Origin of the sequence: Streptococcus varani (genome assembly GCF_001375655.1) — a bacterium.
Taxonomy (GTDB): Bacteria; Bacillota; Bacilli; order Lactobacillales; family Streptococcaceae; genus Streptococcus; species Streptococcus varani.
The window spans coordinates 1-56940 of sequence record NZ_CTEN01000007.1 but is presented as its reverse complement, the minus strand read 5'-3'; the positions used below and the strand labels follow the sequence as shown (position 1 = coordinate 56940).

Annotated in this window: 47 protein-coding genes, 4 pseudogenes and 1 riboswitch; of the genes and pseudogenes, 17 read left to right on the top strand and 34 right to left on the bottom strand. The window is 39.9% G+C overall.

Annotation, left to right across the window (positions count from 1 at the left end; genetic code table 11):
• Positions 1-301, top strand: a pseudogene (locus BN1356_RS11810) (transposase); the annotation flags it as partial.
• Positions 302-409: 108 nt separating this feature from the next.
• On the opposite strand, the gene BN1356_RS11805 reads toward BN1356_RS11810, so the two are convergent.
• The 13 genes from BN1356_RS11805 to BN1356_RS11750 form a co-directional block, all read right to left on the bottom strand.
• Positions 410-961 (bottom strand): Panacea domain-containing protein, encoded by a 552-nt coding sequence (locus BN1356_RS11805; protein WP_245620348.1) that lies wholly within the window; start codon positions 959-961, stop codon positions 410-412.
• A gap of 224 nt (positions 962-1185) precedes the next feature.
• Positions 1186-1347 carry a hypothetical protein gene (locus BN1356_RS12685; protein WP_176694285.1) on the bottom strand — a complete coding sequence of 54 codons (162 nt, stop codon included), beginning with the start codon at positions 1345-1347 and terminating at the stop codon, positions 1186-1188.
• Positions 1340-2011, bottom strand: a complete 672-nt coding sequence (locus tag BN1356_RS11800) for a zeta toxin family protein (protein WP_093651580.1) — start codon at positions 2009-2011, stop codon at positions 1340-1342. Before BN1356_RS11800 ends, BN1356_RS12685 begins: the two co-directional genes overlap by 8 nt.
• A gap of 50 nt (positions 2012-2061) precedes the next feature.
• Positions 2062-5058 (bottom strand): type I restriction endonuclease subunit R, encoded by a 2997-nt coding sequence (locus BN1356_RS11795; protein WP_093651579.1) that lies wholly within the window; start codon positions 5056-5058, stop codon positions 2062-2064.
• A 103-nt stretch (positions 5059-5161) separates the two neighbouring features.
• A complete protein-coding gene (gene nth / locus BN1356_RS11790) occupies positions 5162-5785 on the bottom strand; it encodes an endonuclease III (protein WP_093651578.1) in 624 nt (207 codons plus the stop codon).
• Positions 5786-5861: 76 nt separating this feature from the next.
• Entirely contained in the window at positions 5862-7394 is a 1533-nt protein-coding gene (locus tag BN1356_RS11785) for a ClC family H(+)/Cl(-) exchange transporter (protein ID WP_093651577.1), read from the bottom strand.
• 81 nt (positions 7395-7475) lie between these two features.
• On the bottom strand, positions 7476-8546 hold the full coding sequence (locus BN1356_RS11780) for an ABC transporter substrate-binding protein (protein WP_093651576.1): 1071 nt from the start codon (positions 8544-8546) through the stop codon (positions 7476-7478).
• The gene (locus tag BN1356_RS11775) at positions 8543-9316 is read right to left on the bottom strand and encodes an ABC transporter permease (protein ID WP_093651575.1); all 774 of its coding nucleotides are present in this window, start codon (positions 9314-9316) and stop codon (positions 8543-8545) included. Before BN1356_RS11775 ends, BN1356_RS11780 begins: the two co-directional genes overlap by 4 nt.
• Positions 9313-10116 carry an ABC transporter permease gene (locus tag BN1356_RS11770; protein WP_093651574.1) on the bottom strand — a complete coding sequence of 268 codons (804 nt, stop codon included), beginning with the start codon at positions 10114-10116 and terminating at the stop codon, positions 9313-9315. The genes BN1356_RS11775 and BN1356_RS11770 overlap by 4 nt, the downstream gene beginning before the upstream one ends.
• Positions 10100-11254, bottom strand: a complete 1155-nt coding sequence (locus BN1356_RS11765) for an ABC transporter ATP-binding protein (RefSeq protein WP_093651573.1) — start codon at positions 11252-11254, stop codon at positions 10100-10102. Before BN1356_RS11765 ends, BN1356_RS11770 begins: the two co-directional genes overlap by 17 nt.
• A gap of 107 nt (positions 11255-11361) precedes the next feature.
• Positions 11362-12261, bottom strand: coding sequence for a UDP-N-acetylmuramate dehydrogenase (murB, locus tag BN1356_RS11760; protein WP_093651572.1), 900 nt, complete (start codon positions 12259-12261; stop codon positions 11362-11364).
• A gap of 131 nt (positions 12262-12392) precedes the next feature.
• Positions 12393-13256, bottom strand: coding sequence for a homoserine kinase (gene thrB / locus BN1356_RS11755; RefSeq protein ID WP_093651571.1), 864 nt, complete (start codon positions 13254-13256; stop codon positions 12393-12395).
• Between the two features lies 1 nt (position 13257).
• Positions 13258-14544 carry a homoserine dehydrogenase gene (locus tag BN1356_RS11750; protein ID WP_093651570.1) on the bottom strand — a complete coding sequence of 429 codons (1287 nt, stop codon included), beginning with the start codon at positions 14542-14544 and terminating at the stop codon, positions 13258-13260.
• A gap of 143 nt (positions 14545-14687) precedes the next feature.
• Between BN1356_RS11750 and BN1356_RS11745 the strand changes: the two genes are divergently transcribed.
• On the top strand, positions 14688-15632 hold the full coding sequence (locus tag BN1356_RS11745; RefSeq protein WP_093651569.1) for a polysaccharide deacetylase family protein: 945 nt from the start codon (positions 14688-14690) through the stop codon (positions 15630-15632).
• 66 nt (positions 15633-15698) lie between these two features.
• Here the strand turns inward: BN1356_RS11745 and BN1356_RS11740 are convergent, their stop codons facing one another.
• The 4 genes and pseudogenes from BN1356_RS11740 to BN1356_RS11720 form a co-directional block, all read right to left on the bottom strand.
• A complete protein-coding gene (locus BN1356_RS11740) occupies positions 15699-16724 on the bottom strand; it encodes a YeiH family protein (protein ID WP_093651568.1) in 1026 nt (341 codons plus the stop codon).
• 115 nt (positions 16725-16839) lie between these two features.
• Positions 16840-18969, bottom strand: a complete 2130-nt coding sequence (locus tag BN1356_RS11735; RefSeq protein WP_093651567.1) for a 5'-nucleotidase C-terminal domain-containing protein — start codon at positions 18967-18969, stop codon at positions 16840-16842.
• A 352-nt stretch (positions 18970-19321) separates the two neighbouring features.
• Positions 19322-20592: pseudogene (ltrA, locus tag BN1356_RS11730) on the bottom strand (group II intron reverse transcriptase/maturase).
• Positions 20593-21117: 525 nt separating this feature from the next.
• On the bottom strand, positions 21118-21456 hold the full coding sequence (locus BN1356_RS11720) for an ATP cone domain-containing protein (protein ID WP_093651565.1): 339 nt from the start codon (positions 21454-21456) through the stop codon (positions 21118-21120).
• A gap of 174 nt (positions 21457-21630) precedes the next feature.
• On the opposite strand from BN1356_RS11720, the gene pepF reads away from it, so the two are divergent.
• The gene (gene pepF / locus BN1356_RS11715) at positions 21631-23421 is read left to right on the top strand and encodes an oligoendopeptidase F (protein ID WP_093651564.1); all 1791 of its coding nucleotides are present in this window, start codon (positions 21631-21633) and stop codon (positions 23419-23421) included.
• Positions 23422-23597: 176 nt separating this feature from the next.
• Here the strand turns inward: pepF and BN1356_RS11710 are convergent, their stop codons facing one another.
• The 7 genes from BN1356_RS11710 to BN1356_RS11680 all read right to left on the bottom strand — a co-directional run bounded on the left by BN1356_RS11710 (position 23598) and on the right by BN1356_RS11680 (position 31024).
• The gene (locus tag BN1356_RS11710; RefSeq protein WP_093651563.1) at positions 23598-24101 is read right to left on the bottom strand and encodes a GNAT family N-acetyltransferase; all 504 of its coding nucleotides are present in this window, start codon (positions 24099-24101) and stop codon (positions 23598-23600) included.
• Positions 24102-24150: 49 nt separating this feature from the next.
• On the bottom strand, positions 24151-25086 hold the full coding sequence (dapA, locus tag BN1356_RS11705) for a 4-hydroxy-tetrahydrodipicolinate synthase (protein ID WP_093651562.1): 936 nt from the start codon (positions 25084-25086) through the stop codon (positions 24151-24153).
• A 231-nt stretch (positions 25087-25317) separates the two neighbouring features.
• On the bottom strand, positions 25318-26394 hold the full coding sequence (locus tag BN1356_RS11700; RefSeq protein WP_093651561.1) for an aspartate-semialdehyde dehydrogenase: 1077 nt from the start codon (positions 26392-26394) through the stop codon (positions 25318-25320).
• A gap of 189 nt (positions 26395-26583) precedes the next feature.
• Complete coding sequence (locus BN1356_RS11695; protein WP_093651560.1) at positions 26584-27777, bottom strand: cation:proton antiporter; 1194 nt, start codon at positions 27775-27777, stop codon at positions 26584-26586.
• A 67-nt stretch (positions 27778-27844) separates the two neighbouring features.
• A riboswitch (Fluoride riboswitch) is annotated at positions 27845-27926 on the bottom strand.
• Between the two features lie 213 nt (positions 27927-28139).
• Positions 28140-28661, bottom strand: coding sequence for a GNAT family N-acetyltransferase (locus BN1356_RS11690; RefSeq protein WP_093651559.1), 522 nt, complete (start codon positions 28659-28661; stop codon positions 28140-28142).
• The gene (locus tag BN1356_RS11685) at positions 28662-29276 is read right to left on the bottom strand and encodes a DUF5052 family protein (RefSeq protein ID WP_093651558.1); all 615 of its coding nucleotides are present in this window, start codon (positions 29274-29276) and stop codon (positions 28662-28664) included.
• A gap of 77 nt (positions 29277-29353) precedes the next feature.
• Complete coding sequence (locus BN1356_RS11680) at positions 29354-31024, bottom strand: formate--tetrahydrofolate ligase (RefSeq protein ID WP_093651557.1); 1671 nt, start codon at positions 31022-31024, stop codon at positions 29354-29356.
• 184 nt (positions 31025-31208) lie between these two features.
• On the opposite strand from BN1356_RS11680, the gene BN1356_RS11675 reads away from it, so the two are divergent.
• The 6 genes from BN1356_RS11675 to BN1356_RS11650 all read left to right on the top strand — a co-directional run bounded on the left by BN1356_RS11675 (position 31209) and on the right by BN1356_RS11650 (position 38048).
• Positions 31209-31901 carry a phosphopantothenate--cysteine ligase gene (locus BN1356_RS11675; protein WP_093651556.1) on the top strand — a complete coding sequence of 231 codons (693 nt, stop codon included), beginning with the start codon at positions 31209-31211 and terminating at the stop codon, positions 31899-31901.
• Between the two features lies 1 nt (position 31902).
• Positions 31903-32439 carry a phosphopantothenoylcysteine decarboxylase gene (gene coaC, locus BN1356_RS11670; RefSeq protein WP_093651555.1) on the top strand — a complete coding sequence of 179 codons (537 nt, stop codon included), beginning with the start codon at positions 31903-31905 and terminating at the stop codon, positions 32437-32439.
• Positions 32436-33005, top strand: coding sequence for an ECF transporter S component (locus tag BN1356_RS11665; protein ID WP_093651554.1), 570 nt, complete (start codon positions 32436-32438; stop codon positions 33003-33005). The genes coaC and BN1356_RS11665 overlap by 4 nt, the downstream gene beginning before the upstream one ends.
• A gap of 86 nt (positions 33006-33091) precedes the next feature.
• Positions 33092-34810 (top strand): phospho-sugar mutase, encoded by a 1719-nt coding sequence (locus tag BN1356_RS11660; RefSeq protein WP_093651553.1) that lies wholly within the window; start codon positions 33092-33094, stop codon positions 34808-34810.
• A gap of 1149 nt (positions 34811-35959) precedes the next feature.
• Complete coding sequence (locus BN1356_RS11655; protein WP_176694283.1) at positions 35960-36955, top strand: IS30 family transposase; 996 nt, start codon at positions 35960-35962, stop codon at positions 36953-36955.
• 70 nt (positions 36956-37025) lie between these two features.
• Complete coding sequence (locus tag BN1356_RS11650) at positions 37026-38048, top strand: IS30 family transposase (RefSeq protein WP_141651847.1); 1023 nt, start codon at positions 37026-37028, stop codon at positions 38046-38048.
• Between the two features lie 346 nt (positions 38049-38394).
• Here the strand turns inward: BN1356_RS11650 and mutY are convergent, their stop codons facing one another.
• The 7 genes from mutY to yjbM form a co-directional block, all read right to left on the bottom strand.
• Positions 38395-39549, bottom strand: coding sequence for an A/G-specific adenine glycosylase (gene mutY, locus BN1356_RS11645; RefSeq protein ID WP_176694282.1), 1155 nt, complete (start codon positions 39547-39549; stop codon positions 38395-38397).
• 73 nt (positions 39550-39622) lie between these two features.
• The gene (locus tag BN1356_RS11640) at positions 39623-41365 is read right to left on the bottom strand and encodes an ABC transporter ATP-binding protein (protein ID WP_093651550.1); all 1743 of its coding nucleotides are present in this window, start codon (positions 41363-41365) and stop codon (positions 39623-39625) included.
• Positions 41362-43089: an ABC transporter ATP-binding protein gene (locus BN1356_RS11635; RefSeq protein WP_093651549.1), complete on the bottom strand. Its 1728-nt coding sequence runs from the start codon at positions 43087-43089 to the stop codon at positions 41362-41364. Before BN1356_RS11635 ends, BN1356_RS11640 begins: the two co-directional genes overlap by 4 nt.
• A gap of 2 nt (positions 43090-43091) precedes the next feature.
• Positions 43092-44078 (bottom strand): phosphate acetyltransferase, encoded by a 987-nt coding sequence (pta, locus tag BN1356_RS11630; protein WP_093651548.1) that lies wholly within the window; start codon positions 44076-44078, stop codon positions 43092-43094.
• Complete coding sequence (locus BN1356_RS11625; protein WP_093651547.1) at positions 44078-44980, bottom strand: RluA family pseudouridine synthase; 903 nt, start codon at positions 44978-44980, stop codon at positions 44078-44080. The genes pta and BN1356_RS11625 overlap by 1 nt, the downstream gene beginning before the upstream one ends.
• Positions 44980-45798, bottom strand: coding sequence for an NAD kinase (locus BN1356_RS11620; protein ID WP_093651581.1), 819 nt, complete (start codon positions 45796-45798; stop codon positions 44980-44982). Before BN1356_RS11620 ends, BN1356_RS11625 begins: the two co-directional genes overlap by 1 nt.
• Entirely contained in the window at positions 45782-46453 is a 672-nt protein-coding gene (gene yjbM, locus BN1356_RS11615; RefSeq protein ID WP_093651546.1) for a GTP diphosphokinase, read from the bottom strand. Before yjbM ends, BN1356_RS11620 begins: the two co-directional genes overlap by 17 nt.
• Positions 46454-46587: 134 nt before the next feature.
• On the opposite strand from yjbM, the gene BN1356_RS11610 reads away from it, so the two are divergent.
• The 5 genes from BN1356_RS11610 to BN1356_RS11590 all read left to right on the top strand — a co-directional run bounded on the left by BN1356_RS11610 (position 46588) and on the right by BN1356_RS11590 (position 50556).
• Positions 46588-47160, top strand: a complete 573-nt coding sequence (locus BN1356_RS11610) for a CYTH domain-containing protein (RefSeq protein WP_093651545.1) — start codon at positions 46588-46590, stop codon at positions 47158-47160.
• 140 nt (positions 47161-47300) lie between these two features.
• On the top strand, positions 47301-48278 hold the full coding sequence (locus tag BN1356_RS11605) for a ribose-phosphate diphosphokinase (RefSeq protein ID WP_093651544.1): 978 nt from the start codon (positions 47301-47303) through the stop codon (positions 48276-48278).
• Positions 48279-48289: 11 nt separating this feature from the next.
• Positions 48290-49432: a cysteine desulfurase family protein gene (locus tag BN1356_RS11600; protein WP_093651543.1), complete on the top strand. Its 1143-nt coding sequence runs from the start codon at positions 48290-48292 to the stop codon at positions 49430-49432.
• Entirely contained in the window at positions 49411-49758 is a 348-nt protein-coding gene (locus BN1356_RS11595; RefSeq protein ID WP_093651542.1) for a DUF1831 domain-containing protein, read from the top strand. Before BN1356_RS11600 ends, BN1356_RS11595 begins: the two co-directional genes overlap by 22 nt.
• Positions 49759-49917: 159 nt before the next feature.
• Positions 49918-50556: a redox-sensing transcriptional repressor Rex gene (locus tag BN1356_RS11590; RefSeq protein ID WP_093651541.1), complete on the top strand. Its 639-nt coding sequence runs from the start codon at positions 49918-49920 to the stop codon at positions 50554-50556.
• On the opposite strand, the gene radC is transcribed toward BN1356_RS11590, so the two are convergent.
• Positions 50553-51233, bottom strand: a complete 681-nt coding sequence (radC, locus tag BN1356_RS11585) for a RadC family protein (protein ID WP_093651540.1) — start codon at positions 51231-51233, stop codon at positions 50553-50555. The genes BN1356_RS11590 and radC overlap by 4 nt on opposite strands.
• A 389-nt stretch (positions 51234-51622) precedes the next feature.
• Between radC and BN1356_RS13140 the strand changes: the two are divergent.
• Positions 51623-51877 (top strand): annotated as a pseudogene (locus tag BN1356_RS13140) (transposase); the annotation flags it as partial.
• A 59-nt stretch (positions 51878-51936) separates the two neighbouring features.
• A pseudogene (locus tag BN1356_RS11575) lies at positions 51937-52313 on the top strand (transposase); the annotation flags it as partial.
• Between the two features lie 107 nt (positions 52314-52420).
• Here BN1356_RS11575 and BN1356_RS11570 read toward each other — a convergent pair.
• Positions 52421-53164, bottom strand: a complete 744-nt coding sequence (locus tag BN1356_RS11570) for a class A sortase (protein WP_093651539.1) — start codon at positions 53162-53164, stop codon at positions 52421-52423.
• Positions 53165-53169: 5 nt separating this feature from the next.
• Positions 53170-55629 (bottom strand): DNA gyrase subunit A, encoded by a 2460-nt coding sequence (gyrA, locus tag BN1356_RS11565; RefSeq protein ID WP_093651538.1) that lies wholly within the window; start codon positions 55627-55629, stop codon positions 53170-53172.
• A 198-nt stretch (positions 55630-55827) separates the two neighbouring features.
• Between gyrA and BN1356_RS11560 the strand changes: the two genes are divergently transcribed.
• Positions 55828-56811 carry an L-lactate dehydrogenase gene (locus tag BN1356_RS11560; protein WP_093651537.1) on the top strand — a complete coding sequence of 328 codons (984 nt, stop codon included), beginning with the start codon at positions 55828-55830 and terminating at the stop codon, positions 56809-56811.
• The last annotated feature ends 129 nt before the right edge of the window (positions 56812-56940 follow it).

Genomic DNA, 56940 nt, shown 5'->3' with positions numbered 1-56940 from the left:
TACGGAAAATCGATGTCGAACCCGTTTTTGGCCGATTGAAGAGTGTTTTTGGCGTGCGCAGGGTTCATGTCAGAGGCAATCAAGCCGTCCAAACGGAGATCGGCTTCCTATTCATGAGCATGAATCTCACAAAATTGGCTAAGAATCTCGACCCTAAAAATTCAAATACTCAAAAACCACACAGTGATTTTTTCATCTTGATTGTTTTCAAGACTGAAATCTCTGTGTGGTTTTATTTGAAGCTACTTTTTGCCCAGCCTCTTTCTATGTACTATATATATTATTAGCAATACACCGTTAATGATTCAATCTTGTCAATCTAGACTACTTCAATATAGTGCTGAGACAGTATCAAATCATCAGTGATTTCCTGACCTTGAAAAGGTGCCTCACTCCATGGTCTTCCTTTTCAATACGTAATATCCACTAGCTGGCTTGCAGTCTTAGATCCGTAGTTCTCGATAGTTTGTTTGATGGATTCCAAAATAGCTTTGCTATCATCTGCTTGTAGTATCTTGGCAAGTGCCATCGGCAGAGTGATTTCGTCTAAGATAACTTTTTTGCTGTTGGTCTCGATTTCATCTCGTCCATGAACTTTGTATGCATCATAAACTTCAGGAATCAGTGGTCCATACTGCATAGCAATTATTTGTTCATCAAAGAGAGCTTTCTTAGTCTTGACCAAGTAATCTGCATAAACCAAATATATCATTTTTTGAAGTTTCAGATTTGACATAGGCTGTACAGCAAGGAGGTATTTTGAAATATCTAATACTGTAATTTTCTTATCTAGAGCAATTTCTTCCAAAAAGTCTTCAAAACTGTCATAGAGTTCAAAAGAAGCAAAGAAACTACCTTTTTCAACTACGCTTGCCCAGTCTTTTGATTCTGTTGAAAGCTTATGAATAGCAAAATTTGGCTTGCCTAACCTTTCTTTTGTTAAGGCTCTTAGTTCCTGCAAATAATTCTGGCTAATTTCTTCAGCTGCATAATGCCAAGCTATTTGTTTACCAAGTCAGTATGAACTGGCTATAAAAATAATGTGACGAATCATTTCTTACTCCTCTCTATAATGATATCGTAAAATGTAAAAAAAGAGTGACACCCTAAGGCACCACTCCTTTCAAGCAATCAAGTTGCTTTGTTAACTATATAGTAGCAAACAATTGCACCAAATTCAAGTTGTTACTTATCCAAACCAACTAATTTCCTTTGTTTGCGGTTAGCTTCTTCTGCAACCCATTTGAGGACAAGCTTATTTTCCCGGATGGTGCCTTCGTTGAACATTTTGGAAAGACTTCCATCATATTTATCTATGGTAGCTTTAGCATCTTCAAATTTAATCATGTATCTTTTCCTCCAATTCTTCACGGCTATACATCTGAGGAAGAATCAAATCAAGACTGTCTACATCAAATTGAATATCTGAAATATTATTTTGATAGTCTTTTTGGACAATGTGGAGACTGATTTGATTTCCTAGCTGATTTTTTAATTCGCTAATATTCTTGCGAGACTGAAAATAGGCATTGATAAAGGTTTCTTTTGGTACATGCCTTCCTTGCTTTCGCTCACGTTCCTTGGTAAAGTCCCAAGCAATCAATGGATCTTGATAGACATAATAGATTGATACCTGATAATCCCGATTTATAGATCGCTCAACATTCTTTTTGGCTTTGCCAATAGCAAAGGGTCCGTCTAGGATAAAAGAATAAGATTTTTTCAGAACTTCAGTAAAACAAAAATCTACTAGATAGGCTGCACCTCTCTGAAAGAGGCTGGAATTTTTCCCATTATAGTCAGGAAATTGACTCCGAAAATAATCCGCATCAATCACAACCAAGTTAGACATAACTGCCGTTAAAGCTTCAGCAACCTCAGTCTTTCCCGCTCCAAGACTTCCAGCCATGAAAACAGCATCCTTATTTTGATTCAATTCCTTATTTTTTAAAATTGAGTTTAAAAACTCTCTTTTATGAACTTTTGCATATTCTAATGACTTATCTTCCATATTGATTCCTCACCACATTATAGCATAAGCAAGGAATTATTTCATCCTAGCTACTTCCTCCCTCTCAATGGCTCAATGACTTCTTCAATTAGTTTGGTGTAGTCTTCTTTGATGGCTTTTTTGTACTTGAGGACGTTGAGGGCATCTCGGACGTCGGCTTTGTAGTCCTTGTATCGCTGACTCTTGCTGAGCTGGCTTTCACCAAGTTGCTTGTCATGTCCTTGGCGGTAGTTTTTGACCAGGTACATGAGCTCATCATAACCCATATACCATTTCTTGGCCATAGTTTGGACTTGATGCTCGATAACAGCTTCAATCATCTGATCCAGGATGTGGGTGATGGATTGGCCACGATAGCTTTCTGGGTCCATCTGGATTTGCAACCAGAGGTCCGCAATGATTTGTGCCAAACCTTGATTGGTCTTGCCTAAATTGGCTATGTAAGCATCAATGGCTTCGATATCTTTTTGACTGAGTTCCTTGGTCTGGTCGTCTGCCTGTGGTATAAAGGCCTGGATGAGGGAAATGATGTACTCGTAGTTGATTTCATCAAGATGGACTGATTCCAGCTCGTACATGATATCCAGTGGCTCATCGTCCGTATCATCATCTTCTCTACGTCGTTTGATTTCTGCAATGATATTTTGATAAGTCCCCATGTAGTTTTCAAGGATTTCTTCTGTCAAACCTGCTTGTGCAAACACTTCTTCTTGATTGTACTCAGAATAGACTTGGATGGAGGCAAAATACTTGTCAAACTCTTGGTAAACTTTGGCAAACTTTTTAAGGAGTTCTATATTAGCACTTTCAATATCTATGCCAACATCCACCTGGTCAGAGATTTGATCCTGAAGCTGAGCCAAACTCATGTCGAAGTTGGCTTTTTCTTCCGGCCATTCAGGTGCCAAAACAAAGTTCTCTCCTCCATTAGAATAAAGTCGTAGAGCATTATCTACTGCTTCTTTGAAGGTATGAGGCACTTGGAAGGTGATAACCTGTCCGTACTTTTTGCCTTTGTCAAAAACCCTGTTGGTTCGACTAAAGGCTTGAATCAAGTCCTGCGGTTGCATGGGTTTGCGGTCGATAAAGAGGGTTGAGAGGCAAGGTGCGTCAAAGCCAGTTAGAAGTCGGTTGACAACGATGACTAAATCCAGTTGTTCAGCTCTAAAGAGGTACTTGTCTTTCTTACGAGCCAGACGATTATTCACGTCAGTATTAAAGCTCCGCAAGTCACCTATGGTGTAATGAGTACCAAACTCCTGGTTGTAGTCATCTATGGAGGTTTTCATCTTGTCTTGGTTTAAGGTTGAATCTTCTTCGTTTTCCGTTACCGAATAGGTAATAGTGAACTTAGGAAAGTCCGGCAAGACCTGTTTGACACGTTCAGAAATCGTAACCCTTGTTTCGCCATTCTTGACACGTTTTAATAGCTCGTAGTATTTCTGAGCCATGGCGATGGATTTCACGGTTAAAATCGCATTGTAAGTCTTGCCGACCCCATTTTGAAAACCTAGTTGTCCACGAGATTGATTCAGGATGGCATCAAGGACTTCTAGCATATGTTCTTCAGATTCATACACTTCATCTGGAATGTCTTTTTCGTTGAGTTCAGACTTGCTGATGATAGTACTCTTGTACTCAACCCGAAAACCACGGACGGCATTATCATGGATAGCTTCTTTGACGGTGTACTCATGAAGTTTTTCACCGTACTGTTGAGCTGTTGTCTGTGCCAAATTCCCCACTTGTTTGCGTTTGTTTTCCGCAAAGATTGGCGTTCCTGTGAAGCCATACCAGAGCGAATGAACAAAGAAGCGCGAAATCGTTTGTTGAGCGAGAGGTGTGACAGCACGGTGACACTCATCTACAACAAAGGCAACATTAAGCTGACTGATTTTAGGGAACTCTCTTTGGTACTTCCCTTCTTCAATCTTACGCATCATGGTAGAGATTTTCTGGATAGTAGTCACCACAACTCGTTTATCATCGCCATAGAGACTCTTAACTAGTTGATGCGTATCATCTGTCTCATCGATGTCAATGACGTCATTGGCTGCGTAGGATAAAAAGCTTGAGGTAGTTTGTTGGTCCAAATCTCGTCTATCGACAACGAAGATAGTTTTGGCAATAGCAGGTATCTGGAGAAGATTTCTAGCTACTTTGTAGGATGTAAGGGTCTTCCCTGAACCAGTTGTATGCCAGACATAACCGGATTGGCGACGGTGACTGGCAGCCTGTACTGCCTCGATAGCATGAACTTGATAAGGACGAAGCAAAATCAAGGCTTTCTTATCATCATCAATGACCGAATATTGCATGACCATCTGGTGGGCCCGAGGAATGGACAAGACTTGTTCTGCAAAAGCAAAGAGATCAACTACTGGTCTATTGTTCTCGTCTACCCACTTGGTCAGAAACTGGTCATTGATCTTGTTCTCTTTCGCTGCTGCGATGTATCTGGTTTCAGTGGCGTTTGAGACAACAAACATCTGTAAGCTCGAATAGATACCGTGAAAAAGGCCTTCTCTATCGTACTTTTTGATTTGATGAAAAGCATCCATAAATGGGTGTTGGCGACTTTTTAGCTCAATATGAATCATTGGCAGGCCATTAATCAGCAACGTCACATCTAGCCTGCGGTCTTGATTGGCAGATTTGGTCTTGTCACGTTCGACTTGATTGACAATTTCATAAGATGATTTTCCGCCCGCAACATTGTCCCGCCAAATAACAGACAACCGAATGGTACCAAGACTAGCATCTTCTCGCTGTACCTGGACCTTAGCAACGCCATTTTCACCTGCCAACCATTTAGAAGCTTCAAAGTAATTAACAAAGTTGAGTTGGTTTTTAATCTGAGCTTTTTCTTGATTGGTTAGCAACTGCCCATCAAGGACATGGACATTGTTTTGCTCCAGTTTAGAAAAGAAATTATCCCAAAGGGCATCTTCCCTTTTGAGGTCTTTTCGATAAGTCCACTGGCTTTCTCCTGATGTCAGCTGATCAATCAACTGCTCTTCAATGGCCAATTCTCCTGTATATTTCATAGGCTCTTCCTGTTCTATCAATACTGCTTCTATTATAGCATAGAAAGACTGGAGAAAATTATCCGAAAGTAAAAAATCCTCCCTTAATTAGGAGGAAGTTTTTCTAATCAAACTCATAGAGCTGCGGGTACTTGTGGCACTCTGGATTTTTTGGATGGCAGACTTGGCGGCCAAAGTAAATCATGGCTTGGTGGGCGGAAAGCCAGAGTTCGGGTGGTAGGACTTCCATCACGCGCTTTTCCGTCTCCAGTGGAGTAGCTGATTTTTTGACAATATCATGATGCTTACAGATACGCCCGACATGGGTATCTACTGCAAAGGCTGGGATGCCAAAGCCCACGCTGAGGACCACATTAGCTGTCTTGCGCCCCACACCAGATAGGGCTTCGAGTTCTTCTCTGGTTTGTGGGACTACTCCATTATGGCGATCTAGCAATTGTTGGGCGCACTCTTTGAGGAACTTGGCCTTGTTGCGGTAGAGGCCTAGGCGAGAGATATGCTTTGAAATCTCGCTCACATCTGCTTCCGCCATGGCTTGAGGCGTTGGGAAGGCAGCAAATAGGCCTGGTGTCGCTTTATTAACCGCCGCATCGGTCGTTTGAGCCGAAAGTAGGACCGCACAAACTAGTTCAAAATGATTGCGGAAATCCAGACTAGGCTGAGCATCTGGATAGAGGGCGATAATTTCTTCTAAAACTTTACGTGCACGTTTTTTTGATAATACCATTTTTCAATTCTTTCTTTGTTATGTCTCTATTGTATCATGTAGCAGATTGATTCATCATCAGAATGTCTAAAGAATTTTAAGCTTCCAAAATCTGACGAATTTGGTGAATATCTGAAACTGGAACAGCAACATAAATCGAATCTCCAAGATGTAGTTGGCTATTCCCTTTGACAACTTTATTTTTACCGTGGTGGATCTGACTGGTAATTAAACAATTCTCTGGAAGCTGCAAATCACTGACAAAACGATTAGCCAAGTGTTCCGAAACAACTACTTCGATTAGAGTCATATCAGAAGTAGCTTTAAGTTCATCAGGCAAGATCTTTTCCAGCATAACTTCGTAGATTGGAGCCCCACCAAGCAAATCCATAACAACATAGGAGCTGATTGCAACCAGTCCAATGACCATCAACTGCCGCATATCACCAACCATTTCCGTTACCAGAATCATGGATGTTAAAGGGGCTTTTGAAATAGCCGCAAAGAATCCTGTCATTCCCAGTACAAGAAACATAGTTATTTGCTCTTGTTCAATCAAACCAACCGATAATGCCATAGTACCAACTAACATGCCCAAGATGCTACCTAAGCTTAAGATTGGGAGAAAAATACCTCCCGGCAAACCAGAACCATAAGAAATCATACTCCAAATAAATCGAATTATCAGAAAGAGAAATAAGTGATTTAAACTTGGTTGGGTATGTGGCAACTCTAAAATCAGATGATGTCCACCACCCAGTAGTCCAGGCATATAATAACCAATCGGAAGTATAAAGAAAAAAGCAAGGCTACTAAAATAAGGGGCTGGAATTGGTATAAAACGAATAATAAAATGATAGAACTCCTGAATATTGAGAATTACAACTTCATAAAAGTATCCAGCCAAACCTAGAAGAATTCCTAAAATAATGTAAATCCAGTATTGGGTAAGTTTCAATAAAGTCATTTCTCCAGGCATTTGAAGAACTGGAGTTAGGCCAAAAACGTTGAGAGAGATAAAATTTGCTGTAATACTGGCCACCAAGGCTGAAACCCATACCAAGCGCGAAAAATGGTGATACACTTCTTCAACTACGAACAAAAGACCTGCAATAGGGGCATTAAAGGCAGCTGCCAAACCTGCTGCTCCACTAGCGATAAGACTTCTTTCTTCCATCTTACTAGCTTTGAGACTTTTGGCTATCCCTTTTGCTGTAACTGCACCTAACTGTATACTTGGTCCCTCACGACCAAGCATAAGACCGGATGCAATTGAAAGGCTACCACCAATGAACTTCCGCCAGAGAACTGACCACCAGTTTAGTTGCAAAATACCCTTCAATTCAGCTTCAACATGAGGAATCCCCGACCCTTTCGTATGTGGTTCGGCTATTATCATTTTTCCAACCACAAAGATAATGAGTATGTAAAATAGAATGAGCAGGAGGAGATAATACGGCTGGTCATGTGATATCACATATGCAAGACCTACAAGTTTAAAAATTTTCTCAATTACCAGACGGAAGGCCACAACAACCAAACCAACTAATACGCCAACTAAATTGCCACGAAAAACAGCATAGAGAATTGACTGAGAAATAAATTTTACTTCCTTGTGATGATTTTCCATTTACAAATACCCTCTCAAAAGTGAATAAATTTCTGCGAAAAATGGGCAAGAATAGTCCGGCCCATTTTATCTTTTTGCATGTTATTTCCGATACATTTTAAACTGTAAGTAAAGATCATTGTAGAGACCCAGGGTTTCAGCACCTAGGTTTTCATAAACTTCCAATGAATCGACCGTTTTTTCTGATGGGTAAAAAGCTTCATCATTTTTAATTTCATCAGGTAAGATAGCTTTAGCCTTGCTATTTGGTGTTGAATAACCAACATACTCAGCATTTCGCAAAGCACTTTCTGGTCGCAACATAAAGTTGATAAAAGCATAGGCACCATCAATATTTTTGGCCGTTTTTGGAATCACCATATTGTCAAACCAAAGATTAGATCCCTTAGATGGGACAACATAGTGTAGATTTTCATTACCATCTAGCATTTCTGCGGCCTCACCTGAATAACTAACCGCAATAGCGGCTGCATCCTGGATCATATAGCCTTTGATTTCATCTGAAACGATAGCCTTGATATTAGGAGTTAATTGATAAATATAATCAGCTGCTTCTTCTAAGTGATTCTTGTCTTTTGAGTTCAAACTGTAACCCAAAGCTTGCAGACCAATTCCTAGTCCTTCACGAGCGCCATCTACCAGCATAATACTGTCTTTATACTCAGACGACCAAAGGTCTTCCCACTCACTTGGAGCGTGCTCAATCATTGTTTCATTGTAGACAATCCCCAAAGTACCCCAGAAATAAGGAATGGAGTATTGGTTTCCTTTATCAAAACTTAGATTTAAGAAATGCGGGTCAATGTTTTCAAGTCCCACAATCTTGTTATGATCCAACTTGTTCAACATATCTTCTTCCATCATCTTGGAAATCATGTATTCTGATGGAACGGCCAAATCATAAGTGGTCCCACCTTGCTTTATCTTGGTATACATGGCCTCATTGGAATCAAATGTCTGATAATCGACTTGAATGCCTGTCTCAGCTGTAAATTCTTTGAGTAAATCAGGATCAATATAGTCACCCCAGTTATAAATAACTAGTTTATCAGTCGTCCCCTGTGTGTTTTTCTTATCCAATCGACTAGTAATTCCCCACAAGATCAGAATGATGAGCAAAATTCCTATAAAAAATGAATAGAGTCTTTTCATGCTTTCTCCTCCTTCTCACGTGAAATGAAATAGTAACCGACAACTAAGAGGATACTGAAAAGGAAGACCAGAGCAGATAAAGCATTGATTTCCAGAGAGATTCCGCGACGAGCACGTGAATAGATTTCGACAGAGAGGTTAGAATAGCCATTACCTGTTACGAAGAAAGTAACAGCAAAGTCATCCAATGAATAAGTAAAGGCCATGAAATAACCTGCGATGATAGCTGGAGTCAGGTAAGGCAGCATGATTTCCTTCAGCATTTGTGACTGACTGGCTCCTAAGTCGTAGGCAGCTGAAATCATGTCGGCATTCATTTCTTTGAGGCGGGGTAAAACCATCAAAACGACAATTGGAATGGAAAAGGCAACATGACTGAGTAAAACAGAGGCAAATCCCAACTCAAAACCAATTTTTGTAAAGAGAATAAGAAAACTAGCTCCAATCATGACATCTGGTGCTACCATAAGGATATTATTGATAGATAAGAGGGCGTTTTGATATTTTGCTCTCGATTGGTAGATATAAATGGCACCAAAGGTTCCAATAACCGTCGCAATCAGGGAGCTAAGAAATGCTAGGAGAAACGTTTGGGCCAGGATCTGCATGAGGCGGCCATCTCCTAACATGGTCGAGAAATGCTCCAGAGTAAACCCTGTGAACTTATTCATATCTCCGCCTTCATTGAAAGCATAGAATATGAGGTAAAAAATAGGTAGATAGAGTACTAGAAAGGCAATAGCTAGATAAATTTTTGCAAATTTTTTCACGACTTCTTCCTCTCTTTCGTCAGCCACATAACTGCCAACATGGCAATAATGAGGACTACTCCGATAGTGGACCCCATTCCCCAATTTTGTGTTGTAAGGAAATGTTGCTCAATAGCTGTTCCCAAAGTAATGACTCGGTTACCACCGATTAAGCGGGTCAACATGAAGAGACTGAGACTGGGAATGAAGACTGCCTGAACACCACTTCGAACCCCATTCATAGAAAGCGGGAAAATAACTTTTGTAAATGTCTGCCAAGGACTAGCCCCCAAATCACGGCTAGCATGCATCAAATTAGGATCCAAGTCATCCAGCACATTGAAAATCGGTAAAATCATAAAAGGAATTTCAATATAGCTTGCCACCGCAATAAATGAGAAGTCTGTAAAGAGAATTTGCTGAGCTCCGATACCAAAGAAAGACAAAAATTGATTAATGGAACCGTGTTGACCAAAAATCCCTATAAATGCATAGGCCTTAAGTAAGAGATTGACCCAAGTCGGCAAGATAATGAGCATGAGCCAGAGTTGCTTATGTTTGAGCTGAGTAAGAAATAGAGCTGCTGGATAGGAAAAAAGTAGAGTGACTAGTGTAATAATACCTGCATAAAGAATGGAATTTAGGCTCATTCTCAAGTAGGTCATATTTGGTGAGTTGAAATAAGTCTGGTAGTTACCAAGGGTAAAGTCATTCTGGATGTTAAAGAAGGATTGGTAGACAATCAAGACAACCGGTGCCAAGACAAAGAGCATAACCCAGAGCATGTAAGGAGCCATAAAAAGTCTAGAGGTTTTCTTCATTTCTTTCCTCCTCAATGGCATTGATCAACCCATCTTCGACTTCTTCTACCTCCACATACTCTTCAATCCGGGCATCAAATTCCTCCTCTGTCTCATTGAGACGCATGATATGGATATCTTCTGGTTGGAAGTCTAAACCAATGATCTCTCCCTCGATAGCCTTACGAGTGGAATGAATCATCCACTCATTGCCTAATTCATCATAGGCGATAATTTCATAATGAACACCGCGGAAGAGTTGCGTATCGACTTTAACTTGCAGTTTTCCTTCTTCTGGGAGAGTAATCTGCAAGTCTTCGGGACGAATGACCACTTCAATTTGTTCATTGGGGCGCATCCCGCCATCAACCGCTTCAAAACGTTTGCCGTTGAATTCGACTAGGTAGTCTTCAATCATGGTACCAGGTAGGATATTGGATTCTCCAATAAAGGTGGCAACAAAGTGATTAATTGGCTCATCATAGATATCTACTGGTGTACCAGATTGGACAATTTCCCCTTCGTTCATGACAAAAATCCAGTCGGACATGGCCAAAGCTTCTTCTTGATCATGGGTCACAAAGACAAAAGTGATGCCTAAACCTTGTTGCAATTCACGCAATTCATATTGCATTTCGGTCCGTAATTTCAAATCTAAGGCTGAGAGTGGTTCATCTAGCAAAACTACACGCGGCTGATTGATAATGGCGCGAGCAATGGCTACACGCTGACGCTGACCACCAGATAGTTTTTGAATGGAACGATTTTCAAATCCTTCTAGACGAACCATTTTTAGAGCATCCGTCACACGTTGCTTGATTTCCTTCTTATCAATCTTTTTTAATTTAAGTGGAAAAGCAACATTTTCAGCTACGGTCATATGCGGAAAAAGTGCATAGGACTGAAAGACTGTGTGAACATCGCGTTTGTTGGTTGGTATATCATTGATTCGTTGCCCATCCAAGAAAATATCTCCTGAAGACGCATCCAAAAGACCGGCAATAATGTTCAAAATGGTTGACTTACCAGATCCAGATGCACCTAAAAGTGTATAAAATTTTCCTTCTTCTAGTTCGAAGTTGATATTCTTTAAAACTGTTGTACCGTTGTCTTCAAAAACCTTAGATACATCCTTAAATTCGATAATTGGTTTTTTCAATTCTCATAAATTCCTTCTTTGACAAAAATTACAGATTAGGGTTCTGTTAGACCCTGAATTTCTTAAAACAAGATACAAGCTGAACTGGCTTGTATCCCTTTCTTATATTATAAGGTATCCCCTAAGATGCGAACTTCACGTTCTAGCAGAATACCAGATGATTTTTTAACTTCCTCAACGACATAATCAATCAGATTTTCATAATCACTTGCAGTTCCATTATCGATATTGATCATGAAGCCAGCATGTTTTTCAGAAACTTCAACTCCACCAAGACGATAACCTTTAAGACCTGCATCCATAATCAATTGACCTGCAAAATGACCCAGGGGACGTTTAAAAACAGAACCACAAGACGGGTATTCCAAGGGTTGTTTGAGCTGACGCAAGTGAGTCAAACGATTCATTTCCTGCTTGATTGTTAAATGGTTGCCAGGTTTAAGAGCAAACTTAGCAGATAGGACAATGGCTCCATTTTCCTGTAGGATGGACGAACGATAACCGAAGCGTAGTTCCCTATTATCCAGTGTCACCACATAGCCAGTCGGTGTCATAATTTGAGCAGATACCAATATATGGGCAATTTCTCCACCGTAAGCGCCGGCATTCATATAAACTGCTCCACCAACACTTCCAGGAATACCGGAAGCAAACTCAAACCCTGTCAATGAATGGAAGAGAGCGATACCGGTTGTTTCAATCAAGTTAGCACCAGCTTCTGCCTCAATGGTGTAGCCTGAAACTGTCACTGATTTGAGCTTATCCATTCGGATAACAAAGCCTCTAATACCGCCATCACGAACAATGATATTGCTGGAGTTCCCCAATACCATCCAGTCAATTCCTTCCCGATTAGCAAACTCGACAATACGAACGAGCTCGTAACGATTGCGCGGGAAAGCTAGATAACCAACTGCTCCACCAACTTTGGTATAGGTATATTCTTTTAATGGCTCATTGAAACGGATATCAATCCCATCCAGTTCTTGCCTTATTTTTTCTTTCATTATGCTTCTCATTTCAAAATATAAAATACAAGCTATTATATCAGATTTTCAATATTTTTACCAGAGATTGTAAATGGAAAATTACTTGATTGCAAGAAAACATCTCCTGATATTACAGAAGATGCCTATCTTTATTTTTGGACAAAAATACCACGTGTATCTACTCTTAAGGGACAAATCTGTCCATCAAAATTCTTCTCTTGCAATTTTGTGACCATTTCATCCAGCTTATTATGCGGTAAGAGTGTCATAACAGTCGGTCCTGCACCAGAAAGATAGGTGGCATAGGCTCCGACTTCCTTGGCCAATTGCTTAATAGGATAGAATTCCTGGACAAGTTTTTGGCGGAATTGTTCATGGAAGATATCAGATTCAATAGCCTTACCTGCTGTTAGCATATCTCCCTTCATGAGAGCTGCGATGGCTACATTAGCGATGGAACTGGCCGCAACAGCTTTCTTATAAGACAACTGATTTGGCAAAACACCTCGACTATCACTGGTTCTGAGTTGGTAATTTGGGATAAAGGCTAGAAAGGCTACATCAGGAAAATCTGTCACAATAGCAGACACTTCTTTATTGACATAACTCGCAATCACTAGATTACCAAAGATGGCTGGAGCTACATTATCAGGATGACCTTCAAAAACAGTAGCAAATTTTAGTTTTTCTTCATTCGATAGTTTGAGATTTCCCAATTGATTCGCCAACTCAATACCGGCTACAATAACAGAACTAGATGATCCAAGTCCGCGAGCAAGAGGCACATCAGAATCCATTTTCAGTCGATGTGGTTGTAAGTCTTTACATACTTTTAAAGCTGTTTTTATAAGCAGATTGCGTTCATCTTTTGGAACAAATTCTAAATCATGTTCAATCACCCATTTGTCCGATTCTTCAAGAACCTCAATGGTCAAATATCTCGAAAGTGCTACGCCAACCGAATCAAATCCAGGTCCAATATTGGCTGATGTTGCAGGAACAATAATTTTCATCTTAGTCCCCCAAAACTTTAAAGATATTCATCACTTGAAATTCATGAGCTGCTTCTAGTTGCTTGCTTATATTTTCAAGTTGTGTCTTGCTCATTGAATGAGTGACGATGACCAACCGAGCTTCTTTCTCATCAGATGGTTGTTGTAAGATTTGCTTGAAAGAAATAGCTTGCTCATTAAAAATTTCAGCCAAACGCAGCATTTTTCCTTGAACATCTGGTGTTAAAATGGAGAAATAATAATCACTCTTGACATCTTCTGCTGTTGCCAACTGCAATGGTCGAGTAAATTCATTAAAGTCTTTTCCAATTGTTTTGTCTTTCAGGCGACGCACAATGCGGATGATATCTGCAGTCACGCTAGCAGCTGTCGGTTTTTGTCCAGCACCTGGTCCGTAAAACATTGATTGACCAATACCGATGGACTCGACAAAGACAGCATTCATTACCCCATTGACACTAGCAAGCGGATGATTTTTTGGTAAAAAAGTTGGTGAAACTTCAGCAGAAATACCTGATGCAGTTTCTTGGATGTCCCCCACCAATTTGATCACATAACCCAATTCTTGAGCTACCGTAACATCTTCAGGTGTAATACTCGAAATTCCTTTATGACTGACTTGGTCAAAATCAATAGTCATCCCAAAGGCAAACTGACTGAGGATAACGGCTTTATAGGCTGCATCAATCCCTTCAACATCGTTCGTTGGGTCACTTTCAGCATAACCTAGTTCTTGAGCTGTTTGAAGAGCTTTTTCATAAGTCCACCCCTCATCAACCATTTTGGTCATCATGAAGTTAGAAGTACCATTAAGGACACCTAATACACGAGTAATTTTATCTGAAGCAAATGAATTTGCTAAGGTCCGTAAGATAGGAATCCCACCTGCTACCGCTGCTTCATAATAGAGAGCAACACCATTTTCCTTTGCAATAGCACCTAGCTCTCGACCATGAATAGCCAAGAGATCTTTATTAGCAGTCACCACGTGTTTTTTAGCTTGAAGAGCACGTGTGATAAAGGTTTTGGCAGGCTCAATTCGACCCATTAGCTCAACGACAATGACAATTTCATTATCTGAAAGAATGTCATCGATACTAGTAACATAATGATACTTATGTCCAGCTGCCAATAAGCGTTCCTTCTCCGCATCATCCTTAACTAAAACCTTTGCTACTTGAATATCATCTTGTGCAGCTTGTTTGATTTTCTCAGCGTTTTCTGTCAATAAAAATGGTACACCGCTTGCTACCGTACCAAATCCTAATAATCCAATCTTGACTGTCATAATGACTCCTTTTTATAACAATTTTTTCTATTATAACAAATTTTCTAATTTTATTCCAAAGAATCTTATGGTATAATGAGAAGACTATACAAAAATATAAAGCAATCAAAACTGTTTCTCAGTATTGAAGCAAGGAGGAAATGATGGCTGCTGCTCATCGTAAAGGAAAGAAAAATAAAAATGAGTTGGCTTTACTTGGGCTGACACTATTAATGTTCATCTTGCTCGTTTTGGGTGTCCTCTATACTCAAAGTGAAACTTTTCTCAATAGACATATAGAAAGTGGTCAATCCACATCAAAACCCAAAAAAGTAAACCAAGATTCTCCTCATTCTTCAGAAACAACAGAAGCTCAACAAACAAATACTCCTGCTCAAAAGGATGATATCGTTTGGGAACACCAATCCCAGCCAGTTAAGTTACCTATCCTGATGTATCACGCTATCCATGTAATGGGGGCTGGTGAGGAAGGAAACTACAATTTGATTGTTGATCCAACTACATTTGAAAGTCATCTAAAAGCTTTGCAAGATGCAGGCTACTACGCAGTTTCTCCTGAAGAAGCCTATAAGATTTTGACTGAAAATGTCTTACCACAAGGTAAAAAAGTTATCTGGCTAACCTTCGACGATAGTCTATGGGATTTCTATGATATTGCCTATCCACTACTTAAACAATATCATATGAAAGCAACCAACAATGTGATTACTGGTACGGTTGGAAATGAAGCCAACTTATCGCTTGACGAAATGAAAGAGATGAAAGAAAACGGTATTTCTCTCCAGGGTCATACTGTCACTCATCCAGCTCTTGGAAATACTGATCCAACTGTTCAGAATTCTGAGTTAGCTGATTCTAAGACTTATCTGGACAGTAATTTGGGTCAAGATACCATCTCTTTTGCCTATCCTTCTGGAAGTTATACTGATGAAACAATTGCCATTGCTGAGCGTAATAATTTTAAGATGGCATTAACAACAAATGAAGGTTTGGCATCCGCAGCTAATGGCCTGCTATCCCTCAATCGTGTGCGTATCCTACCAACTACAACTGCTGAACTTCTCTTACAAACTATCGCAACTCAATAATCAGAAAAAACGGAGGATGTTATCTTCCGTTTTTGATTTTATTTTTCAATAATAAGCAGATCTATTTCATAAAAAACCAAGGTATTTCTGAAGCATGAGAGATAAGATAGTGATACTAATCCAGCAAAGGAAACCTAAAAAGAGGGCCATCCGTCCATTTTTGATCAAAGAAAATAAATTTGTTCTTAAACCAATGGCAAACATCGCCATGGTAATAAAGAATTTTGAAAGTGTTTTTGGAAAAAGGAAAAGATGACTGGATAATCCTAAATTAGTCCAAATTGTTGTTAAAAAACTTGCGAAAATGAAAAATAGAATAAATGTCGGAAATACACTTTTAATTGAAAACTTGCCTTGCTTTTCTTTTTTTGCCTTGAGAACAGAGAGTCCCATGGTTATAGGAATAATGGCTAAAGTTCTTGTCAATTTAACCGTGACTGCTGTGTCCAAAGTTTGACTGCCCAATTGGTATAGATTATCCCAAGTTGATGCTGCGGCCGTAACCGATGAAGTATCATTGATAGCAGTCCCTGCAAATAAGCCAAAAGCATGACCCGATTGACTTGAAAAACCCAATACCTGACCCAAGCTTGGAAAGATAAGAGCTGCTACTAAGTTAAAGAAGAAAATAACTGAAATAGCTTGGGCTACTTCTTCTTCTTCTGCCTCAATAACTGGTGCAGTTGCTGCGATAGCTGAACCTCCACAAATGGAGGAACCAACGCCTACTAATGTTGCAATATTGCTTTTTATACCGAAGTATTTGTGCCCCATATAAGCAACTAGTAGAGCGATTGAAATTGTTGAGAGAATAATGGGAAGAGATTGCTTACCAGTTTCCCAAACAACTCCAAGATTTAATCCAAATCCCAGTAAGATAACCGCATACTGTAAGACTTTCTTAGATGTAAAGGTCAAACCTGCATCCAAATGACTGGTATCTTTTATAATGATTCCTAGAAATATTCCAATGACAAGGGCAAGAACAGGACCTCCAATTATCGGAAATAATTGACCCAAGAATTGACTCACCAATGCAATACCGAAACAAAATCCGATACCTGGAGTAAACTTTTTCAACCATGATAACATTCGACTTCTCCTTTGTATTCTTTATCATTATACTCTTTTTTCTAAAATTTTAAAGATGAAAAAAAACCCATATGAAGAGCATCATATGAGATTTTATCAGTTCAAGAAAAGAAAGCTATTTTATTTGTCTTTTTTTCAAATAAGCTGCCATTCCCAATCCACTAGCTCCGAGTAGGGACCAAATGGCACCTACACTTTCACCTGTTGCCGGAAGAATTTTCTTCTTATTTTTTGGTGCTGAGCTACTTGTTGGTAATTCTGTTGTCGAGCCCGGTGGTGTATTTTGACCAGGTTTAGTAACTGCTTTAGTACCCACATGGATAACTTCTGTAATCGGCTCTAGTAAGACAGTTCTGCTAATTTCATTACCATTTGCATCTTTAACAATCAATGCTTTACCATTCACACCTTTTGTCACCACTTCTTCACTACCGAGAGGTAAGTTAGCATCATCAATACGACGACTTTCAAATGGAATAATCACCTCTTCTTCCGTTCTTTGTTCGGCAGCAATTTGTTCAGCTGATTTATAAGTCTTCACTCCATTAATGCTAGCAGCAACAGGCTTACCAGCTTCTTCCAGACTTTTAATATAGGAAACAAAAACTTCTGTATCTGGAGAAATAGCTCCTAAGAAACGTCCGCCAGTCAAGGCTGAGAAGCTATCCCCGCCACCATAGAGGAAGTCATTGATGACCACTGTATAGTTTGCATTTGGATCAATTTCAGTGCCATCTTCTTTATAAGCTTTATATACCTTATAAGCTTGGTCTGAATTGGTATTTTCAGTAGCTGAATTTGCAAAATCAGTATAGACATATTTTAGTCCTGACATTTGCAAAAAATACTTTTCAGATTCATCATACTGTTGGTTGAGAGTGTCATAGATTTGTTGACCACTCAACTCAACTACCTGAAGGATATTACCAAATGGTTGCACAGCCTGAGCAGCTCCCCAAGTGATTGAAAAGTCATCCTTAACAAGTAAGTCTGAGCGAATCCCTCCATTATTAGTAATCGCAAAATCAGCATTATAGCCTTCTTTACGGGCAATCTCTAACTGAGCCTTGGTAATTAGATTACCAAGAGGACTTTCTTTAAATTCGTTAACCTCACGTGTGATAGTATCAGCAGAAACTGCAGTACCAATTTTTGCCTCAGTAACAGTAGCTACAATGCTATCAGCCTCATTAACAATGGCTTGGACATTCGTATCTTTTTCCACACCAGGTGCAGTTGCTACAATTGTTGCAGACGGAGCTTCCACAAAGTCTTGTGTTGCAGTATCTAGGATACCGCGGACATCTGAATATGCTCTTCCTTGAGAAAGAGATTGAACAACTCGTGTATGACCATATAGTCCATTCGCATACGTATGACTGTGTCCCGTGAACATTAAGTCTACAGAGTTTTCAGGATCAATACTTGCTACTTTTGATAAAATATCAGCAGCCTGACCACCTACAACTCCTCCAGGGCTTATGGCAGAAACATGAGAAAGGACAACAATGGCATTAACACCTTGCTGACGCAATTGTTTGGCATAATAAGCAATGGTTTCTGCTTCATCTAAGAAATTGTAGCCTTCATGATGTTGCTTCAAAACCAAACTCGGAACTTCTGTAGTCAGAATTCCAATAAAGCCAACCTTAACACTTTGACCATTTACATTAATTGATTCGACTTCATAGGGTTTAAAACCATATGGAATAGCACCCGTAGCTTTATCAACTACGTTAGCAATAACTATCTTTTGAGTGGAAGCTTCTCTAGGATAAGTATCAACAATACTATAGAACTTCCCTGCAGTTGGTGCCTGACCTGTTATAATTCGGTTAAACTCATCTAACCCCTCATCAAATTCATGATTGCCTAGCGTCCCATAATCAAAGTCCATAGCATTCAGTACACGAATTGTTGGCTCATCTTGCAAAAGGCCTGAGTTTGCTGGACTCGCTCCAACCATGTCTCCAGACTGTACACGAAGACTATGACCATTTGAATTCGTGCTCAGAAAATCACTTTCTGCATTTTTTAGATAGGTTGATAAAACCGCAGCTGAACCAGCTCCGGAAATCCTTCCCTCAGGCATGTTTGCTGAGCCAGTCGTATTCAAAGCACCGTGAAAATCATTAATCCCTAAAAATTGAATGGGAACTTGATCAGCAGATACAACACTAGTGAGCAAAGCGCTTGAAACTAAGCCAGTTAGAACACTAGATTTCAACCAAAACTTTTTCTTCATATTATCCTCCTAATTGGATTTAAAAACTACCTCTCTAGTTTACCTGATTTTGTAACCGATTTCAATAGTTGACCTTATTTCCAATCGAGTAGAGACTAATTCCTAGCCCCTCTCACACCACCGTGCGTGCCGTTCGGCACACGGCGGTTCAACTAACTTTTAACGCATGTCGTTCAAGATAATAATCTAGGCATGAAACCAGTCCACGTTTAGCGAGGACTGGTTTTGATATAGCTCGTTTTAGAATTGACTTTTGTAACCGATTTCAATAGTTGACCTTATTTCCAATCGAGTAGAGACTAATTCCTAGCCCCTCTCACACCACCGTGCGTGCCGTTCGGCACACGGCGGTTCAACTAACTTTTAACGCATGTCGTTCAAGATAATAATCTAGGCATGAAACCAGTCCACGTTTAGCGAGGACTGGTTTTGATATAGCTGAATTGACTTTTGTGCCACTAATTGATAGTGGTCACCCCAGCCAGATACCTTATCAGCTATCCATTTGGGAGTCCCTAGTTTAAGTAGTCCCCAAAGTCGCCTTGACTTCTTCTTCCATTGTTTCCAAATAATAACTCTAATTCGTGTCCTCAATCGTTTATCAATTTCTCCCATGACTGACTTCATGTTAGTCAATGCGAAGTAGTTTATCCATCCGCGAATAAGCCAGTTGAGTTTCTCAATACGGCTACCCAAGTCAGTGCTCCATTTGCGTGTTGTGAGCTTCCTAAGTTTCCTCTTGAAACTCTGGATACTCTCTTGATGTGGACGACTTTTCCACCCTTCAGCTGATTTCCAGAATCCGAATCCAAGGTACTTCAGTTGACTCGGTCTGGTAATCTTAGTCTTGGTCATATTGACTTTCAATCCCAGTCGCTTCTTAATGAATCGGCTAACTTAATACATGATACGTTTGGCAGATGCTTCGCTCCCAACTGTGATGACACAGTCATCTGCGTACCGGACGAAACGAAGCCCTCGATTTTCCAATTCCTTGTCCAGCTCATTGAGCGTGATATTGGACAGGAGGGGAGATAGATTCCCACCTTGTGGTGTTCCCACCAGCGTTTTATGGCGCTGTCCATTGATAACTACACCCGAATGAAGATACCTACGAATCAGAGACTCTGTATCTCCATCTTGGATAATGTTATGGACAAGAGACATCAATCTATCTTGGGGAACTGTGTCGAAGAATTTCTCAAGGTCAATGTCCACAATCCACTCATAGCCATCATTAAGGTATTCTAGTAACTTGATGATGGCTTTTTCGCATGACCGTTTCGGTCTAAACCCATAGCTCGTTTCGGAGAAATGAGGTTCACACAGAGGGCTGATAACTTGGACGATGGCCTGTTGAATCATTCTGTCCATTACTGTTGGGATGCCAAGCTGGCGGACTCCTCCATTGGGCTTTGGGATTTCAACGCGTAGGACTGGTTGAGGTTTGTATTTTCTCTGTTTTATCAACTCTTTGGTTGGTCGCCAATATTGGCGGAGATATTCATCCATTTGGTCAATGGTAATGCCATCAATTCCAGCTGAACCCTTGTTGACTTTCACTTGATTGTAGGCTTCCACCATGTTGGAGCGAGATAGAATAGTATCTAGTAACTGTGACATGTGCGTATTCCTTTCTTGTTTCGGTGTCTGAGGGACATCTTATATTGGTGAACCTTCCTCTAGTCAATACATGACCGCATCCAGTTCTATCAGACCGCTAGTTTTACAGACACAAGTGAAGTAGGATTACTTCGGTTAATTGTTAAGCCCTTCGCTCCACTTCCATTACAGAAGCTTCGTGACTACTATGGCTTCGGCTGACTTCTCATGATTCGTTGTTACTACGTCTAGGACGCTCATGAGACCTCACGGGATAAGTCGTACATCTTTCCTCGTTTACTCCTATTTGGACTTTAGAGTTTTCAGCCCCCTCATCCGCTATATACGCCTTAATATCACGTTTCTGTTCGTAGAGCCACGATTTCGCTATCCCTTCCTCTCCCCGCTACCTCGCGATAGTCAGGCTTGGGAGTCGCTATTGGGTTCACCGGTAGAGGGTGCCCACGGAGGACTTGCGCCTCAGATGTACGACATGCCCGTCGTACTGAAAAAAAGAAGGCCTTAGCCTCCTCTACAATCATTGTATTAGCGAGTTTGTTCAAAATGAAGATGAACAATGATTTTATCTCCATAACCATTTCTTTCCAAATCACGTTGCAAACGATAAGAAATATAATGCTCAGCAATGCTGATATAACCTGCGTCTAATAAGCGATGCTCCACTTGTGATTGAACCATGCTAATCGTTGGGCGCTCAGTATGAGCTTCTTCCAAATCTAAAACAACTTTCTTTGTAACCTGAGCTAGATTTTGTCTCCAAGTATCATCGATGACAAAGACCGTTTGAGCAGCTTTGATAATTGCTTGATAGATTTTTTCTGGATCAAATTCAACAACTTCACCACTACGTTTAATTACTTGCATATTTGTACCTCCTCACATTTCACAAACCATTCATAGACAGTGTTCCAGTAACGTTTTGATAAAGACTATTCAGTCTTTTCTTCTTACTCTTATTATCTAGGTATATAGAGCTTTTGTCAAGTTTTTAATTCTATATGGTATAATTATTCTTAGATTTTATTAAAGGAGAAAAAGATGACAAATGCCATGCCAAAACGTCAAGATGTTGATGTTCAAGAAACCTGGGATACTTCCCTTATTTACAAAGATCCAAGTGAATACCGTCAAGCCTTAGTAGCCTATAAGGAACAGATCCTGCAGTTCGAAGCAGCGTTCAAAGGAAAGCTGACAGATTGCTCAAAGATTACTACTGCCCTAAAAGCATACGAAGAAATTCTTATTCTTGTCAGTCGTTTGAGTCACTATGCTTTCTTAAATTTAGATGTAGACAGGATGAATGCGGAATTAGCTTCCATGGCCAATGAGTACGAGCTAGCCATGGCCGCCACTGCTCCCAAGTTGTCTTTCTTGGAAACTGAACTAGGACTTCAGAAAGAAGAACTCCTCAAACAGGTCATTGCAAAACAACCACAATGGACATCCTTTTTAGAAAATATTATCCGCCAGAAACCACATCAACTGACTCCAGATCAAGAAGAGCTTCTAGCAAACTTTGGTCCTACTTTCCAACAGCCTTATAATAGTTACATTACGACAAAATTTGAAGACATGACATTTTCAGATTTTGAGGCCAATGAGCAGACCTATAAGAATTCCTATGTCCTTTTTGAGAACGACTACGAAATTAGCCATGATACAGCCCTTCGTCGTCAATCTGCCAAGAGCTTCTATCAGACCCTTCGTGCTTACAAGAACACAACGGCTGCAACCTATCTAGCCCATATTAAAAATGAACAAATTGAGGCTAAATTACGTGGTTTTGACTCAACCATTGATTTTCTTCTCTTTAAACAAAATGTTTCACGTGACCTCTTCGACCGTCAAATCGATGTCATCATGGAAGAGTTAGCTCCTCATATGCGTCGCTTTGTAAAACTCATGGCCAAATCACATGGCTTGGATAAAATCACACATGGAGACTTGAAAATTAGCCTGCCATCTGTTTTCAATAAGCGTATCACCCCTGATGAGTCCAAAAAATTCTTGATTGACTGCCTAGGAATGTTGGGCGAAGAGTATGTCAACATGATTGAAGAATCTTTTGAAAAGCGCTGGATAGACTTTGCACAAAATGAAGGAAAGGCAACCGGTGGATATTGTGCTACTCTCTATGATGGTCCTTCTTATATCTTACTTTCATGGACTGGTCTTATGAACGAAGTTCTAGTCTTGGCTCATGAACTGGGACATGCCGGCCATTTCCAACTGGCTAAAAAGCAAAGTATTCTTAACTATGAGCCATCACTCTACTTTATCGAAGCACCCTCCACTGCTAATGAAGTCTTGACCTGTAACACCCTTCTCAAGCAATCGGATGACGATCAATTCAAGGCTTATTTGATTAGTGAATTGATTTCACGTACTTACTTCCACAATATGGTGACCCATCTCTTGGAAGCGGCCTTCCAACGCGAAGTCTACACTCGCCTCGACAGGGATGAATACCTCAACGGAGATATCCTTTGTGAGATCAAACTTGCTATTCTCAAAGAATTTTGGGGTGAAGAATTTGAAATAGGTGAGGATGCTGGTCTCATTTGGATTCGTCAGCCGCATTACTATATCGGACTTTATCCTTATACCTATTCTGCCGGCTTAACTATCGGTACTGCTATGGCCAAAGAATTGGAAGAAAATCCAGATGAAGTTGTAGAAAAATGGCTTGAAACCCTTTCTCTTGGGGCTAGTCTATCTGCTCAAGACTTAGCTAAACATGCTGGAGTGGATGTGTCAACAGATAAACCACTCAAGGATACCATCACTTATGTTGGTTCGCTTGTTGACCAGTTGGAAGCATTAATTTAATATTCTTTGAAAATCAGAATCATAAAGAGGCTGAAATAGAAACTTCAGAATACAGTAAAAGGCATAGAATCACGTTCTCAAAAACGTTGAACTATGCCTTTTGTATTATATTTTTTTCAAATGACTGATTGGAATGTGATACTGAAAGAGTCTGAGTGGTTCCAGTCTTTTCTTTTTTATATATCGCGTCTAAAATGGCAGCTTATTCCTTGACTTGCGTCAAACCAAGATGGTGCTTCGTGATGAAAGACAAATCCCTCTTTCTCATAAAAAGGAATGCCAATAGGATTTCCCTTCGCAGCTGCTACCCATTGTTCTGAACAAGCATAGGTTTCTTTTTGGAAATCGGTCATCGTTTCTAGTAAGACATGACCGATACCCTTTCGTTGCGCTGTCAAATCAACATAGAAAACATAGACCTGAGCCTTATTTTCCTCATCGACACCGCCTCCAATGCAGCCTAGCACACGCCCGTCATCTTCAGCTAACCAGTAACCATGAAAGGATTTGTCAGTTGTTTGCAGTTCTTTACGCAGCGGCTCTTCTGTATAGAAGGCTTCAATGACCCGTTCAATATATTCTGGGCTAGACATTCCCTTATAAACCGTTCGATAATTTTCAGAACAGAAACGAGCGATATCTTGCCAATCTTCATCTTTTCCTTTGCGAATGACTACCATGATTTCCACCTTTAATAATCCGGACGAATGACTACCATGATTTCCACCTTTAATAATCCGGACGAATGACACCTGTGACTGTTTGACGTGTCGCTTCAATATCTTCTTCTAAGACAACTTTGATAATCCGTTTTGCTTCTTCAGATGTACAGGATACCAATGGCAAGCGCAATGGCCCCACTTCATAACCAAGATGATTGAGAACGGCTTTTACAGGTGCCGGACTTACTACTGAGAAGAGAGCATGAACTTTAGCTAAGTATTGGCGCTGGATTTTAGCAGCTTTTTTGATGTCGCTTGCCTTGATAGCTTGAATCATATCAAAGATTTCATTGCCACAGACATGAGATGCTACGCTGATAACACCATCCGCTCCTAAGTTCATAGCATGGAAAGCTTCGCCATCCTCACCCGTGAAAATGAGGAAATCCTCAGGCTTATGTTCAATCAAGTATGCCATATTATCCAATGTTGTACATTCTTTGACTCCAATAATATTGGGATGTTCTGCCAAGCGAAGCATAGTATCAGGAGCTACTTCCACCACTACACGACCAGGGATATTATAGATGATAATGGGCAAGTCAGATGCATCTGCAATGGCCTTAAAATGCTGGTAGAGTCCTTCTTGATTCGGCTTGTTGTAATAGGGAACGATGGCTAAACCAGCTGCAAAACCACCAAATTCAGCTACTTCCTTAGCAAATTCAACAGAATCTCGAGTGTCATTTGTACCAATACCAGCAATCAAAGGAACACGACCTTGAACTATCTTTTGTACAGCCGCAAAGAGTTCTAATTCCTCTTCGTGGGTTAAAGTCGGACTTTCTGCCGTTGTTCCAGCTAGTAAGATTCCTTCTGTGTGTTGGTCTAGTAAATCTTCAATCAGCTTTGGCAGAGCATCAAAGTTGATGGAGCCGTCATCATGAAAGGGAGTCACCAAGGCTGTGATGATGTGAGTATTTCTCAATTGTTCGATAGACATAGAGGGACCTTTCTTATTTTTCACGGTTGAACTGCCAATTGAATAGCAGACAAAGCAGAGTTCCTAAGATACTGATAGCAAATATATCTATCCATTGAAGAGGCTGATTTAACCAGTAACTTTTTAATAGAAAAAAACAAAAAGTAGATAAAAATAGAAAGCCAAAGATAAGGACAAGTTTTTTAACCATACTGGGCTCCATTTTCTAAAATAGCAAGACCATTAAAGAATTTATTTCAATTCAAATTTCATCTCTGTAGTTGGATGAACTAAACCACGCTCATGAAGACTTTCTGCGATTTGAACAGAGTTCCATGCAGCTCCTTTTAAAAGGTTATCAGAAACTACCCACATGTGAATCCCATTTTCCTTATCCAGATCTTTTCGGATACGGCCAACAAAGGTATCACGACTACCAACCGCATTAACAGCTTGTGGATATATTTGGTGAGCAACATCATCTTCAAGAACAGCACCAGGGAAGTTTGCGATAGCTTTCTTAACAGCTGTGATATCAGCTATCTCTTTGGTTTCAATATACACAGACTCAGAGTGACCTGACAATACAGGAATACGGACACAGGTTGCTGAAACTGCAATAGCATCATCTTCCATGATTTTCTTGGTTTCTTTGGTCATTTTCATCTCTTCATAAGTGTAGTCATTATCCGTAAAAACATCAATCTGTGGAAGAGCATTAAATGCAATAGGATAGTGCTTCTTATCGCCACCTGACGGCAAAATTTTCGCTTCAAGGTCCTTTGGATTAAGACCATCATTCAAGACAGCACGAAGTTGTTCTTGAGTTTCCATGATGGCTCCGACACCCGCACCTGATACTGCCTGGTAGGTAGATACGATGATACGCTTCAAGCCCCATTGCTGACGGATCGGCTCCAATGCCACCATCATTTGGATAGTAGAGCAGTTTGGACAAGCGATGATTCCCTTATGATTATCTAGCGCATGTGCATTGACTTCTGGGACAACCAATGGAGCATCTGGATGCTGACGAAAATGAGAAGTATTGTCCACCACTACTGCGCCAGCTTTGACCGCATAAGGAGCATACTTGGCTGATGTTGAACCACCGGCTGAAAAGAGGGCAATGTCTACTCCATCAAAGGCCGTTTCAGTTGTTTCTTCGATAATGATATCTTGTTCTTTGAACTGAAGAACTTTACCAGCAGAACGAGCGGAAGCCAAAAGTCTAATTTTACCAATTGGAAGAGTTGATTCTTCCAGCATTTTAATCATTTGAGCTCCAACCGCACCTGTAGCACCAACAACAGCAACTGTATATCCCATAATAACTCCCTTTAACAAAGAACTTCAGAAAGTGAAATACTTTGCTTGTTTCTAAAAATTTGTATTAGAGCTATTATACTATTTTATGGAAATCTTGTCAGCTGATTCTATAGTTTTTTTATGAAAAAATTGTGAAATTTCTTGCATGAAATCTAAAAATCCAGCTCTCAGGACAATGACTAGGTCTATTTATTCATTTTTGTCTTGGCTTAACAAATGCTGATAGGTCGAATCAATCAAAATAGCACCTAAAGGCGCTGTCACTACTATACCAATGACTGCTACAGATAAAATCAATTGACCTGATGGCAATCCTGCTGCCAGAGGAAGAGAACCAATAGCAGCCTGTACAGTTGCTTTGGGCAAATAGGCTATAACTATAAAAAGCTTTTCTTTTCTATTGAAATGAGCACCAGAAACACTAATCAGAACTCCAATGGAACGAATAGCTAGAGCTACTAAAATCATGAAAACTGCAGAAAGTCCTGCGTTGCCAAGATAGTCGATATCTACTGCTGCTCCAACTAAGACGAAAAGTAAGATTTCTGCTGCAATCCAGATATTTCCAAAAGACTTTCCTAAAAGTTTACTTTCTTCTTTTTGAGCTTTTACCTTAAAAGCAGTTGCCATAGTCATAACTGCTAATAAGCCAGAAAAAGCCATCTCTCCTTCTAACCAATTCTCCATGGCTACAAGAAGAAAGGATAGACTGGGGAGAAGAATCATTTTTTGAATCGGATGAAGAATCTTGACAGACTTGAATAAATGATAAGTCCCAAGTCCAAAAACAATCCCAAGAAGAACCCCAGACATGATAGAAAGGGGTATATTCAGAAAAGTGAAATAGTTTATTTTGGCTCCACCTGCCATAGATAAAAAACTGGTAAAAAGGACAATGACAACGATATCATCTAAAGAAGCTCCAGCCAAAATCAACTGTGGAATCGTTTTTTTCTTGCCATAGCCCTTATCGATAAGATCTACCATACGAGGAACCACAATCGCTGGCGAAACAGCTGCCATGACGGAACCCAAAAGTGCAGCATCCATTAGTGATAATCCTAATAGAAAAGGAGCAAAAATCATATATGCAAATAGTTCAAAAGAAGCTGGTAAGAAAGACATGAAGATTGCCGGACGCCCAACTTGTTTCAAATCCTTTATATCAATGGTCAAACCAGCCTTAATCAAGATAATAATGAGGGCTATTCGTCGAAAGGCTGCTGAATTATTCAGCAAACTGCTATCCAATAGATTCAATAAATGCGGCCCAATAATAATTCCAACTAGCAAAAAACCAATTATACGAGGAAGTTTTATTTTCTCAACTATAGACGCAAAGAAGAGTCCGCCTAAAAATACAAAAGCTAGAGAAGCTAGCATACATAATCTCCTTAATCATTCAAAATGTCAAAATGGAAAGAAAAAAGACTTCCATGACAGCATAAAAAGCGTCATAGAAGCCATCAGCGAAAAATCGCGGTTTAAATTCTTTACAGAAATTTAGGGAGTGCCTCATTCCCTTGATAAAATAATTATAGCAATTTTTGTTCTTTTGTCAATTTGATTTTAGAATGAAAAAACCTTCTCTCCGAAGAAAGAAGGTTCAGGGGCATGTTTCCATGAGATGAAAAGGTTCACACAAGTCATCAAGGTCCGCTCCTGCGTTAATGACCTCCCCAGCGTAAATTTGGTCCAAAGACCAAATCGACTCATCGCATAAAATAAGTATAGCACAGCTCTCTCTACTTGTAAAGGATAGACTTTGGGACATCCACTTCTTTGATCCTTTTTTCCATCCAAAGGATATCTCGCCACTGACCAAATTTATAACCAACTTTTTTGAAATGCCCAACCTTCTCATATCCACGCTTCTGATGAAAATGGACAGAAGCTTCGTTAGGAAGAGAGATGCAGGCCATAAAGTTTATAAAATTTCTCTTGGCTAGTTCTTTCTCTAAAGCATCATAGAGCATAGAACCGATTCCTGATTGCCTCAACTTTCCATCCACATAGATAGACAATTCAACCGTCCAATTATAGGCAGCACGTTCATAATAGGCATGTGCATAAGCGTATCCTAGAATCTTCCCGTCTTTTTCAGCTACCAGATAAGGGAATTTTTCTTGAATAGACTGAATACGCTTTTTGAATTCTTCTAAACTTGGCACCTCAGTCTCAAATGTAATCGCTGTTTCCTCTACATAAGGAGCATAAATAGCCAGGAATTGATCAGCATCTTCCACATTGGCTTGACGAATAATCATTTAATCCTCCAATAGTTGCCTGTCATAGATAGTGTAGTCACAGCGATAAATAATTAAACGTTTCCCATCAATCAATAATTCTGATGTTTTTGGTGCATCTGACGAATAAAGAGATACCTTGTCACCTGCGTATGTTGCTAAAGGGGTTCCATTTTGGGAACGAATCAGAACAACCTTAGCCTTCCCTGTAAAATCATTTTTTAGCTTAGAAACCATGCGATTGACCATAGGCAAATCACGGCTCTCTTCTTCAATATCAACAGTCTTTTGATACTTGGCAAAGAGATCTTCTAACCCCTTTTCAGAAGCAATTAAAGAAGATCCAACATGGTCCATTTCATAATTGCCAATCGTCACTTTGAGGACTCCAGAATCAGCCTTAGAATTTCCGTCCGCATCATAGCTATCAAATTCTTGGTTTCGCTCAATCGAAAGTGATTTTCCAGACATTTGATCGATTAGCTGTGAAGATTCATCAAAGGTTCGGACTGTCATATCTAATCCTATCCACTCTTCCTTAGTATTTTTCCACCAGTTTTGGATAGATTGACAACCAGTCATCAGAAAGACAGCCATGGTCACAAGAATCAATAATTTAAACTTTTTTCTTTTCATTTGAAAACTCCTTATTTCTCCATTATAACAAAATTTATGGAAGATAATTAAAAACAAGTCTAAACAGACTTGTCATTTTAGAATAATCCGACCGCATTCCCATCTGCATCGACATCCATATTGAGAGCTGCAGGTGCTTTTGGCAAACCTGGCATGGTCATGACGTCCCCGGTCAATGCTACAATGAAACCAGCACCTAGTTTAGGAACCAATTCGCGAATTGTCATTTCAAAGCCAGTTGGGGCACCTAAGAGACTTGGATCATCTGAGAAACTGTACTGTGTTTTAGCCATACAAATCGGTAACGTATCCCAGCCGTTTTGGATGATTTGTGCCATTTGACTTTTTGCTTTTTTCTCAAATACTACCTTGCTAGCACCATAGATTTCACGCGCAATTACAGAGATTTTTTCTTCGATAGATTGTTGATCTTGATAGAGCCGTTTGTAGTTTGCAGGCTTTTCTTCAATGGTAGCAACCACTGTCTCAGCCAATTCCACGCCTCCTTCTGCACCGTTGGCCCAAACACTAGCCAGTGCGACAGGAACTTGAATGCCTGCACAACATTCTTTCAAGGCAATAATTTCAGAATCCGTATCTGTTACAAATTCATTGATGGCAACGACAACTGGTATACCGTACTTGCGCATGTTTTCAACGTGACGCGCTAGATTGGCAAAACCACTTTGGACTGCTTGAACATTTTCTTGACCTAGAGCATCTTTGGCTACACCACCATTCATCTTCAGTGCGCGAATAGTTGCTACAATAACGATGGCATCCGGACACTTGGGAAGATTTGGCGTTTTGATATCAAGGAATTTTTCTGCACCAAGATCTGCACCGAAACCTGCTTCCGTCACCGTATAATCCGCTAATCGAAGCGCTGTTTTAGTTGCTAAAACCGAGTTACAACCATGGGCGATATTGGCAAATGGACCACCGTGAACGAAGGCAGGTGTTCCGTAAATGGTTTGTACCAGATTTGGCTTGATGGCATCTTTTAAGATAAGAGTCAAGGCCCCTTCCACCTTCAAATCACGGACATAGACAGGGCTTCTAGCATAGCGATAGCCGATGACAATATTGGCTAAACGTTCTTTCAGGTTAGTCAAGTCAGTTGCCAAGCAGAGAATGGCCATGATTTCGGACGCAACTGTGATATCAAAGCCGTCCTCACGTGGAATACCATTTAAAGGACCACCAAGTCCGATGGTAACATGACGAAGAGCACGGTCATTGAGATCAACAACCCGTTTCCAAATGATGCGGCGTGGATCAATCCCCAGTTCATTTCCTTGGTGCAAATGATTGTCAATCAAGGCTGAAAGAGCATTGTGAGCTGTCGTGATGGCATGCATATCCCCGGTGAAATGCAGGTTGATATCCTCCATTGGAAGAACTTGGGCATGACCCCCACCTGCTGCTCCTCCCTTGATCCCCATAACAGGGCCAAGAGATGGTTCACGCAGGGCAATCATGGTTTTCTTGCCAATTTTTGACAAAGCATCTGCCAATCCAATGGTAATAGTTGATTTGCCTTCACCAGCTGGAGTTGGATTAATGGCTGTTACTAAGATTAATTTCCCATTTGGATGATTTTCCAAGGATTGGATTTTTTCAGCTGTTAATTTTGCCTTGTATTTTCCATACAGTTCGATATCATCAAAGTCAATTCCCAAAGGTGCAATAATATCCGTAATCGGTTTTAATGCGACACCCTGTGCTATCTCAATGTCCGTTTTCATAAATCACCTCAAAAATTTCTTATCTTATTGTATCAAAGACAGAAAAAAATTGCACGTTAGTCTCCATACATTCAATAATAGTTCGTGATTTACGAATCCAAATCCTTTAGAAACTCTCATCCAGTGCGTGTACACAGGGTCACAAAAACTTTACGAAAGACTTATTTTCTAGTACAATGTTAGCATGAAAATTTTAATTACATCTGGTGGTACTAGGGAATCAATTGACCAAGTTCGATCCATTACCAACCACTCGACAGGACAATTGGGGAAACAGATAGCTGAACGTTTTTTATCAGCAGGCCATCAAGTAACTCTTGTCACCACCAAATCTTCCGTCAAACCAGCAGAGAAGCCCAATCTTACTATTATTGATATAACAAATGTAGAAAGTTTGAAAGAGGCCTTAGAGCCCTTAGTCAAAAGTCATGACGCCCTCATTCATAGTATGGCAGTTTCTGACTATACGCCCGTTTATATGACGGGTATTGATGAAGTCGCTCAAACTGCTAATATTTACGATTTACTAGCGAAGAAAAACACGGAAAGCAAGATTTCCTCTACAGATGATTACCAGGTCCTCTTTCTCAAGAAAACACCAAAAGTCATTTCACATGTCAAAGAATGGAATCCAGCTATTCAACTGATTGGTTTTAAACTATTGGTGGATGTGACGAAAGAGGAATTGTTCTCCGTGGCCCGTGCCAGCTTGAAAAAAAATCAGGCTGATTATATTCTTGCCAATGACCTACTGGATATCCGCGATGGAAAACACAAGGCATATCTAGTCAGCAAAGATGCTGAAATTCAAGTTGAAACCAAGGCGGACATTGCTCAACTCATTTTAAAAGTGGTAACTCAAGGAAAGGAATCCTAAGATGGCAAAGATTACTTTAGCTGTATCAGGCTCTATCTCAGTATACAAGGCTGCTGATTTGACCAGTCAATTAACCAAATTAGGCCACGATGTCACAGTTCTCATGACCAAGGCCGCAACAGACTTTGTCACTCCCTTGACCTTTCAAACTCTATCCAAAAATCTGGTCCACACAGACCTGATGCTGGAGGAAAATCCTGCTTCCATCAAGCATATTGATCTTGCCAAGGAAACGGACCTCCTCATCATCGCTCCTGCTTCTGCCAATACAATTGCTAAGTTAGCCAACGGTATGGCCGATAATATCTTGACAGCTATTGCCCTTGCCATTCCAGCAGGTGTCCCAAAATTGATTGCACCAGCTATGAATACAAATATGTATCTCAATCTTGCCACTCAGGATAATCTCGAAAAATTAAGCCGCTATGGTTACACTGAAATCAAACCACGTGAGGCTTTGTTAGCCTGCGGGGATTTTGGTACAGGTGCTCTAGCTGAAGTGGAGATTATTCTCAAAAAAGTTAAGGAGATTTTATGAAAAATACTCGCTCTAGCCAAGTTGCAACAGTGGCTATGTTCTTTGCAGCTATGTTGGTCATCCACCTTTTAACCTCTGTCCTCTTCAATATCCTACCATTTCCCATCAAGCCAACTATTGTTCATATTCCAGTTATCATTGCGTCCATCATTTATGGACCAAGAATTGGAGCAATGCTGGGTGGTCTCATGGGGGTTATCAGTATTGTTACAAATACAATTGTACTTTTGCCAACCAGCTATCTTTTCTCTCCTTTCGTAGAAAATGGGAATCTTTATTCTCTAGTGATTGCTATGCTTCCCCGCATCCTAATCGGAGTGACACCCTACTATGTTTACAAAATCATGAACAATAAACCTGGTCTGATTTTGGCAGGTGCTGTCGGTTCTATGACGAACACAGTATTTGTACTTAGTGGAATCTTCTTACTGTTTTCTTCTGTTTATAATGGAGATATCAAACTCATGCTAGCAGGTATTCTTGGCACAAATGCTATTGCAGAAATGATTATTTCAGCAACTTTAACCTTAGCCATTATTCCTGTTATGGAAAAACTAAAAAAATAAATTAAAATCTCACGCCAAGGCGTGATTTTTCTTTATGAAAATGATATAATGAAAACGGTTAATTAAATTTTAGGAGGGATCTGTCAATGACATATCAAGAAAAATACCAAGCCTGGCTAGACTATGCCAAACTCCCTGACTATCTTAGAGAAGACCTAGTCGCTATGGATGAAAAAACAAAAGAAGATGCCTTCTATACTAATTTGGAATTTGGAACAGCAGGTATGCGTGGTTATATCGGTGCTGGTACGAACCGTATTAATGTTTATGTCGTCCGTCAAGCAACAGAGGGACTTGCAAAACTAGTGGAATCAAAAGGTGAAGATGCTAAGAAACGCGGTGTCGCTATTGCTTACGATTCACGCCATTTTTCTCCTGAATTTGCCTTTGAATCAGCTCAAGTATTGGCTGCTCACGGTATCCAATCCTATGTATTTGAAAGCCTACGTCCAACACCGGAATTATCATTTGCTGTCCGTAAGTATCATGCTGTTGCTGGTATCATGATAACTGCCAGCCACAATCCAAAAGAATTCAATGGCTATAAGGTTTATGGTGAAGACGGTGGTCAAATGCCTCCTGGTGATGCGAATGCTCTGACTGATTATATTCGTGCCATCAAGGATCCATTTTCAATTGAATTAGCTGATTTGGAAGAAAGCAAGACTTCTGGTATCATCAAAGTGCTTGGCGAAGAAACAGATGTTCAGTATTTAGAAGAATTAAAAGATATCAACATCAACCCTGAGCTGATTAAAGAATTTGGTTCTGACATGAAGATTGTCTATACACCGCTTCATGGTACTGGGGAAATGTTGACCCGTCGCGCCTTGGCACAAGCTGGTTTCAATTCTGTAGAGATCGTGGAATCTCAAGCAACTGCTGATCCAGACTTCTCCACTGTTGCCTCTCCAAACCCAGAAAGTCAAGCTGCCTTTGCCTTGGCTGAGGAATTAGGACGGCAAGTTGAAGCTGATGTTCTTTTGGCAACTGACCCAGATGCCGACCGTGTCGGTGTTGAGGTTCGTCAAGCAGATGGTAGCTATTGGAACTTATCCGGTAATCAAATTGGTGCCCTTCTTGCCAAATATATCCTTGAAGCCCATAAACAAGCTGGCACTCTTCCAGCCAATGCTGCCCTCTGTAAGTCTATTGTATCAACTGAATTGGTCACTAAGATTGCTGAAAGCTACGGGGCAAGTATGTTTAATGTCTTGACTGGTTTCAAGTTTATTGCTGAAAAGATTCAAGAATTTGAAGATACCAATAACTTTACCTACATGTTTGGCTTTGAAGAAAGTTTCGGTTATCTTATCAAACCATTCGTTCGAGATAAGGATGCTATTCAAGCAGTCCTTCTGGTCGCTGAAATTGCTGCCTACTACCGCTCACGTGGTTTGACTTTGGCGGATGGTATCGATGAAATCTTTAAGGAATATGGCTACTTTGCCGAAAAGACCATCTCTGTCACACTTTCTGGTAAAGATGGTGCTGAACAAATCAAGTCTATCATGACTAAATTCCGTGACAATGCTCCAAAACAGTTCAATGCTACTGACATTTCACTCTTTGAAGACTTTGCCCTTCAAACGGCTACTGATTCAACTGGTAATGTATCCGTACTAACCACCCCACCAAGTGATGTACTCAAGTACACCCTTTCCGATGATTCATGGTTTGCCGTCCGTCCATCTGGAACAGAACCAAAAATCAAGTTCTACATCGCAACTGTTGGAGAAAGCCTCGCTGAAGCAGAAGAGAAAATCGCCAATATTGAAAAAGAAATTAATGAATTTGTTGGTTAAAAAAAATGGTCCGGGTGGACCATTTTTTCATGAGCCCAGAAATAGAAAAGCGATTTATGGTCCGGGTGGACCATTTTTTCATGAGCCCAGAAATAGAAAAGCGATTTATAGTCCTAATACGGTCTAACAACCTGCGCATGGATTTTGTTACAACCACTTACCTTGAAGATAAGGAGTAATAATACTCTTTGGAAATCAAAAACTATACTTTGTTAACGCTCCTTCCTTATCACTAGATATATGTGCGGCTAACTCAGAAATGAATACTTTAAATTTTACACATTCAAAAAGCCACCTGCTGTACTGAGCAGGTGGTTATTTACTATATAAAAGGAAAAGTCCAAGTACCACTGACAACATTGGTTTTTATCAAACCGAACTTTAAAATTCACTACCCTATCTATAAATTAGATACTTATTACGGATATTGTTCTTTTAACTTTAAACTTCACGTTCGTTAAAATTTCAACTACACTTTTATTATCAGCTCTTCCTCTCTCCTTAAGGCTCAACTGAAACTTTAACTTTTCATAAAGAATCGAGTCAGATAAAGGAAGATTTTAGAAATTGGATTAGCCTTATACTTTCCAACTGTTAGGGTAGCTAGGCTAATATGTAACATTAATCAATCTTAACAACATTTACTATCTCTAATTGTGATAGTAGAATCATTAGTGATGATACTGGACTTTTCCTTTGTTAGCAAGTTTTTGTAGGGATAACTTGAAACGAATATAATTATCAAATGTTCTTTCTTTTTCCTCAGAAAGAATGGAATTGCTCATTTGAGAGCTAAGAATTAAATTTACTATAATTACTTACAACAAACATGAGTCAGTTGACTCTACATAACTAAATAAATCTCTCGACTGGTTTAATTACGTTTCTTTTCCTTGATACTCCTTTCCTTGAAAGATCCTCTACAAAAATCATGCTTGAAAATGAGCTATGATTATGAACACTTAAGAGATTTAGTACTATTCCCCTTTACACTTTGAATTATAACACAAATATAAAACGCTTTCAAGAATTTATACTCAATTTTTTTAAAAATTTCAGTTTCCCGCGTTGTAAAATGAAGTGCAACAAAAAAGACATGTTCGTCTGATATACTAGAATTCCCCAACTCAGTATAGAAAGCAGATGAACATGTCCAACACTCATTCTACCAAAAAATCAACCTATTCTCATCTCTCAGCCTCGGAACGTGGCGAAATGGCTGCTTATCTTAAAATGGGAAAGAAACCGGCTGAAATCGCTCGTCTTCTAGGTCGTCACCGGTCGACAATCAGTCGAGAAATCAAACGTGGTTCGGTGGATCAGGTACAGGATAAGAATGGGAAACGTACCTATTTCAGTGCCTATTTCGCTGATAGCGGACAGCGTGTCTATGAATCCAATCGTCAAAAGTGCTCTTATCTCAAGTTGAATGACTGCTCCGCTAAATTCATTGAGCAATTAGGATATGCCTTGAAAGCTAAAATTCGTCTTCATAGCGTAGATAGTTTCGTTCAGACTTATAAAGCAAATCATCCTGAGGAGGTTGTTCCCTCTACCAAAACCATTTATCGCTATATCAAAGAGGGGCTGTTAGTTATAAAACCAATCGATTTACCTAAGATGGTCAGTATCAGGAAACGTTCTAAGCCAGTCATTAAGACGAATAAGAAAACTTTAGGTCAGTCTATCGAAGAACGTCCTGAGTGTATCAATGACCGTTCTGAATTTGGTCATTGGGAGATTGACTTGGTTCTTGGAAAGAAAACCAAAGGTGAAGCTGTTGTTTTGACTTTGGTAGAGCGCCAGACACGCTATGCACTAGGAGTTAAGCTAGAAGACAAACAGTCCCATACCATTAATTGTGCTGTCAAACAACTTACAAGTCAGTATCCTATTGCATCCATTACAGCTGATAATGGTTCTGAATTTAGTTTACTCTCAGACTTGGAAGCTGTTGATGTTTACTTTGCACATCCATATTCTTCACATGAGAGAGGTACAAATGAGAACTTCAATGGTCTCCTCAGAGAATATATCCCTAAAGGAAACTCTTTTAATTCACTAACCTCTGAAGAACTTGACAACTATATCACAGCCATCAATGAGCGCCCGAGACGACTTCTTCAATACCAATCTTCAAAATGAAGTGCAACAAAAAAGACATGTTCGTCTGATATACTAGAATTCCCCAACTCAGTATAGAAAGCAGATGAACATGTCCAACACTCATTCTACCAAAAAATCAACCTATTCTCATCTCTCAGCCTCGGAACGTGGCGAAATGGCTGCTTATCTTAAAATGGGAAAGAAACCGGCTGAAATCGCTCGTCTTCTAGGTCGTCACCGGTCGACAATCAGTCGAGAAATCAAACGTGGTTCGGTGGATCAGGTACAGGATAAGAATGGGAAACCAACCTCTTCCAGTGTCTATTTCGCTGATAGCGGACAGCGTGTCTATGAATCCAATCGTCAAAAGTGCTCTTATCTCAAGTTGAATGACTGCTCCGCTAAATTCATTGAGCAATTAGGATATGCCTTGAAAGCTAAAATTCGTCTTCATAGCGTAGATAGTTTCGTTCAGACTTATAAAGCAAATCATCCTGAGGAGGTTGTTCCCTCTACCAAAACCATTTATCGCTATATCAAAGAGGGGCTGTTAGTTATAAAACCAATCGATTTACCTAAGATGGTCAGTATCAGGAAACGTTCTAAGCCAGTCATTAAGACGAATAAGAAAACTTTAGGTCAGTCTATCGAAGAACGTCCTGAGTGTATCAATGACCGTTCTGAATTTGGTCATTGGGAGATTGACTTGGTTCTTGGAAAGAAAACCAAAGGTGAAGCTGTTGTTTTGACTTTGGTAGAGCGCCAGACACGCTATGCACTAGGAGTTAAGCTAGAAGACAAACAGTCCCATACCATTAATTGTGCTGTCAAACAACTTACAAGTCAGTATCCTATTGCATCCATTACAGCTGATAATGGTTCTGAATTTAGTTTACTCTCAGACTTGGAAGCTGTTGATGTTTACTTTGCACATCCATATTCTTCACATGAGAGAGGTACAAATGAGAACTTCAATGGTCTCCTCAGAGAATATATCCCTAAAGGAAACTCTTTTAATTCACTAACCTCTGAAGAACTTGACAACTATATCACAGCCATCAATGAGCGCCCGAGACGACTTCTTCAATACCAATCTTCAAAATTCCTATTTGGGATAGCCCAAATAGCTTAACCTCTGGATCTCTAGTTATCAATCAACTTGTTGCACTTGACTTGACAACATGCATCAATGAGCGCCCGAGACGACTTCTTCAATACCAATCTTCAAAATTCCTATTTGGGATAGCCCAAATAGCTTAACCTCTGGATCTCTAGTTATCAATCAACTTGTTGCACTTGACTTGACAACATGCGAAAATTTCAGTTTTAAAAAGAGGCTGGGAAAAAACTTAAAATTTAGACTTTCTATTAAAATTTTAATAACCAAAAATGGCTTAGAATTAACGTTTCTGACGACGTTATTCTAAGCCATTTCCCATTTTTTAACCTTCTTGCCCAGCCTCATTTTTAAACTTATTTTAATTTAATATGGTTTGAAAAGCCTCCCACATCTTCTGTTGCGGTTTGGCAAAGGGATAGAGATGAAAATCTTCTGGACAAACCCAAAGGATTTCTTTGTCAGCACAGGGACTGAAATCAGCTTCTTTTACAACTCCTTCAAGTAATTCAATCTGCCATTTACGATGGCTAAAAATATGTTGAACCATTGGGAAAGAGGATTCCTTCCATAAGACTTCAATACCATATTCCTTTTGAAAAAGTTCTTTTTTACTTTCGATAGGTAACTCTTCGGCCACTTCAAAGAGGTTGAGTTCAGATTTAGCAGGTTCACTCCTTTCTATTAAGGGAAAAGACCAAAAACCGGATAAGAGCCCCGCCTTTTGATTTTTTTCAATTAAAAATTGATTTTTTTCATTATGGATGACAAATCCTTGATAGAAAACAGGTAAAGGCTTTTTCTTTGCTGCCTTGATGGGATACTTATCCATGGTGCCATTGCGAAAAGCTGCGCTAAATTCTTTAACAGGACTATCTTCAGGTCTAGGATTAAGAGGTGATTCGATATCTGAACCTAGGTCCATAAGGGCTTGGTTAAAATCTCCTGGTCTTTCAGGGTCAATCAAAACCTCCATCATGGCCTGAAAGATCTTACGATTAGTTGGCAGTCCGATATCATAATCCACTTCAAAGAGACGACTAAGAACCCGCATGACATTGCCATCCACCGCTGGTTGTGCTAGGTGAAAAGCGATACTAGAAATGGCACCAGCAGTATAAGGACCAATCCCTTTCAAACTTAGAATTTCTTCATGTGTACGAGGAAACTGACCATTGAACTCACTGACCATCTGTTGAGCGGCTTTCTGCATATTACGGACGCGGGAATAATATCCCAGTCCCTCCCAGACTTTTAGGATGACGTCCTCTGGTGCTTGAGCCAAATCTTGAATAGTTGGCAAACGGTAGAGAAAACTTTCATAATATGGAATCACTGTATCAACACGAGTTTGCTGCAGCATGATTTCTGAAACCCAGATAGCATATGGATCACTCGTTCTTCTCCAAGGAAGGTCACGTTTGTTAGTATCATACCAATCTAGAAGAGCTTTTCTAAAGGCCACAATTTTTTCTTTCGGCCACATCTCAATACCATATTCTTTTAAATTTAACATGCTTCTAGTATAACAAAAAATAAAAAGAATGGCTGGTTTTCCAGCCAATTCTCATCACGATTCAATAGCAAACTTATGAAGCAAATTGGCTCTGCTGCATTTGATAATAAAAGCCTTTAGCCTGCATGAGTTGAGCATGGTTTCCTTGCTCAACGATTTTCCCATCCACCATGACCAAAATAATATCAGCTGATTGGATGGTTGACAAACGGTGGGCAATAACAAAACTGGTACGACCTCTCATCAGTTTTTCAAATGCTTCTTGAATCAGCAATTCGGTTCGCGTATCGATAGAAGATGTCGCCTCATCTAAAATCAGGATAGAGGGGATTTTGACAAAGATACGCGCAATGGCTAACAATTGCCGCTGGCCTTGTGATAATGAGTCACCAGCATCTGCCAAATAGGTATCATATCCATGTGGTAACTGTCGAATAAAGAAATCAGCATTGGCTGCTTTAGCTGCTTCTATGACCAATTCTCTTGTGGCATTAGGATAGCCATAGGCAATATTGTCATGGATAGTGGCTGATTTGAGCCAAGTTTCCTGCAAAACCATGCCAATGAGTTTTCTCAGCGAATCTCGACTGTAAGCTGTAATAGGCTGATCATCCAGTAAAATTTCTCCTTTATTGACAGGATAAAATCGCATAATCAAATTAATCAGCGTTGATTTTCCCGCACCTGTTGGACCAACGATGGCTACTTTCGAACCAGCTGGAACAGATAAATTGAGATCTTGAATCAGAGGTTTATCAGCTTGATAGGAAAAAGAAACATTCTTAAAATCAATTTTTCCAAGAACTTCTTCTGCCCTAAATGCTTCCAAACTTTCTTCGTAAATACTATCCTGATCCGAAATAGCGAAAAGTCTATCTGCACAGGCGATGGCACTCTGCAACTCAGACATTACCGAGGAGATATCATTAAAGGGTTTTGAATATTGACTAGCATAGTTGAGAAAAGTCGTTAGACTTCCAACCGTAAAAGTTCCTTGCATAATGCGAAGTGCTCCTAAGCCAGCCAAAAGCGCATAAATCAAGGCATTTATGAAGCGTGTTGTTGGATTAACAGTCGATGAAGCAAAAATAGCTGCTTGCGAATACCTGGCATAGTCACCGTTAACTGTCTTGAAATGATTTGCAAATTGATCTTGTGCATTGAAAGCCTGAACCAAGCCCAGCTGGCTGATACTTTCTTCCAATAAGGAAACTTGCTCTCCTCTAGCTTGGGTCTGTTCACGATAATAATGGTAAGACTTCTTGGCAATAAAACGAGCCAAAAATAGAGAAAGAGGAGTCAAGGAGACTACAAGCAACATCATGATCATATCCAAGTTTGCCATAGTAAACATCATGAAGAAGATGGTTAGAACCCCCAAGAAGAATTGATTGAAAACCATCAACAAACCATTGATTAATTGCTCCGAATCACTGGATATTCTGGCAACTAAGTCACCCAAAGATTGCCTATCTAAATACCCCAAGGGTAAATGATGAATCTTCTCAAAAATTCCTTGGCGTAATTCAGATACCATTTTATAGACCATTCGATTAGCTAGAATAGGCGATAACCACTGCAAGAGGGTATTGGCAAAGACGATAATGGCCATCTGTAGGAGTATCAACAAGAGATTAGAAGTCCTTCCCCCTTCCAGCCCAAAATCAACGGCTCTACCGATCAAAATTGGAAGATAGACTGTTAAAAATACTTGCAGAAAAATTATAATGATAAAAACAGTAATAAACCAGGGTTGCTGGATAGATAATAAAAATAATTTTTTGAAGGTGCCACTTCTTTTTTCTTTTGACTTCATGATGACACCTCCTGACTAGCTTGAGATTCTGCAATTTCTTGGTAGACAGAACAGGTCTCTAGTAAGTAATCATGACTCCCTAGACCAAACTGATGACCTTTATCTAGGACTAAAATCTGGTCAGCAAATTTAAGACTATTAGTGCGCTGAGAAATCATAATCAAGGTTTTGTCTGTCAATTGAGTCTGAATGGCATCTAAAAGTCTTCTTTCTGTCAAATAGTCCAAAGCAGATGTTGCATCATCCAAAATTAAAATTGGTCCAGGTTGTAAGAGGGCTCTAGCAATAGTTAAACGTTGGCGCTGTCCACCCGAAAAGTTACGTCCCATAGCTTCGACCGAACTCTCCAAACCATCCTTAGCCTCAAGAAAATCCTTGGCCTGGGCGATTTCTAAGGCCTGCCAGATCTCCTCGTCAGAAATCTCTTCTAGACCAAGACAAAGGTTAGAACGAACATTCCCTTTAAAAAGCTGAGCGTTTTGAGATACAAGACAGAATTGATTTCGCCATTCTTTGAGATTTCTTGGAGATTTACCATCTATAAAAACAGTCAGTTCTCCTGATTCTAAAGGATAAAATTTTAAAAAGAGATCAACCAAAGTTGTTTTTCCAGCTCCAGTACCACCAATAATTCCAAAAAAATCTCCTTTTTGAATAGAAAAATTCAATCCTGACAGGGCATTTTCCGCTGCATTCGGATAAGTAAAATCTAAATGTGCAACTTGAATGATATCAGACTTATGGTTTGCAGTTTTACTTGGTAATTCTGCATCAAGGTCCTCCGATTCCTGATTGAAAATTTCTTGAACACGCTTAGACGAGATAAAGGTCTGATTCATAGACATAGAAACCATGACCATCTTAACCAATTCAGCTAAAATCTGGAGAAGATAATTGATAAGAGCAATAAGCTGACCTTGTTCCAATAAACTTGAGCCAATCGCTATCTTTCCCTTATAAATCAAGAAGATTAAACTCAGATTAACAACCAAATAGGTCAAAGGAGTTAGCGAAACAGACCACAAACCCGCCTTAATTTGTTGTTTCAGGTAGCTTTCATTTTTAATTTTAAAATTTTGGATTTCACGTTCTTTTTGTCCGAAAGCGCGAATGACACGGACACCTAAAACATTTTCTCGAAAAATAGAAACCAATTGATCCAGTATCTTCCTCATGGAATCATATAATCTTGCTGAGACAAGGGCAATAATCGATACAATAATCAATAGAATGATTATCATCATTAAAAAAATAAGAGAAAGTCTGGGACTGATAGAGAAAGACATGATAAGTGCGCCAAATACTACAATAGGCGCTCTTAAAAAAAGTCTGAGAAAAATATTAATACCGTTTTGAATCTGCAAACAGTCACTAGACAATCGAGTCAGTAAACTGGAAGTTGACAATCTATCCCTCTTTGATTTCGGTAAAGAGAGCACTTTTTGATACAAATCTTGTGTCAAATCGCGAGTAAAACCTACTGCTGCCTTTGCCGAATAGTATTGAGCAGTGAGGGATACTAGACAACCAATCAAAGCAAGTCCAACCAATAATAAAACCATAGCAACCAAGTCTCCTTGATTGCCATGAGGAATGATTGAGTCAACGATAAAAGCGATGACTAAGGGGACAATTAGTTCAAAAATCGCTTCTAATAGTTTAAAAAACGGCCCTAGAATAGATTCTTTGAAATAGTCCCGAAAATAAGGAAAAAGCGAAGTCATCTTTACAAAGCATCCACTGCCTGAGCTGCAGTAATGATTCCTAGTTTGTAAACATCTTCAGAACTGCAACCACGAGAAAGGTCGTTAACCGGTTTGTTTAAACCTTGAAGGACTGGACCAACAGCTTCGTAACCACCCAAGCGCTCTGCAATCTTGTAAGCAATGTTCCCTGCTTCAATAGCTGGGAATACTAAGACATTAGCTTGTCCAGCTACCTTACTATCTGGTGCCTTCAGACGAGCAGTATTTGGCTCGATAGCCGCATCCATCTGCAACTCACCGTCAATCAAAAGATCTGGGCGTGCTTCTTGAGCAAGGCGTGTAGCTTCTACTACTTTATCAACATGTGGACCTGCACCTGAACCTTTCGTTGAGTAAGAAATCATTGCAATTTTTGGATCAATACCAAAGGTTTGAGCAGTTGCTGCAGACTGAATTGCAATTTCTGCCAACGCTTCTGCATCAGGATCGATGTTGATGGCACAGTCCCCAAAGATATATTTATGATCATCTTTTACCATCAAGAAAACACCCGAAGTCCGTTTCACACCTGGTTTTGTTTTAATGATTTGAAGAGCTGGACGAACAGTATCAGCGGTTGAGTGGATTGCTCCAGAAACCATACCTTCTGCCAAACCAAGTTGAACCAACATAACCCCAAAATAGTTGACGTTACGCAAGATTTCATCAGCTTGAGCCTCATCAACCTTACCTTTACGAAGAGCGACAAACTCCTGTTTCATATTGTCGAAGTTCGCATAGTTATTTGGGTCGATTACCGTAATTCCTGGGTCTGAAAAACCAAATTCTGTCAAAAGGTTATAAACCTTACCTGGTTCTCCCAAAATAATTGGCTCAGCCAAACCTTCAAATTTTAAACGAGCCGCAGCACGTACAACACGCTCGTCTGTTCCTTCTGGGAAGACAATACGGAGTTTTTTTCCTACAATTTTTTGTTTCATTTCACCGAATAAGCTACGAATTTCCATTATAAATCTCCTTTTTTTATTAAATTTTTTATTACAGCTTGAAAATCAGCTGGTAATGGACTAGTTAAGTTGAGTCGCTCCCCCAAAAAGGGATTGACAAATGATAAATTTTGGCAGTGGAGAGCTTGTCGCTCTATTCCATAATCTAAACTGCCCCCATACAAATCGTCTCCCAAAAGAGGAAAGCCGATATGAGAAAAATGTACTCGAATCTGATGGGTTCGGCCTGTATGAAGCTGGATATCCACCAAATGAATATTCCCCCAAGACTGAATAAGTTCATAAGAGGTGTGGGCGTACTTGCCTTTCTTAGTCACAATCCGCGTAATAATCGAATCCTCAGGACGACCAATTGGAGCAATAATATCACCCGATGGAGCAAGGTGCCCTGAACCATGAACCAAAGCATAGTACCGCTTCTGAATGGTCTTGGCTTGGAGTTGCTTATCCAATCGAGCATGTGCGTAACCGTGTTTAGCAAAAAGCATGAGACCAGATGTATCACGATCCAGACGAGTAACAATGTGAACCTGCTTATTTTCATAATCTTGCTTCAGGTAATAGCCTTTAACAAAATTTGCTATTGTTGAAGAATGGATAGCACTTGGAATAGAGGCAAAGCCAACCGGCTTGTTAATCACCAAGAAATGCTCATCTTCAAAAACAATATCTAAGGGATGTTCAACAGCAGCCAATTTCCCTGTTTCATCTACTTCACTGGGAATATCAATGACAAGGTGGTCTCCAATATCCAAGAGATAAATAGCATTCTGCGGAACACCATTGACCAAGATACCTCCACCTTTAAATTTTATTTTCGCAAGGAGGGTCTTTGAGATTTCATGTTTTTTTAGAAAGGTTTTGACCTTAACATGCTGATCTGCGATAAACTCAAATCGCATTACTCCACCTCTCCGATAAAGGCATCCTTGACGCGATTCCAAAAACTGGTATGACTTGGCGAAGCGAGGAAGTTTATCTTGCTACTATCAAGCTGGTATTCTATACGATCGATATTATCATAAACAAAAGTCCGATTATCTACCGAGATAGAATAACGGTCGTCGTGTTTGGGTTCAATCACAATCTTGTCCTTCTTGGGAACAACGATTGAAGAACCTAAAGTACGGTAAACACGGTTATTAAGACTAGCTACTTCCGCAATTTGTAACGCTTCAATAGTCGGATGCAAAACTGCTCCCCCCAAGGACTTATTATAAGCGGTTGAGCCAGTTGGTGTTGAAACCGAAATCCCATCGCCACGGAAGCGTTCGAAAGGGACATGATTAATGTGAATATCTGCCACCATAGTTCTGGATAGGCGCTTGATAGTAACCTCATTGAGAGCACGGGCAGTCACTTGTCTACCGTCCATCATCTTAACCTTGATATTTAGGATGGGATAAGAGACTTTGGCTCCCTTATCCAACTTCAAATTTTCGATTAATTTGTCCACTTCAAAATCACGGTAATCGGTGTAAAAACCTAAATGTCCTGTATGAATACCGACAAAGCGGACATGATCCAATATGGACTCATACTTATGAAAGGCTGACAGCAACATCCCATCCCCTCCTATGGAAATCACAACGTCGGGATTTTTAGGAGTTAGGATAAAATTGGCCTCTTTCAGCTTGCTCCACAATTCTTTTGACACTGCTTCACTCTTTGGATTGCGACTACTGAGCAATGCGATTTTTTTTCTATCTGTAATCTTCATCTGTATCATCGCTATTTCCAACGCCATCATTCAATTTGCGATTGGCTGGATCAAATAGAGCCTGTGCTTCTTGAATATCGTCGCGGATTTTTCGCATCTCCTCATCTAGCTGGTAAGCAATTTTTGCGGTAATTTCCAAGCGCTTCTTAATCTCTTCAGGAAAATTCCCCTTGTATTTGTAGTTGAGGGAATGCTCAATGGTTGCCCAAAAGTTCATTGATAACGTTCGAATCTGTATCTCAGCCAGAACTGTTTGATTCCCTTTAATTGTATCAACAGGGTACTCGACAACAACATGATAAGACCGATAGCCAGAAGCTTTCATATACTTGATGTAATCCCGTTCCTGAACAACCCGCATATCTTTGCGTTTCCGAATAGTCTCTAGAACCTCTTCAACGTCATCCACAAACTGGACCATGATCCGGATACCCGCAATGTCTTGCATATCCTGTGCCAAGTTCTCCAACTTGATATGACGTAAGGCCATTTTCTCGCATATCGATTCAATCGGTTTGACACGGCCAGTCACAAATTCGATTGGAGAATGTTGGTTTGCTTTTCGATACTGCTTTCGGACTCCCCGAAATTTGATTTTTAATTCTCCAACAGTTTGGATATAGGGGTCTAAGAATTCTTCCCAATTCATCTCCATTCAATCTCCCCTTTCTAATCAATTTTACTATTTTTAAAATAATTTTATTGTCAATTTCTTGTCAAAAACTATTTTTTTTTATAGAATAGCACAAAGATTATTATACCATATGAAAGGTTTTTACTCTAGTAAAAATGAACCAATTAGAAATCGAATACAAAACTCTCCTCAATAAGGCAGAGTATCTCCGATTGCTTGATACCTTTGATGGAATTGAGCCTCTGATACAGACCAATTATTACATTGATACGCCAAACTGGGATTTAAAAAAAGAACGGTTTTCTTTGCGTATCCGACTTTTACCGGATTCGGGAGAGTTGACCCTCAAATGCCCTCAAGACATCGGAAATATGGAATATAACCAGTTTTTCTCTTTAGAAGAAAGTCAAGCTCTACTAAATAACTTTCAACTTCCAGCGGGACATATCCGAGATTTGATTTGTGAAAAAGATGTTGCCATATCAGATTTAGCAATTTGGGGACACTTGACCACTAAACGCTTCGAAAAAGAAGTATCTTTCGGCCTTATGGCTCTCGATGAAAATGACTACAATGGACAAAAAGATTATGAATTAGAAGTCGAAGTTCAGGATGCCGAAGAAGGGAAAATTTCTTTTGATTTTTTCCTTAAAAAACATTCCATTAAATTCAAATACGCTAGCAGTAAAGTTGCCAGAACTGCAGCATCCCATCAATCAGCCAAATAAGAGCTGATTTTTTGCCTTGTTTGCTGAAAAAATATCATTTTTTTGGTAGAATATTACTAGTCAATAAAATATTCAACTAGCTTTTCAGGAAACTCTCCAGAACAAGCCCTACCTCTATGTACAAAAGGAGTCAATTAGAAATGGTGCAACCATACTCTGACAAACAAATTAAACTTTTTTCTTTAAATGGAAATCATGCTATTGCTGAAAAAATCTCTAAAGCAGCTGGAATTCCTCTAGGAAAAGTTTCATCCCGTCAATTCTCTGATGGTGAAATTCAAATCAATATTGAAGAAAGTGTCCGTGGAGTCGATGTCTACATCATCCAATCGACTAGTTTCCCAGTTAATGATCACCTATGGGAACTCCTCATTATGGTAGATGCATGTGTCCGTGCTAGTGCGAACTCAGTGACTGTAGTTATGCCATATTTCGGCTATGCTCGTCAAGACCGCACTGCTGCCCCTCGTGAACCAATTACGGCTAAATTGGTTGCCAATATGTTAGTGAAAGCTGGAGTTTCTCGAGTTGTGACACTTGATTTACATGCTGTTCAGGTTCAAGGATTCTTTGATATTCCAGTAGACAATCTCTTCACAGTTCCTCTTTTTGCTGAATACTATGCTAAAAAGGGACTTTGCGGTGAGAATGTGGTCATCGTCAGTCCGAAAAACTCTGGTATCAAGCGAGCACGTGGCTTAGCTGAATCACTCAACACACCAATTGCTATTATTGACTATGCACAGGATGATTCCGAACGATCAGAAGGTTATATTATCGGTGATGTTACTGGTAAAAAAGCCATCTTGATTGATGATATGTTAAACACAGGTCGGACTTTCTCAGAAGCAGCTAAAATTGTCAAAAAGAATGGTGCAACTGAGATCTATGCTGTTGCCAGTCATGGCCTCTTTGCAGGCATTGCTGCTGATTTGTTGGATGCAGTCCCAATCAAGGAAATCTTAGTCACTGATTCGGTCGCAAGCAAAGAAAGATTGCCTAAAAATATTACATTTGTATCTGCCAGTGAGTTGATTGCTGATGCGATTATCCGTATTCATGAACGCCGTCCGGTCAGTCCGCTCTTTGATGCAACTGTTGACCTGGATATCAAATAGGAGGCCTTATCTTGATTTATCTTGATAATGCAGCAACCACCGCCCTTTCAAAAAAAGCTCTTGAGAAACTGATTACTGTTTCTCAAGAAGTCTTTGGTAATCCATCAAGTATCCATTCATTTGGACGAAAAGCTAATCTGATTCTTCGCCAGGCCCGTCAAGAGATCGCTCAAGTTCTTCAAGTTCCCACAGATACCATCATCTTCACATCAGGTGGATCTGAAGCAGATAACTTAGCCATCAAAGGCTATGCCCTAGCTAATCAAAAGCGAGGAAAGCACCTAATTACCACTGCTATTGAACATCACGCCGTTCTTCATACCATGCAATACTTAGAAGAACGATTTGGATTTGACGTCACTTATCTTCAACCTATTGATCAGCAAATTACTGCTGAACAGGTAAAGGATGCTCTTCGAGAAGATACAATTCTTGTCAGTGTCATGTACGCCAATAATGAAACAGGCAACTTACTTCCTGTTCAAGAAATTGGGCAACTGTTGAAAGATCATCCTGCTGTTTTTCATGTAGATGCTGTCCAAGTAGCTGGCAAAGTCCCTCTCTATCCAGAAGATATGAATATTGACTTTTTGGCAGCTTCTGCTCATAAATTTCATGGACCTAAAGGAGTCGGTTTTCTATACAGTAAACAAGCAAGTTTTGACTCCCTTATCCATGGAGGAAAACAAGAAAGGCACCATCGAGCTGGCACAGAAAATCTTCCCGCCATCGCAGCAATGGCTACTGCCTTAGTTGAACAATTTAAATTTAAGACTCCCCATTTAGAACATGTTATTGGGCTTAGAAAGCAGTTTTTTGAGCAAATGGCCGGCATAGACTATTACCTCAACCAAGATGAAAATGCTCTAGCCCACATCATCAACATTGGTTTTCCAAATCAACTCAATGAACAATTATTGATGCAACTTGATTTGGCTGGCATTGCAGTATCCAGTGGGTCGGCCTGTACAGCAGGTGTCATTCAGAATAGCCATGTCTTAGAGGCTTTCTACGGAAAAAGGTCCCCTCGACTCAAAGAGTCTATTCGTATCAGCTTCTCAGAAACAAATACGAGTGAAGAAGTTACTAAACTCACGACCATATTAAAAGAAATTATTGGAGGTACCGCTACATGGCATTTGAAACAACAGTAGCACTTAAAGATTGCCGCTACTCTTATCAAATCAATCCATCCGTAAAAAAATTTACCCTACGTGACAATACTTTTGAAATGACTAAGTCAGGTAATTACCAACTTAGCCGAATTTTAGAAGAAGTCCCAAATTCTAACCAAGGTTTTTTGTTGAAAATTATTATCAACAGTGACCTCGATTCTTTCAAGATTAATATCACTGATCAATCTGGTTTACGCCTTGTGAATATTTTTAAAACAGATGGAAATAAGGTCATTCAAGAGAAGTTCTACTTCCTTATGGATAGCTTAGTTGACCGTGAAATTTTCACAAAAAAAGAAAAATAAATAGTTGATGCTATTCGTAAGAATTCCTATAAAACAAAGAAAAAACAAGGATCTTCCTTGTTTTTTTATATTTATCAAGCTTATTCTGTTGATTTTTTCACAAAGATAGAATACAATAGATTAAAGTAAATTTTTGCCTAAAGAAATGGAGAAAAGATTGTGAAAAACGATAAGAATGTAGCGATTCCACGTGCAACCGCTAAACGCCTTTCACTTTACTACCGTATTTTTAAACGTTTTAATCGTGAGAACATTGAAAAAGCCAGTTCCAAAGAAATTGCAGAGGCAATTGGGATCGATTCTGCTACTGTTCGTCGTGATTTCTCATACTTCGGTGAACTGGGACGACGTGGTTTTGGCTACGATGTCAAAAAACTGATGGACTTCTTTGCAGAAATCCTCAATGACAATTCCATTACAAATGTGATGCTGGTCGGAGTCGGAAATATGGGACGTGCCCTCCTTCACTACCGCTTCCACGAACGTAATAAAATGAAAATTGTCATGGCTTTTGAAGCAGATGACAACCCAGCCGTTGGGACTGTTGATCAAAATGTCCCAATTCATCCGATCTCTCAAATCGAAGAGAAAATCAAAGAAGCCAATGCACAGACAGCTATTTTAACTGTACCAAGTAGTGCTGCACAAAGTGTTGCGGATTCCTTGGTTAAGGCTGGTGTTAAAGGTATTCTCAGCTTCTCCCCAGTTAACCTCAGTGTTCCAAAAGATGTGGTTGTCCAATATGTTGATTTAACTAGTGAACTGCAAACCCTACTCTATTTTATGCGTAAAGGTTAGAAAAGTTCGCTTTCCTCACGAAAACTATAATAAGCAGATTGTCCAACAATTAAATGATCCAATAAGACGAGTCCTAGTGTTTCACAGGACTCTTTTAGTTTCTCCGTGAAAGCAATATCGTTACGACTAGGGTCAATGGAGCCTGATGGATGATTATGAACGATGATAATAGAGGTCGCCATGCATTTAACCGCATAATGTAATATTTCTCTGGGTTCTGCAATGCTACGATTGACAGAACCGATAAAAATAGTTTTTTGGGAAATAATCCGATTTTGAGTATCCAAATATAGGGCAACTAGATGTTCCTGCTTCTCTTGGCCAATGTCTGCCATCATTTTACGACCTAGTCGCTCACTTCCCAAGACACGCTCTTCTAAAAGTAATTCTGATTGATGGACTCGTTTGCCTAGTTCAATCATTGCCTTTATTTCAATCGCCTTAACACGACCAATTCCTGTCAAACTCTGCAACTCTTCAATTGATAACTCTCTCAAAGATGCCAGACTATCCAGTTTTTGCAATAGATGCTGAGAAAGTACTGTTACTGGTTCATTCTTGGTTCCAGTTCGGATTAGAATAGCCAATAGTTCCTGATTGCTCAGTTTTTCAGCCCCCACTGCTAGTAGACGTTCGCGTGGTAAAAGGGCCTCTTCTTTAAATTGTATAGTGTACATAGAATATCCTCCTACTAGATATATTCGCAAAAAGGAACTATGATAAAAAAATTTTGAAAGGGAATAGACAGATTATCTAGTATGAAGCCTTGTATCTAAAAATTTATAAAAAGTAATACTCTTTGAAAATCAACATTAGATTTTGTTAAAATTCCTCGCCTACCTTTTGGTATGCCTGCGTCACTTTACCTCATCTATTTTTGATTTTCTTTGAGTATAAGTTTATTAGAATCATTCCCCTTTTTCTTGAACTTAGATTTATCAAGGTTTAAGGATCACCTAAAAAGAAAAATCGCCACGGTCTGTAGCGATTTTTCCCTTTATGAGCCATCATTCAACGTCAAAGCGTTATAATAGTAGTGCAACTATAGCTATTAGCGAGGTCTCACATGAAAATTATAACACAACTCAACCTCTTTGAGGACCATGAAATGGGCGATCTAGAAAAAATTTTGACTGTTCTGGATGGTTTGCCAGAAACCAACCTCTTCCAGTGTCTGGAAGAAAGACGTCGTCATGGACGTCGAGATTACAGTGTTCAATCTTACTTCATCGCCTACGTGTCTAAATTTATTTTACAGCTGGAAACCGACCAACAATTGATACGGCATCTGAATATGAATAGTCAGCTTCGACAAATATGTGGATTTGAAACGCACGGTGTCAAATTAAAGAACGGAACAAGGAAACGGGTTCACGCTCCCTCCAAATCCATTACAATCCAACTTGGAATTACTTTAAAGAACTCATCAAGGAAGAATTACATAGCGAAGAAGGCTCTCGAATCTATGCCAAACGGAAAATCGATGTTGAACCCGTTTTTGGCCGATTAAAGAGTGTTTTTGGCGTGCGCAGGGTTCATGTCAGAGGCAATCGAGCCGTCCAAACGGAGGTTGGATTCCTCTTCATGAGTATGAATCTCACGAAATTGGCCAAGAATCTAGCCTCTAAAACTTCACATACTCAAAAACCACACAGTGATTTTTTCATCTTGATTGTTTTCAAGACAGAAATCACCGTGTGGTTTTATTTGAAGCTACTTTTTGCCCAGCCTCTTGTAAAGTTGTCATAGCTTTGTAGCACTTAAAAAAACCTACTGAATCAAAGAAAATACTTAGTTTTCTAAATCGATTTTTAACTCTACACTCAAAAAGTCTAAGAATAAATTTTCCTAGACTTTTACTTTTTTATAATTGAATTTGATTATAAGATTGTTCAAAATGCGCAAGAACATCTTCTGGAGCACCTTCAAATGGAATAGTCGATTCTAATTCACCAAAAACAATCGTCCGCATGGTGGCTTCGGCATCTTCACAGGTCACAAGTGTTATCTGGTTTTTACCAGGATAATCATCAATGACATCTACACGTTCCGGATTAAGAACTTCAACTTCTGTAATGACATATACATAGATATTCTCTTTATCCGTAACATAGATTTTCATCCCAGCTTTGGATTTCTCTAAAGGAGAAAATAGCGTTTCACTAGCTCCTGCTATACCAAAGACATGATGACTAGCTAAAGTATAATTGCCTTGACCCATGACTTGATCTTCCTTCATTGTACCCGCACCATACATGAGAGCTACATTTGACAATCCCTTAAAGATTGGCAAGTTAACACCAAGATCAGGAATGGCAATACCTCCAATAACTGGTAGTTGCTGAGCTTCCCATTGTGACTTTAAAACCGCTTCAGTCGAAATAGACTCGACCTGACCAAAATCAAAGGTTGTATCTACTTTTTTATTTTTTTCAATATCCTCTTTAGAAACATTGCTAATCTGGTACATATTTGAGTACCAAGCTATAATCATATTTCGGATTGATGTATTGAAAATCAATGCAAGAGAAATGACTATTAGCAGAAAAAACAAAAGGTTTCTAAAAATATGTCTCTTTTTTTTCTTAGGTTCTCTGTCTCTTTTCATAAAAATTACTCTGGAATGCTCACTTCTCCTTCTTCTTTCTCTTCTTCAGCTGCAACGAGGGCAAATGTTACAATTTTTGCCTCATCGTCCAAACGCATGACTTTGACACCCATGGTTGAACGTCCGGTTTGAGAAATATTTGAAACGTTAGTACGAATAACGACACCTGTATCCGTCATGACCATCATATCCTCATCACCTGACACTGTTACAAGACCTGCCAGCTGGCCATTCTTAGCTGCGACATTAAGGGTTTTGATTCCCTTACCACCACGGCCTTTCGTCGGATATTCAGAAGCCGATGTACGCTTACCAAACCCTTTTTCTGTCAAAACAAGGACTTCTTGGTCATCCGAAATAACTGTTGCACCAACAACACAGTCACCATCTCGAAGATTGACACCCCGCACACCTGTCGCAGTACGGCCCATATTTCGAACTACAGATTCCTTGAAGCGAACAGAGTAACCAAACTTGGTCCCCATGATAATATCCGATTCGCCATCTGTCAGGAAGACTGCAATCAGTTCATCCTCCTCTTTAAGATTAAGTGCCTTGAGACCGTTCTGGCGAATATTGCCAAACTCAGCTACACCAGTTCGCTTCACGACTCCTTGTCTTGTCGCAAAGAAGAGATAGTGTTGGTCATTTTTCTCACGGCCTACATTGATGATAGTTTGCACAAACTCATTGTCTTCCAGTTTGAGGAGGTTTACAATTGGCAAACCTTTTGCTGTACGGCCATATTCTGGAATTTCATAGGCTTTAAGTCGATAGACGCGCCCCTTATTAGTAAAGAAGAGGAGGCGGTCATGGGTTGAGGAAGACACCAAGTCTTTAACAAAATCGTCGTCCTTGACTCCTGTACCTTGAACACCACGTCCACCACGTTTTTGAGCACGGAACTCATCCTGTTCCAAACGTTTGATATATCCTTTGTTTGATAGCGTGATAAGAACATCTGATTCTTCAATCAAGTCTTCATCTTCAAGTGACAGCACTTCACCCACCATGAGTTCAGTACGACGTTTATCAGCATACTTGCGTTTTACTTCTGCCAATTCATCTTTCACAATTTGTACAACTCGTTCTGGCTTAGCCAAGATATCGGTTAGATCAGCAATCAAGGCAAGCAGTTCATCGTATTCCGATTGAATCTTGTCACGTTCCAAGCCAGTCAGACGACGCAGACGCATATCCAGGATAGCCTGACTTTGGCGCTCACTGAGTTCAAATTTGCGCATCAATTCTGCCTGGGCAATGGCGTCTGTCTCGGAATCACGAATTGTCTTGATGACCTCATCAATATGATCAAGAGCAATCAACAAACCTTCCAAGATGTGGGCTCTGCTCTCAGCTTTTTCTTTGTCAAACTGAGTCCGTCGAACCACCACTTCTTTTTGGTGTTCGATATAGGCTGACAAGATTTCTTTGACAGAAAGAATCTTGGGAACTCCTCCTTGAATCGCCAACATATTGAAACTAAAGTTTGATTGCAACTGGGTCAACTTGAAGAGATTATTTAAAATAACACTTGCCGATGCATCACGACGAACTTCAATAACAAAGCGGACACCTTCTCGGTTAGATTCATCACGAACAGCCGTAATGCCTTCAATGCGTTTCTCTTGGGCTAATCGAACGATATGATCATGTACTTTAGACTTGTTGACCATATATGGGAATTCAGTAACCACGATGCGTTCACGGCCATTCCCAAATTCTTCGATTTCTGTACGAGAGCGGAGAACAATGGAGCCTTTCCCAGTTTCATAAGCTCGATGGATGCCTGATTTCCCCATCACCAGAGCACCAGTTGGAAAATCTGGACCAGGCAATACTTCCATGATATCACGAGTAGTGACTTCAGGATTGTCCATGATTAAATTGACAGCATCAATGGTTTCTCCTAGATTGTGGGGAGGAATGTTTGTTGCCATACCGACAGCGATACCAGTTGTACCATTCACCAAAAGGTTAGGAAAACGAGCTGGTAACACTTCCGGCTCACGCTCACTAGCATCATAGTTATCAGCGAAATCAACCGTATTTTTGTTAATGTCACGCAACATTTCCAGTGCAATCTTGCTCATACGTGCTTCCGTATAACGCTGTGCAGCGGCACCATCCCCATCCATGGAACCAAAGTTTCCATGTCCATCAATGAGCATATGGCGGTAAGACCACCATTGAGCCATCCGAACCATGGCTTCATAAATAGCACTATCACCATGAGGATGATATTTACCCATAACATCACCGGTAATACGGGCAGACTTTTTATGAGCTTTGTCGGGCGTGATACCCAATTCATTCATACCGTACAAAATACGACGATGTACGGGCTTAAGACCATCTCGGACATCCGGAAGAGCCCGCGAGACAATAACACTCATGGCATAGTCAATGAAACTGGTTTTCATTTCAGTGGCTAAATTAATATCGACTAAGTTCTTATCTTGCACTTAACATGCCTCTTTCTTCTTCAAAATACTATTACTAGTATACCATAAAATGGCTAAATCATGCCGATTTTACTACATCTTAGCTTCCAATGTAAACATTTTCAAAGACTCGCCTTTACTTGAGAATGTCTTTAAAAAGTGCTACAATACTATATGGTTGGGACTAGTCCCAGAATAAATCTAAGGAGATGTTTAGCAATGACTGCAACAAAACAACACAAAAAAGTAATCCTTGTCGGTGATGGTGCCGTAGGTTCAGCTTACGCTTACGCCCTGGTCAACCAAGGTATTGGTCAAGAATTGGGTATCATTGATATCAATAAGGATCGCACTCAAGGTGATGCAGAAGATTTGAGCCATGCTCTAGCCTTTACTTCACCAAAGAAAATCTACTCTGCTAACTACTCAGATGCTCACGACGCTGATCTTGTTGTCTTGACTGCTGGCTTGCCACAAAAACCAGGTGAAACTCGCCTTGAATTGGTTGAAAAGAACCTTCGTATTAATCAACAAATTGTTACAGAAATCGTTTCTTCAGGTTTCGATGGTATCTTCCTAGTTGCTGCTAACCCTGTTGATATCTTGACCTACTCTACTTGGAAATTCTCAGGCTTCCCTAAAGAACGTGTCATCGGTTCTGGTACATCACTGGACACTGCTCGCTTCCGTCAAGCTTTGGCCGATAAGATTGGTATTGACGCTCGTTCTGTCCATGCTTATATCATGGGTGAACACGGTGATTCAGAATTTGCTGTGTGGTCACATGCCAACGTTGCTGGTGTTAAATTAGAGCAATGGTTGCAAGACAACCGTGATGTTGATGCACAAGGCCTTGTTGACCTTTTCATCTCTGTTCGTGATGCTGCTTACTCTATCATCAACAAGAAAGGTGCGACATACTACGGTATCGGTGTTGCGCTTGCTCGTATTACAAAAGCTATCTTTGACGATGAAAAGACTGTTCTCCCACTCTCCGTCTTCCAATACGGGCAGTACGAAGGTGTTGAAGATGTCTTTATCGGACAACCAGCTATCATCGGTGCACATGGTATCGTTCGTCCAGTAAATCTACCGCTCAACGATGCTGAATTGCAAAAGATGCAAGCTTCTGCTAAGCAATTAAAAGATATCATCGAAGATGCTTTTAAAAATCCAGAGATTGCTGCTGGTGTAAAACAATAATCGATCGAGTAGAGACTAATTCCTAGCCCCTCTCACACCACCGTGCGTGCCGTTCGGCACACGGCGGTTCAACTAACTTTTAACGCATGTCGTTCAAGATAATAATCTAGGCATGAAACCAGTCCACGT

What these genes read in the sequence shown, in the direction of transcription:
- nth (WP_093651578.1), bottom strand. Translation starts at nt 5,785, where the DNA reads ATGGTATTATCAAAAAAACGTGCACGTAAAGTTTTAGAAGAAATTATC.
- BN1356_RS11570 (WP_093651539.1), bottom strand. Translation starts at nt 53,164, where the DNA reads ATGAAAAGAGACAGAGAACCTAAGAAAAAAAAGAGACATATTTTTAGA.
- BN1356_RS11660 (WP_093651553.1), top strand. Translation starts at nt 33,092, where the DNA reads ATGACATATCAAGAAAAATACCAAGCCTGGCTAGACTATGCCAAACTC.
- BN1356_RS11560 (WP_093651537.1), top strand. Translation starts at nt 55,828, where the DNA reads ATGACTGCAACAAAACAACACAAAAAAGTAATCCTTGTCGGTGATGGT.
- BN1356_RS11700 (WP_093651561.1), bottom strand. Translation starts at nt 26,394, where the DNA reads ATGGGATATACAGTTGCTGTTGTTGGTGCTACAGGTGCGGTTGGAGCT.
- BN1356_RS11655 (WP_176694283.1), top strand. Translation starts at nt 35,960, where the DNA reads ATGTCCAACACTCATTCTACCAAAAAATCAACCTATTCTCATCTCTCA.
- BN1356_RS11625 (WP_093651547.1), bottom strand. Translation starts at nt 44,980, where the DNA reads ATGCGATTTGAGTTTATCGCAGATCAGCATGTTAAGGTCAAAACCTTT.
- BN1356_RS11745 (WP_093651569.1), top strand. Translation starts at nt 14,688, where the DNA reads ATGGCTGCTGCTCATCGTAAAGGAAAGAAAAATAAAAATGAGTTGGCT.
- BN1356_RS11620 (WP_093651581.1), bottom strand. Translation starts at nt 45,798, where the DNA reads ATGAAGATTACAGATAGAAAAAAAATCGCATTGCTCAGTAGTCGCAAT.
- pta (WP_093651548.1), bottom strand. Translation starts at nt 44,078, where the DNA reads ATGGAAATTCGTAGCTTATTCGGTGAAATGAAACAAAAAATTGTAGGA.
- BN1356_RS11740 (WP_093651568.1), bottom strand. Translation starts at nt 16,724, where the DNA reads ATGTTATCATGGTTGAAAAAGTTTACTCCAGGTATCGGATTTTGTTTC.
- BN1356_RS11735 (WP_093651567.1), bottom strand. Translation starts at nt 18,969, where the DNA reads ATGAAGAAAAAGTTTTGGTTGAAATCTAGTGTTCTAACTGGCTTAGTT.
- yjbM (WP_093651546.1), bottom strand. Translation starts at nt 46,453, where the DNA reads ATGGAGATGAATTGGGAAGAATTCTTAGACCCCTATATCCAAACTGTT.
- BN1356_RS11595 (WP_093651542.1), top strand. Translation starts at nt 49,411, where the DNA reads ATGGCATTTGAAACAACAGTAGCACTTAAAGATTGCCGCTACTCTTAT.
- BN1356_RS11780 (WP_093651576.1), bottom strand. Translation starts at nt 8,546, where the DNA reads ATGAAAAGACTCTATTCATTTTTTATAGGAATTTTGCTCATCATTCTG.
- BN1356_RS11795 (WP_093651579.1), bottom strand. Translation starts at nt 5,058, where the DNA reads ATGAAATATACAGGAGAATTGGCCATTGAAGAGCAGTTGATTGATCAG.
- BN1356_RS11640 (WP_093651550.1), bottom strand. Translation starts at nt 41,365, where the DNA reads ATGAAGTCAAAAGAAAAAAGAAGTGGCACCTTCAAAAAATTATTTTTA.
- BN1356_RS11680 (WP_093651557.1), bottom strand. Translation starts at nt 31,024, where the DNA reads ATGAAAACGGACATTGAGATAGCACAGGGTGTCGCATTAAAACCGATT.
- BN1356_RS11685 (WP_093651558.1), bottom strand. Translation starts at nt 29,276, where the DNA reads ATGAAAAGAAAAAAGTTTAAATTATTGATTCTTGTGACCATGGCTGTC.
- BN1356_RS11665 (WP_093651554.1), top strand. Translation starts at nt 32,436, where the DNA reads ATGAAAAATACTCGCTCTAGCCAAGTTGCAACAGTGGCTATGTTCTTT.
- pepF (WP_093651564.1), top strand. Translation starts at nt 21,631, where the DNA reads ATGACAAATGCCATGCCAAAACGTCAAGATGTTGATGTTCAAGAAACC.
- BN1356_RS11695 (WP_093651560.1), bottom strand. Translation starts at nt 27,777, where the DNA reads ATGCTAGCTTCTCTAGCTTTTGTATTTTTAGGCGGACTCTTCTTTGCG.
- murB (WP_093651572.1), bottom strand. Translation starts at nt 12,261, where the DNA reads ATGAAAGAAAAAATAAGGCAAGAACTGGATGGGATTGATATCCGTTTC.
- BN1356_RS11675 (WP_093651556.1), top strand. Translation starts at nt 31,209, where the DNA reads ATGAAAATTTTAATTACATCTGGTGGTACTAGGGAATCAATTGACCAA.
- BN1356_RS11605 (WP_093651544.1), top strand. Translation starts at nt 47,301, where the DNA reads ATGGTGCAACCATACTCTGACAAACAAATTAAACTTTTTTCTTTAAAT.
- dapA (WP_093651562.1), bottom strand. Translation starts at nt 25,086, where the DNA reads ATGTCTATCGAACAATTGAGAAATACTCACATCATCACAGCCTTGGTG.
- BN1356_RS11710 (WP_093651563.1), bottom strand. Translation starts at nt 24,101, where the DNA reads ATGGTAGTCATTCGCAAAGGAAAAGATGAAGATTGGCAAGATATCGCT.
- BN1356_RS11785 (WP_093651577.1), bottom strand. Translation starts at nt 7,394, where the DNA reads ATGGAAAATCATCACAAGGAAGTAAAATTTATTTCTCAGTCAATTCTC.
- coaC (WP_093651555.1), top strand. Translation starts at nt 31,903, where the DNA reads ATGGCAAAGATTACTTTAGCTGTATCAGGCTCTATCTCAGTATACAAG.
- BN1356_RS11635 (WP_093651549.1), bottom strand. Translation starts at nt 43,089, where the DNA reads ATGACTTCGCTTTTTCCTTATTTTCGGGACTATTTCAAAGAATCTATT.
- thrB (WP_093651571.1), bottom strand. Translation starts at nt 13,256, where the DNA reads ATGAAAATTATTGTTCCTGCAACATCAGCCAATATTGGACCTGGATTT.
- BN1356_RS11800 (WP_093651580.1), bottom strand. Translation starts at nt 2,011, where the DNA reads ATGGAAGATAAGTCATTAGAATATGCAAAAGTTCATAAAAGAGAGTTT.
- BN1356_RS11750 (WP_093651570.1), bottom strand. Translation starts at nt 14,544, where the DNA reads ATGACAGTCAAGATTGGATTATTAGGATTTGGTACGGTAGCAAGCGGT.
- radC (WP_093651540.1), bottom strand. Translation starts at nt 51,233, where the DNA reads ATGTACACTATACAATTTAAAGAAGAGGCCCTTTTACCACGCGAACGT.
- BN1356_RS11770 (WP_093651574.1), bottom strand. Translation starts at nt 10,116, where the DNA reads ATGAAGAAAACCTCTAGACTTTTTATGGCTCCTTACATGCTCTGGGTT.
- BN1356_RS11690 (WP_093651559.1), bottom strand. Translation starts at nt 28,661, where the DNA reads ATGATTATTCGTCAAGCCAATGTGGAAGATGCTGATCAATTCCTGGCT.
- BN1356_RS12685 (WP_176694285.1), bottom strand. Translation starts at nt 1,347, where the DNA reads ATGATTAAATTTGAAGATGCTAAAGCTACCATAGATAAATATGATGGA.
- BN1356_RS11720 (WP_093651565.1), bottom strand. Translation starts at nt 21,456, where the DNA reads ATGCAAGTAATTAAACGTAGTGGTGAAGTTGTTGAATTTGATCCAGAA.
- mutY (WP_176694282.1), bottom strand. Translation starts at nt 39,549, where the DNA reads ATGTTAAATTTAAAAGAATATGGTATTGAGATGTGGCCGAAAGAAAAA.
- BN1356_RS11610 (WP_093651545.1), top strand. Translation starts at nt 46,588, where the DNA reads ATGAACCAATTAGAAATCGAATACAAAACTCTCCTCAATAAGGCAGAG.
- BN1356_RS11650 (WP_141651847.1), top strand. Translation starts at nt 37,026, where the DNA reads ATGTCCAACACTCATTCTACCAAAAAATCAACCTATTCTCATCTCTCA.